We start from the raw sequence: 45,165 nt of genomic DNA on the forward strand, positions 1-45,165 counted from the left end.
TCGGCGGGCTGCACGGCGTCAGCCTCGCCGACTTCACGCTGCTGCTCCGGCTGGCCGGGGCACCCGGCGGCCGGATGCGCCGGGTCGACCTGGCCGAGGCGCTGGGGCTGACCGCCTCCGGGGTCACGCGCGGGCTCGCCCCGCTGGAGCGGATCGGGCTGGTGACCCGGGAGCCGGACGCCCGGGACGCGCGCGTGGCCTACGCGGCGCTGACCGGGACCGGGCGGCGGCTGCTGACGGAGATGCTGGCCACGGCGCAGGAGACGGCCGCCGAGGTCTTCGCCGCCCCGGCCTGGCCGGCGGCGGACCTCGCCCGCCTCACGGACCTGCTGACCCGCCTGGGCGGCACGGGCCTGACGGACCGCTGACGGGCGCCGCCGCGCCGCCTGGCGTGCCCGGCGTCCCGGAGCCGGCCGTGGGCGTCAGGCCCCGTCGCCTCCCGGTATCCAGCCCTGGCGGCGCAGTACGGCGGAGACGTCCGGCGCCCGGTAGTGCTCGCCCTTGAGCACCTTGCCGTCGGCGCGGCGGGCGACCTGGCCGTCCGGGCCGCGCTTGCTCATGTTGGCGCGGTGGATCTCGGCGATCACCTCGTCGAGGTCGATGCCGTGCACCAGGGCCGTGCCGTAGGCCACGTACACCACGTCGGCCAGCTCGTGCGCGAGCCGGTCCAGCGGCCCCCGGACCGCGACCTCGGCGACCTCCGCGGCCTCCTCGGCGAGCAGTTCGCCCCGGTGGGCGGCCAGGGCGGGGTCCACCTCCGTCGGCGTGGCGCGGACGTCGAGGCCGAAGGCGCGGTGGAACTCGTGGACGAGACGGGCGGGCGAAGTGCTCATGCGGCGACTCTAACGGGCGGCACCGACAACGCCCCGCGGCCGTGGTCGCCGTGCCCCCGGCCCTGGTCAGCCCCGTACCCGGGCTGGCAGGATCGCCGCATGTCCAAGACGTTCCCCCGGGTCGGCAGGCGCACGGCGCTCCAGGGCACGGCCGTCGGAGTCGTGGTGCTCGGGCTGCTGCTGTGGTGGCTGCTGCCCCTCGGTGACGAGCCGCCGAGCGGGACCATCGTGTTCAGCACCGGTACGTCCCGCGGGGTCTACCAGGAGTACGGCGAGCGGTTGCGCACCGAGATGGACCGGGACATGCCGGGGCTCACGGTGAAGCTGCTCACCAGCGCCGGCTCCCAGGAGAACGTGGAGCGGGTGGCGACCGGACGGGCCGACTTCACCATCGCGGCGGCCGACGCGGTGGCGGCGTACGAGCTGCGGCACGGCAGCGGCGCCGGACGGCTGCGCGGGGTGGCCCGGCTCTACGACGACTACGTGCAGCTCATCGTGGCCCCCGACTCGGACATCAGGAACGTCGCGGACCTGCGGCACAAGCGGGTGGCGATAGGGCTGCCCGATTCCGGGGTGCGGTTGATAGCCGAGCGGGTGCTGCGGGCCGCCGGCATCGATCCGCGCAAGGACATCACCCCGGCCGGGTACGGCATCGACGTCGGGCCGGCGCGGCTGCGGGCGGGGAAGGTCGACGCCTTCTTCTGGTCCGGCGGACTGCCCACGAAGGGGCTGGCCGGGCTGGCGAAGAAGGGCGCCTTCCGGTTCGTACCGATAGACGACGACCTGGTCGCCCGGCTGCACCGCCAGGGCGAGAGCGCGCGCTACTACCGGTCCACCAACATTCCCGAGTCGGCCTACCCGGAGGCGCAGCAGAACGCCCCGGTCCCGACGATCGCCGTGTCCAACGTGCTGATGACGCGTACGGACGTCGATCCCCGGCTGACGGAGTGGGTGACCCGCACGGTGATCAAGAGCCGGGACGGCATCGGCGCCCACGTCCACTCCGCGCAACTGGTCGACCTGCGCACCGCCATCTACACCGACCCCCTCCCCCTCCAGGAGGGCGCCCGGCGCTACTACCGGTCGGTGAAGCCCTGACCCGGCCCTCCCGCCGTTCGGTGCGGCCCTGCCCGGCCGCCGCGTGCGCGTCACCCCGGCACGCGCGCGTGGGGGGCTCGGCGCGCGCGTGGGGGGGCTCGGCACGCGTCCCCGCCCCCGCGACGGCCGCCCCGCCGCCTAGTCGGCGCCCGCGCGGGCCCCGGCGCTCTCCGCGTGCCGGGGCAGCCGGACGGTGACCCGCAGTCCCCGCGGGTCGTGGTGGGCGTAGTCGATCGAGCCGCCGCCCGCCGCGAGCAGGGCACGGGTGATGGACAGGCCGAGGCCCGAGCCCTTCACGTTCTGGTGCCGTCCGCTGCGCCAGAAACGGTCGCCCACGCGCGCGAGTTCCTCGTCGGTGAGGCCGGGGCCGGTGTCCGTGACGACGACCGTGGTGGTGTCGCCGTCCGCGGCGACGGCGACCTCGACGGTGCCGCCCTCCGGGGTGAACTTCACGGCGTTGTCGATCACCGCGTCCAGGGCGCTGGACAGGGCGATCGGATCGGCCCAGGCGGTGGTGGGCGGGCAGTCGCCGGTCAGCCGGACCCCCTTGGCCCGGGCGGCCGGTGCCCAGGCGGCCACCCGTTCCCCGGCCAGCGCGCCGATGTCGGTCAGCGCGAGGTCGGCCTCGGCGTGCTCGGCCAGCGCCAGGTCGAGCAGGTCGTCCAGGACCCGCGCGAGACGCTTGCCCTCGGTGCGCACCGAGGCGATCTCGGGATTGTCCTCGGGCAGTTCGAGCGCCAGCAGTTCGATGCGCAGCAGCAGCGCGGCGAGGGGGTTGCGCAACTGGTGCGAGGCGTCGGCGACGAAGGCGCGCTGCTGTTCCAGCACGGCCTCGACGTTGTCCGCCATCTCGTTGAACGACCGGGCCAGCCGTCTGAGTTCCGGCGGGCCCCCGGCGACGGCGACGCGGGACTTGAGCCGCCCGGTGGCGATGTCGTGCGTGGTGGCGTCCAGGACCCTCACCGGCTTGAGCACCCAGCCGGTCAGCCTGAGCGCGGCGCCCACGGCGAGCAGCATGGCCGCGATCTCGCCGGCGCCTATGACCAGCCAGCCGCGCAGGATCCGGGACCGCAGCTGGCCGGTGGGCGACTCGGTGACCACGACCGCGACGACGTCCCCGTCCCTGATCACCGGCGAGGCGACGACGAGCCGGCTGCGCTGCCAGGGCCAGGCCTGCGGCGGATCGTGGCTGCGCCGGCTGAGCAGCGCCTCGTCGAACGCCCGGCGTACCTCGCCCGTGCTCGGGACGGACCAGTCCTCGGGCGCGCTGGCCATCGCCACCGTACGGTTGCGGTAGAAGACGCCCGCGCGGATCCCGTAGACGTCGTAGTAGCTCGCCAGTTCGCTGCGCAGGCTCTCGCGGCGCTCGTCGGTGGTGGTGCGGCGGGACCCGCCGGGCCCGTCGGTGACGAACTGGGCGAGCGCGGCGAACCGGGCGGTGTCGTCGATCCGGTCGACGACGACGCCCTGCTGCTGGGCGGCGGCCAGGCTGCCGGCGAGCGGGATGCCGAGCGCGAGCAGTACGGCCGCCAGCAGCACGATGAGCAGCGGGAGGAGACGTGTGCGCACCCGTCCCCGCTAGGCGGCCGGGGCGACGAGCCGGTAGCCGACGCCGCGCACGGTCTCGATCAGCGCCGGCATGCGCAGTTTGGCGCGCAGGGAGGCGACGTGCACCTCCAGGGTGCGGCCGGTGCCCTCCCAGCTGGTGCGCCAGACCTCGCTGATGATCTGTTCCCGCCGGAAGACCACGCCGGGGCGCTGCGCGAGCAGGGCGAGCAGGTCGAACTCCTTGCGGGTCAGCTGGATCGGCGTGCCGTCCACGCTGACCTGGCGGGTGGGCAGTTCGATCCGGACGGCGCCGAGCAGCAGGGCGCTGTCGCCGCCGGCGACGGGGTCCTCGTGGACGGTGCGCCGGCTGACGGCGTGGATCCGGGCGAGCAGTTCCCCGGTGTCGTACGGCTTGACCACGTAGTCGTCGGCGCCCAGGTTGAGGCCGTGGATGCGGGAGCGGACGTCGGCGCGGGCGGTGACCATGATCACCGGCGTGCTGGTGCGCTTGCGGATCTTGCCGCAGACCTCGTAGCCGTCCTGGTCGGGCAGGCCGAGGTCGAGCAGGACCACGCCGAAGCCGTTGCCCTCGGGGACGAGCGCCTGGAGGGCCTCCTCGCCGCTGCGCGCGTGGGTGACCTGGAAGCCGTGGCGCGCCAGGACGGCCGACAGGGCCGCGGCGACGTGGTTGTCGTCCTCGACGAGCAGCAGTCTCATCCCCGCCCCCTCCGGTTCAGCGGTCGTACGGTCTCGGTTTCCGTCCGCCTTGTAGATCACGGGCACGCGCGCGTGCACCATGGCAGTGACGCCGATGGACTAGGACGGCGTCAAGAGCCTTCAGGTTGCCCGCGTCTTCCGTTATCCGGCCGATACGCGCGCGGGCCACAAGTGCCACGGCACGTGTCCGATTGCTACCGGATCGTGATGCTCAAGTCTCCCTCAGATGTGATGACGCAGGTCACAGCCCCTCACTACTGTCCTCGGAAACCCGAGGAGGACGGAGCCCGAGAGCGATGACCAAAGTATCGGTGGCCAAGGAAGACGTGGCCACGTCCGACGAACTGGTCGTCCTGAAGAGCGTCAACAAGCACTTCGGCGCGTTGCACGTGCTCCAGGACATCGACCTGACGATCGCCCGCGGCGAGGTCGTCGTGGTCATCGGGCCCTCCGGGTCCGGTAAGTCGACGCTGTGCCGCACCATCAACCGCCTGGAGACGATCGATTCGGGCGCGATCACGATCGACGGCAAGCCCCTGCCGCACGAGGGCCGGGAGCTGGCGCGGCTGCGGGCGGACGTCGGGATGGTGTTCCAGTCGTTCAACCTGTTCGCGCACAAGACCGTGCTCGAGAACGTGATGCTGGGTCAGGTCAAGGTCCGCAAGGCGGACAAGAAGCAGGCCGAGGAGAAGGCCCGGTCGCTGTTGGACCGGGTCGGCGTGGGCACCCAGGCCGACAAGTACCCCGCCCAGCTGTCCGGCGGTCAGCAGCAGCGGGTCGCGATCGCGCGGGCGCTGGCGATGGACCCGAAGGTCATGCTGTTCGACGAGCCGACCTCCGCCCTCGACCCCGAGATGATCAACGAGGTCCTGGAGGTCATGCAGCAGCTCGCGCGCGAGGGCATGACGATGATCGTCGTCACGCACGAGATGGGTTTCGCGCGGTCGGCCGCGAACCGGGTCGTCTTCATGGCGGACGGCCGGATCGTCGAACAGTCCTCGCCCGAGCAGTTCTTCAGCAACCCGCGCAGCGACCGGGCCAAGGACTTCCTGTCCAAGATCCTGCACCACTGACCGGCACGGCCCCGCCGCCCGCGCCTCAGGGACGCGTTCCCCACCACTCAGAAGGATGTTCACGATGAAGCTCCGCAAGGTCACCGCCGCCTCGGCCGTCCTCCTCGCCCTCTCCGTGGCCGCCACCGCGTGCGGCGGCGACAAGGACGACAAGGGTTCCGACGGTGGCAAGAAGATCACCGTCGGCATCAAGTTCGACCAGCCGGGCATCGGCCAGAAGACGCCGCAGGGTTACTCGGGCTTCGACGTCGACGTGGCCACCTATGTCGCCAAGAAGCTCGGCTACAAGGACGACCAGATCGAGTGGAAGGAGTCGAAGAGCGCCGACCGCGAGACCATGCTGCAGCGCGGTGACGTCGACTTCATCGTCGCGTCCTACTCGATCACCTCGGAGCGCCAGAAGCTGGTCGACTTCGCCGGCCCGTACCTGCTGGCCCACCAGGACGTACTGGTCCGCGCGGACGACGCGTCCATCAAGTCGGCGCAGGACCTGAACAAGGCGCGGCTGTGTTCGGTCACCGGCTCCACCTCGGCGCAGAACGTCAAGGAGAAGCTGGCCCCGAAGGCGCAGCTCCAGAAGTACCCGACGTACTCGGCCTGCCTGACCGGCCTGCAGAACAAGGCGATCGACGCCCTGACCACGGACGACTCGATCCTCGCCGGCTACGCCTCGCAGTCCCAGTTCAAGGGCAAGTTCAAGCTCGGCGGCCTGAAGATGACGAACGAGAACTACGGCATCGGCGTCAAGAAGGGCAGCGACCTCAAGGGCAAGATCAACAAGGCCCTCGAGGCGATGGTCTCCGACGGCTCCTGGCAGCAGGCCGTGGACAAGAACTTCGGCCCGGCCGGCTACAAGAACGAGCCCGCCCCGAAGATCGGCGAGATCAAGAGCTGAGGCAACGCCCGGCGGGTGCGCCGTCCGTGAGGGCGGCGCACCCGGGCATCCCTACACGCGGAAGCGCGGGAGAACGTGTTCGACTTTCTTGACGACTACGACGTACTGGGCGCCTTCTGGACGACGGTGCAGCTGACCCTGCTGTCCGCCGCGGGCTCCCTGATCTGGGGCACCCTGCTGGCCGCCATGCGGGTGGGCCCGGTGCCGTTGATGCGCGGCTTCGGCACCGCCTACGTGAACATCGTGCGGAACATCCCGCTCACGGTGATCATCCTGTTCTCCTCGCTCGGCCTGTACTCCACGCTGGGCGTCAGCCTCGGCGCCAGCGACAACATTGACGCGGTCAACTTCCGGCTGGCGGTACTGGGGCTGATCGTCTACACGTCGGCGTTCGTGTGCGAGGCGATCCGGTCCGGAATCAACACGGTCCCGGTCGGCCAGGCGGAGGCCGCGCGCGCCATCGGCCTGAGCTTCACCCAGGTGCTGTTCCTGGTCGTGCTGCCGCAGGCGTTCCGGGCGGCCGTCGGCCCGCTGACCAACGTGCTGATCGCGTTGACGAAGAACACGACGGTGGCGGCGGCGATCGGCGTCGCCGAGGCGGCACTGGTGATGAAGGACATGGTCGAGAAGGAGGCGCAGCTGCTGCTGATCTCCGCGATCATCGCGTTCGGCTTCTGCTGCCTGACCCTGCCGACCGGCCTGATCCTCGGCTGGGTGGGCAAGAAGGTGGCGGTGAAGCGATGAGTTCGATCCTGTACGACGCCCAGGGGCCCCGTGCCAAGCGGCGCAACGTCCTCTACACGGTGCTCTTCCTCGTCGCCCTCGCGGCCGTCGTCTGGTGGGTGTACTCCGCCCTCGACGAGAAGAACCAACTGGCCTGGGCGCTGTGGAAGCCGTACTTCGGCGGCGGTACCGAGGCGTACTCGACGTACATATGGCCGGGCCTGGAGAACACCCTGAAGGCCGCGGCGCTGTCGATGGTCCTCGCGCTGCCCCTGGGCGCCGTCCTCGGCATAGCGCGGCTGTCGGACCACGCCTGGGTGCGGGTGCCGGCGGCGGTCGTCGTGGAGTTCTTCCGCGCGATCCCCGTCCTGGTCCTGATGATCTTCGGGCTGGCGCTCTTCGCCCAGTACACCGACGTGAACTCGGACGACCGTCCGCTCTACGCGGTCGTCACCGGCCTGGTGCTGTACAACGCGTCGGTCCTCGCCGAGATCGTCCGCGCGGGCATCCTCGCCCTGCCGAAGGGCCAGTCCGAGGCGGCCATGGCGATCGGCCTGCGCAAGGGGCAGGTGATGCGGGTCATCCTGCTGCCGCAGGCGGTCACCACGATGCTGCCGGCGATCGTCAGCCAGCTGGTGGTCATCGTGAAGGACACCGCGCTCGGCGGTGCCGTCCTCACCTTCCCCGAACTGCTCGCCTCGGCGAACACCATGAGCGGCTACTACGGCGCCAACACCATCGCCTCCTTCACGGTCGTCGCCGTGATCTACGTGATCATCAACTTCTCGCTGACCTCGTTCGCGAGCTGGCTGGAGGGCCGGCTGCGGCGGCGCAAGAAGTCGACCGGCGCGGTGCTGAGCGTCGAGGAGACGGCCGGCATCGCCGGCCACGCGGGCACGGGAACCTCGGCCTGACGACGGGTCGGGGCCGAACGCACCACCCGGGGGCAGTGGCGTGAGCGCCACTGCCCCCGGTCGCTTGACGCGAACTCTGCCAATGGGTTGCATACGTTTTGTGATCGTGCACCCCGCTCCTCCTTCCTGTTCACTTGTCTGCGTCAGGGCATCGTCACGGGCAGGGGGCGTCGCACCATGGACCCGGTGATCATCGTCGGAGCGGGGCCCGTCGGACTCACGCTCGCCCTGCTGCTGACCCGTCAGGGCGTCCCCGTGGTCGTGCTGGACGAGGGTCCCGGCAAGGACGAACCCCGCCCGGCGCGCACCGTCGTCCTGCGCGAGGACACGGCCGCACTGCTGGCGCGGCTGATCGGAGTGCCGCTCGACGGGTACGGCGTGCGCTGGGCCGGATGGCGGTCCGTCAGGCGCAAGCAGGTGACGACCGAGATCGCCTTCGCCGAGGACGACCCCGCCGCGCCGCTGCACATCGCGCAGCACGTCGTGACGAACGCCTTGCGCGCGGCCCTCGCCGGCGAACCGCTGGCCGAGATCGCCGTCGACAGCCGCCTGGACGCCGTCGAGCAGGACCGGTCCGGCGTCACCGCGCACACCCGGGATCCCAAGGGCACGTGGTGGCGCGGCGCTTACCTGGTCGGCTGCGACGGCCCCCGCTCGACCGTGCGCAAGCTCCAGGACATCCGCTTCCCCGGCCGTACGGCGGTGGAGCGGCACGCGGTCGCCGCGCTGCGGACGGAACTTCCCTGGGAGGGCCGTGCGTTGCTCCACCGGACGCCGCCGTGGCGGTCGTCCGGGCCCTCGGCCGGGGAGGTGACCGCCCGCCCCCTCCCGGACGGCGCCTGGCGCCTGGACTGGCTGCTGCCGCCGGGCAAGGAGCTGGTCACGCCCGAGATCCTGCTGACCCGGATCCGCGAGACCCTCACGGGCTGGACGGGCAGCGACGCGCCGGCGTACGACCTGCTCGACACCGGTGTCCACACGGTGCACCACCGGCTGGCCCGCCGCTGGCGCGCCGACCGGGTCTTCCTCGCCGGGGACGCGGCCCATCTGCTCGGCGCGTTCGGCACCCAGGGGCTCGACGAGGGCCTGCGGGACGCCGACAACCTCGCCTGGAAGCTGGCCGCGGCCTGGCACCACGGCCCCCACGAAGCCCTGCTGGACAGCTACCAGACCGAGCGGCGCGCGGTGGTCGCCGCCCGGCTGCGCGCCGCCGACCAGGCGCTGCCGGTGCTGCGCGGCGGCGGACTGCGCGGCATCGTCCCCGGCGCCGCCCGCGGGCACGACGCGCAGTTCGCCGACGGCCACCTGGGACGCGGGGCGCTGGGCGCGACCGGCACGTACGCCGGTTTGCCGCTCACGCCCCCGCGGCTGGAGGCGGAGATCCCCGTCGGCACCCCGCCCGGCGCCCAGGTGACCGACGTCCGGGTCACGGCGGAGGACGGCTCCTTCGTCCGGCTGCGGGACCGGCTCGGCCGCGGCGCGCTGCTGGTCGTGCTGATCGCGCCCGGTACGGGGGTGTGGGACCGCAAGCACTGGGTGTCCGCCGGGGTGATGCCCCGGCTGGCGGCGGCCGTGACCGCGCTGCCGCACCCCGCCGAGCTGCTGGTCGCCGAGAGCTACCCGGGCGCGCCGGCGCACAGCGTGCTGCTGGTACGCCCCGACGGTCACCTGGTCACCGCGCTGAGCGGGGTCCGCCCGGCCGACCTGTACACGGCGGCGCAGGCCACGCTGGGCGGCCCGGCACCGGAGCCGGAGGCGGGGGCGGGGGCGGAGCCGGAAGAAGCTCAGGCCGAGGAGCGAGCGAACGAACGGACGGCGGCGGCGGAAGCGGGTTCGAGCCTGCGCTGACCCTCCGGGCCGGGCACGCGCTCCCGTCTTAGGCCGAGCCTCCGCGCCGGGCGCGCCCTGGGAGAAGCCGGGCCCCGGGCCACGCCTGCCGAGCGGGGGCGGCCGGCGCCGGATCCCGCCGGGCTCCGAGAGAGGGCGGGTCGCCTGCCTGCTCCGTGCGGGAGGGCGGGCACGCGCCCACTGCCGGCACGCCGGCGCCGGGCGCCGTGCGGGAGCACCGGGCTCCGACTCCCGCCCCGCACCAGTGACGTCCACCCCCGGCCCGAGCGGCGCCGCGCGGGCGGCATTCCCCTACGACCAGCGCCCGGCCGGGGAAGGGGCACGTCACCGGCCCGCGCGGCACTGCCTGGACGGCATCCCCCTACGACCAGCACTCGACCCTGGGATGGGGTACGTCACCGGCCCGCGCCGGCACCGAGTGGAGGCACACGCCCACTGCCCGGCACGCCAGCGCCAGCGCCAACGCCAGGCGGGGGGGGCGGTTTCAGCTGCGCGCCAGGCGCGGAGAGCGGACGCCAGGCTCCGGGTTCCCGGGCGTGAGTGGCTCCGTTTCCGCCGACGCGGCGCCACGTGGGGGACACCGTCCACGGCCTGCTCCGGACGCCGGGCCAAAGCCTGTTCCCGGGCCGCGCCGACCGCCTGTTCCCGGGCCGCGCCGGCGCGTGAGCCGGGAGGGCGCCCCTTCCGCCCGCGCCGGGCGCCGAGCGGGAGGCATGTGCCTCCGGCCTGCGCTGATCGCGCGCTCCCGCTGCCCGTCCACGGGATGACACCCGGTTGACCGAGGTGGGCCGGCATGCTGTACTCCGGATCGTGACCGACACCTACGTGCGCCTGTGGCGGAGGGTCCACATGGACCTCGTCCGCTACGCGGGCTGCGTGTGTCGCCCGTCCTGCTGAATTCGCTCCCTCTCCCCACCGGGCGTCGTCGTGCGCCCGTTTCCGCGAACTTCCCAGGACGGTGTGCCCGTGTCTGTCCCCTCCTCCCCGCCCTCCCCCCTGTCCGCCGCCACCGCCGCGCCCACGCAGGCGGACCTCCTCGACTTCGTCCGGCGCACGGCGGCCGACGCCGAGCTGATCGCCTCCCTCCCGCTCGACCCGGAGGGCCGTACGTGGGTCCGGCTGGAAGGCCCCGGCGGCAGCGAGGCCTGGCTGATCGGCTGGCCGCCCGGCACCGGCACCGGCTGGCACGACCACGCCGACTCGGTCGGCGCCTTCCTCACCGCCTCGGGCGAGCTGACCGAGAACTCCCTCGCCGCCCGGCTGCCCACCGACGGCTGGAAGACCCTGGAGCTCACCGACGGTGTGGACCGCGTGCGCCGGCTCCCCGCGGGACAGGGCCGCGCCTTCGGCCGCCACCATGTGCACGAGGTGCTCAACGAGTCCCGCGACCGACACGCGATCTCCGTCCACGCCTACTACCCGCCGCTCCCCCATATCCGTCGTTACAGTCGCAGCGGCCAGGTGCTGCGCCTGGAGCAGGTCGAACGCCCGGAGGACTGGCAGTGAGCCACCACACCGGCACACAGCCGCCCGGCATCGACGAGGTGCTGGAGCGGGTCCGGGCGGGCTACCGGCGCATCGAGGCACGGGAGGCGCACCAGGCCGCCCTCCTCGGTGACGCGCTGCTCGTCGACATCCGGTACGCGGCTCTGCGCGAACGGGACGGTCTCATCCCCGGTGCCGTTGTGGTCGAGCGCAACGAGCTGGAGTGGCGCCTCGACCCCCAGGGCAGCCACCGCCTCCCCGAGGCCACCGGACACGACTTGCGTGTCGTGGTGATCTGCAACGAGGGGTACGCCTCCAGCCTCGCCGCCGCCTCCCTCCACCAGCTGGGCCTGCACCGGGCGACGGACCTGGTGGGCGGTTTCCAGGCGTGGCGGGCGCAGGGCCTGCCGGTGGAGCCGGCGACGGCCTGAGGACGGCGGTGCGTGCCGCGGTCGCCCGGTGTCACTCCTGCGCCGTGGCGACCGTCACCGGCCGCACCCGCAGCGCCGCGCGTCCCGGCACGGCGCCGGCCGCCAGCGCGAGGAGGCCGGCGAACCCGACGACGCCGACGTAGAGCAGCGGGGTGACCGTGGGTGCGGCCCGGCCCGTCATACCGAGGCTGAACGCGCTGAGCACGGCGAGGGCGATGCCGCTGCCGAGCGAGGTGGCGAGGAGGACGACGGACAGGATCTCGGTGCGCAGCATGCGCAGGACCTGCCGGCGGGTCGCGCCGGCGAGGCGGAGCAGCGCGAACTCCCGGACCCGCTCGGCGACCGACATGGCGAGCGTGTTGCCGACGGCGATGGCGGTGAAGACCAGCACCAGCCCCATGGCGAGGTAGTTGACCTCGGCGTTCGTCTGCTCCTGGTCGGCCTGGAGGGCATCGGCGGCGGCCGGCGACAGCACCCGCACTCCCGGGAATCCACGCAGGGTGGCCGCCAGCTCCCCCTGTGTGCGGGTCGTGCCGACGAGGACGGAGGAGGCGAGCGGGTTGTCGACGTGGGAGGCCACGAGGTCGTGGTCGAAGGTGAGGTCGCCGAAGCCGAGACCCCTGGCGTAGACGGCGGCGACGGTGAGGGTGGCGGGCGTGCCGTCGCCGAGCGTGACCTTCAGGGTGCTTCCCGGCTCCAGGTGCTGCCGGTCCGCGGCCACTTCGCTGACGGCGACGGTGCCGGGGCCGAGCCGGTCCAGGGAGCCGGCGGTGACCTCCGGGTCCCAGGTCCGGGTCAGACCCGCCGGGGTCACGCCCTGCGCGGGGTACTTGTCCAGGCCGACACGGACGGTCGTACGGACCACCTCGGTGACCGTGTCGTGCCGTGCGCGCAGCCGTCCGGCGGCCTCGCCGGGGACGCCGGGCCCCTGGGCGGCCACGACCCAGTCGGCGCGGACGCCTTCGCGTACCTGGGCGCGGGCGGCGCCCCCGAGGGTGTCCTGGACGAACAGGACTGTGCAGGTCATGCCGACGAGCAGGGTGAGAGGGGTGACGACGGAGGCCATCCGGGCGGCGTTGCCGCGCAGGTTGGCTGTGGCGAGCCGGCCGCCGTGCCCGGTGAGCCGGAGCGGGCCGGCGAGCAGCAGCACGGCGGCCCTGACCAGGAGCGGACCGAGCAGGGCGACGGAGGTGGACAGGACGACGACGGCGAGGAAGGTCACCGGGGTCGAGGCGGGCTCGGTGCGCAGGTAGGCGAGGACGACGACGAGGACGGTCCCGCCGGCCAGGAGCAGCAGCCCGGCGGCGATCCGGCCGAGGGCGGGCCGGGTGCGCTCGGTCCCGGCCTCGGCCAGGGCCTCGGCCGGGTGGATCCGGGCGACCCTGTGTCCGGCGATCCGGGCCGCCGCCCAGGCGGCGAGGAGGGTGGCGGCGAGGGCGACGAGGGGCGGGAGGACGCCGACGGTGTGTTCGAGGGTGTCGGGTACGGCGCCCAGGGCGACGAACCTGGAGTACAGCCAGGCGCCCAGCGGCAGGCCGAGCAGTGCGCCGGCCGTGCCCGCCGCCGCGCCGACGATCAGCGCCTCCCGGCCGAGCAGCCCGCGGATCTGTCCGGACGTGGCGGCGACGGCCCGGAGCAGAGCGAGTTCGCGGTGGCGCTGCCGGACGGTGAGTCCGAAGGTGCCGACGACCACGAGGACCGCCACCAGCAGCGAGGTACCGCCCATCGCGCCACCCATGCTGACCAGCCGGGTGCGGGCGGCGGCCGCGTCCAGGAACTCGACGGGCCCGCGGGCCTCGCCGGTGCTGACCCGGGCCGTGGTCCCGTGCAGCGCCCGCGTCACGGCCCGGCGCACCCGCTCGGGATCCGCGCCCTTGGCCGGCAGCACGCCGAACGCGGTGACCTGCCCGGGGTGCGCGGCCAGCCGGCGGGCCTCGGCGGCGGAGAAGAAGAGGGACGTCTGGTGGCGCACGGGGGCGGCCGGGGTGGCGACACCGGTGATCCGGTAGCTTCGCGGGGCGCGCGTGGACTGCACGGTGAGCCGGTCGCCGGGCCGCAGCCGGGCCCGCGCGGCGAGGCCGGCGTCGATGACGAGGTCACCGCCGGCCGTGGGGGCGTGGCCCGCGGTCAGCCGGTACGGGGTGAGCGCGGCGGAGTCCCAGGCATGGCCGTAGGCGGCGTGGCCGCCGGTGCCGGCCGGGGTCGCCGGCTGGGCGAGGAAGGTGAGTTCCGGGACGACCCGGGCCACGCCGGGCGTGCGGGCGAGCGTGTCGCGCAGCCGCCCGGGAAGCCAGGCGCGTTCGGCGAGGGGTTTCGCCTTGTGCTTGACCTTGGTCTTGCCGTGCTTGTGCTTGACGGTGGTCCGGTGCACGTTCTGGTCCGCGGAGACCACGACGGGAGCGGCGGCGTAGCGCTCGGTGCGGATGGTGCCGCGCAGGCCGGTGTCGAGGAGGGTGCCGCAAGCGGTGATCAGGGCCGCCGCGCACATCAGGGCGAGAAAGGCGCCGAGGAATCCGGCCTTCCGGGCGCGGACGGTCCGCAGGGCGTAGCGCAGCATCATGGGGACGGGCTCTCTTCTGTTGTACGCGTCGGTTGCGTGCGCTGGGCGCGCGTACAGCGTCGCCGGTACAGGCGTGGGAGAGCACTGCGGCGACCCGGCGTCTTGGCCGGGGGTTGTCCCCACCCCCGCGGGCCGGGGGTTGTCCCCACCCCGAAGGCCCCGTCCCCGTGGGGTCAGAAGTCCCCGTCCCCGAGGAAGTCGGTGTCCTCGCCCTCCTCCTCCAGCGCCTGCCGGACGACGCGGAGGGCCATCCCCTCGGGGTAGCCCTTGCGGGCGAGCATGCCCGCAAGCCGGCGGATCCGCTTGTCGCGGTCCAGGCCGCGGGTGGCACGCAGCTTGCGGGCGACGAGGTCCCGGGCCGTCGCCTCCTCCTGCTCGGAGTCGAGCTGCGCCACGGCGTCCTCGATCAGCGCCGAGTCGACGCCCTTGGTCCGCAGTTCCCGGGCGAGGGCGCGGCGGGCGAGTCCCCGGCCGTGGTGCCGGGACTCCACCCAGGCGTCCGCGAAGGCGCCGTCGTCGACGAGCCCGACCTCCTCGAACCGGTCCAGCACCTCCCGGGCGACGTCCTCGGGAATCTCCCGCTTGCGCAGGGCGTCCGCGAGTTGCCTGCGGGTGCGCGGGGTCCCGGTGAGCAGGCGCAGGCAGATCGCCCGGGCCCGCTCGACCGGGTCCCCCGAAGACTCCCCCCGCTCGTCCCTCGCCGAGGCAGGGGCGCCTTCGTCCTCACCGGGCACATCCCCGAAACCGCGCCGCCGCCGGCCGCGGGCACGGCCCCCGCCCCGGGCGCCGCCGGATCCCCCGAAGCCACGGCCGCCGGGTGAACCGCCCCCGTACGGCTCGCCGCCCGCGCCGCCCGCCTCCGGGCCGCCGTCGCCCTGGTGTCCGCCGGCACTCCCGTACGCACCGGCGGCCCCGTGCCCGCCGGTGCCCTGGGCATCCAATCCGTCGTGCTCCCGGCGCCCCCGGCGCCGCTCGCGTACCCCGTGTCCGCCGTACCCGTCGGGCTCGCCGTACCCGTCGTCCCCGTGTCCGTCGTCACCGTCCGGGGCGGAGTGCGGACGGCCCCCGGTGCCCCTCCCCCGTGGGGCACCGGGGGTGGCGTACTCGTACTCGGCCCAGTCGGTTCGTCGTGTCATGGGTCAGCTCTTGGCTGCGGCGGCCTTGGGCTTGGTGGCCTTGGCGGCCGCCTGCGCGGGTGCCGGCTTGGCGGCGTCCCCGGCCGCCGCGGTGGTGACCGCCGCGTCGGCTCCCGGCTCGGCGGCGGGCTCCTCCGGCCGGACTCCCACGCCCAGCTTCTCCTTGATCTTCTTCTCGATCTCGTTGGCCAGGTCGGGGTTGTCCTTGAGGAAGTTGCGCGCGTTCTCCTTGCCCTGGCCGAGCTGGTCGCCCTCGTACGTGTACCAGGCGCCGGCCTTGCGGACGAAGCCGTGCTCCACGCCCATGTCGATCAGACCGCCCTCGCGGCTGATGCCCTGGCCGTACAGGATGTCGAACTCGGCCTGCTTGAAGGGCGGCGCGACCTTGTTCTTGACGACCTTGCAGCGGGTGCGGTTGCCGACCGCCTCCGTGCCGTCCTTCAGGGTCTCGATGCGGCGGATGTCGATGCGCACCGAGGCGTAGAACTTCAGCGCCCGGCCACCGGTCGTGGTCTCGGGGGAGCCGAACATCACGCCGATCTTCTCGCGGAGCTGGTTGATGAAGATGGCGGTGGTCTTGGACTGGTTGAGCGCGCTGGTGATCTTCCGCAGCGCCTGGCTCATCAGGCGGGCCTGGAGACCGACGTGGCTGTCGCCCATCTCGCCCTCGATCTCCGCGCGCGGGACGAGCGCGGCGACCGAGTCGATGACGATGAGGTCGAGGGCGCCGGAGCGGACCAGCATGTCCACGATCTCCAGCGCCTGCTCGCCGTTGTCCGGCTGGGAGAGGATCAGGTTGTCGATGTCGACGCCGAGCTTGCGCGCGTACTCGGGGTCGAGGGCGTGCTCGGCGTCCACGAAGGCGACCTGGCCGCCGGCCTTCTGCGCGTTCGCCACGGCGTGCAGGGTCAGGGTCGTCTTGCCGGAGGACTCCGGTCCGTAGATCTCCACGACACGGCCGCGCGGCAGGCCGCCCACGCCGAGGGCGACGTCGAGCGCGGTCGAGCCGGTCGGGATGACCTCGATGGGCTCCTTCGACCGCTCGCCCATGCGCATGACCGCGCCCTTGCCGAATTGCCGTTCAATCTGCGCGAGCGCGGCGTCGAGCGCCTTCTCGCGGTCGGTTCCTGCCATGGGTTCCACCCGGTTTGCTTGAGTCGATCGCTTCACGTCAAAGACGCTAACGCCTGCCACTGACAATGCGCCCCGACGCAGGCCCGGCCTGTGGATAACCGAGGGGCATATCCCCGCGAAGAGGGGCAAAAACCCCAGCCGACAGCCTCGCCTGAGTCTCCATGAGAATAGATGTTCGATTTTTGTGTCAAGCGCACCACCGACCACCCGGCGTGGCGCCGGGTGCCCCCGGTCCGGACGCGGAGACGCCGTGCGGCACGACGGCGGCCATGACGCTCGCGGCGGCCGTCGCCGTGGCAGCCGGACGGGCGGTGCCGTCGCACCGGGGGCGGGCGCGGAGCCCCGACCGCGCCGTGCGCGAGCGGTCTACGACCGCCCCTTCCCGCCGGGGCGACGGCCGGCCCACAGCCGCCGCGCGCGCGTGAGCGCGCCGGGACCGGACGGGGTCCTGCTGCGGTGCCCGTGCACCCGGGGGTCGTCCGTGACGGCGTACCGCTTGACGTACGCGCCCAGGAACGCCTGGAGGGTGGCCACCGCAGGGATGGCGATCAGCGCGCCGACGGCGCCCAGCAGCGCCGTGCCGGCGACGACCGAGCCGAAGGCGACCGCCGGGTGGATGTCGACGGTCTTGGCGGTCAGCTTGGGCTGGAGCATGTAGTTCTCGAACTGCTGGTAGATCACGACGAAGACCAGCACCCACACCGCGTACCAGGGGTTGACGGTGAACGCGATCAGCATCGGCAGCGCGCCCGCGAGGTACGTCCCGATGGTGGGGATGAACTGCGAGACCAGGCCCACCCAGACCCCGAGCACGGGGGCGTACGGCACGCCCATGAACTCCAGCAGGATGTAGTGCGCGACGCCCGAGATGAGCGCCATCAGACCGCGCGAGTAGAGGTAGCCGCCCGTCTTGTCGACGGCGATCTCCCAGGCGCGCAGCACCTCGGCCTGGCGGGCGGGCGGCAGGACGGAGCACAGGGCGCGCCGCAGCCGGGGACCGTCCGCGGCGAAGTAGAACGAGAACAGGCCGACCGTGAGCAGCTGGAAGAGGCCGCCGAGCACCTGGGCGGACACGTCGAGGACGCCGGCAGCGCTGTTCTGCACGTACTTGCGCAGCCAGGCGGAGTGGAGCAGGCCCTCCTGGATGTCCACCCGTTTGAGGTGGGTCCGGAAGCTCTTGTTGATCCAGTTGATCAACGAGTCCAGGTACTCCGGGAAGCCCTCGATCATCTTGATGATCTGGCCGGCCAGCATCGAGCCGAGCAGGGTGACGAACCCGGCTGCGGCGACGGTCAGGCCGAGGAAGACCAGGAAGGTGGCGAGCCCCCTGCGCATGCCGCGGGCCGACATCCGGCTCACCGCGGGCTCGACCGCGAGGGCCAGGAAGAAGGCGATCAATATGTTGATCAGCAGTCCGGTGAGCTGGTGGAAGGCCCAGCTGCCCAGCTGGAACGCGGCGATCAGCGCGAGCGCGAGCACCATGGCGCGGGGCAGCCAGCGCGGCATCCGGCCGCCGGGCGCCACGGCGCCGGCGAGCGGGGGCCGGCCGGGCGGGGTCGTCGCGGCCGGTGCCGCCTGCCGGGCGAACGGCTCGCCGGCCTCGGCGGTGGGTGCCAGGGGTTCCTCGTCAGTGGGTGCCACTCGCCCAGTCTCGCCCACGCCACCGACAACCGGAGCCCACGCCCGATCTTCATGCGGGATCGCAACCGTACTGTCGATTTCCCAGATGACAAAGACGGGCAAATCGACAGTTCGCGTTGCCCCTGACAACACGATGCCCTGATGGCCCGGCGGCGGTGCCGGGGCCGGTCAGCGCCTCTCGCCGGGCACGTCCATGACCGCGCACACCACGCGCCACACGTCCTTGGCCGCCCAGCCGGCGTCCAGGGCCTCGTTCACCGTGCGCCCGCCCAGTTCGGACATGACGTGATCGCGCGCGAACATCTCGGCGTACGCCGGACCGAAGTGTTCCGCCATTCGCTGCCAGAAGACCGTCAACCGCATGCCTTCAGTATCCCGCCCCCGGGGGTGGGGCCGCCCCAGAGCACCTGCGGGGACCGCTTCGCGCCCTACGGTCTGACCCATGGCAGATTCAGGAGTCTCCCCACTCCCCTCCACGCCCCCGGCGCGCTCCCCGCTCTTCCGCGCCGAACAGTTCGTGTGGCTCACCGCGCGCGTGCTGGAGCAGCGTCTTTTCGCGTACCACTTCCTGCACGGCTGCCCGGAGGCCGTGGAAGCGGCGCTGGACGCCTACCGCAATGAGGACGGCGGGTACGGGCACGCGCTGGAACCCGATCTGCGCGGGCCCGTCAGCCAGCCCCTGCACACCGCGCGCGCCCTCGGCGTACTGGACGCCGTCGGGCGCTGCGGCGGGCAGCGGGTGGAGCGCGTGTGCCGATACCTGACCTCCGTCTCGACCCCGGAGGGCGCCCTGCCGGCGGTCCACCCCGGCCAGCGCGGATATCCGACGGCGCCGTTCGTACCGGTCGTCGACGACCCTCCCGGCGCGCTGCTGTCCACCGGCCCGGTGGTCGGGCTGCTGCACCGCAACGAGGTGTGGCACGCCTGGCTGTTCCGGGCCACCGACTACTGCTGGCACGCGGTGGAGTCCCTGGAGAAGTCCCACCCCTACGAGGTGCGGGCCGCCGTGTCCTTCCTGGACTCGGCTCCCGACCGCCCGCGCGCGGAGGCCGCCGCCGACCGGCTGGGCCGCCTGGTGCGGGAGCAGCGGCTCGCGGCGCTGGACCCGGACCGGCTCGACGCGTTCCCGGTCGCCTCCGGCTACGCGCCCGGCGAGCACCACTTCCCGCACGACTTCGCCCGGAGCCCCGACTCGCTCGCGCGCGCCTGGTTCACGGACGACGAGATGGCGCGCTCCCTGGACCACCTGGCCGCCGGACAGCGGGAGGACGGCGGCTGGCCCGTCACCTGGCACCAGTGGGCCCCGGCGGCCACGCTGGAGGCACGCCCCCTGGTGACGATCGAGGCCCTGCGCACCCTGCGGGCCTACGGCCGCTTCGTGGGCTGAGCCGCCGCCCCGGGCCCTGCCCCCGGCGGAGCGGGCCCGGCTCGCCCCACCCCCGATCGGCGCTCAGGCCCGCACCGTCCGTCCAGCCGGCCGACCGATCGACCATCCGACCGGCCGGGACGCGAAGCCGCCCTTTGCCGGTTCTCGCAGGTCAGGCCGATTGTCAGTGGGTGGGTGCACGATGGACGCATGGTCAGCTCCGCACGCCGAGCCCTGGACGGCTTCTCCCCCGCGACCCGCGGCTGGTTCACGGGGGCCTTCTCCGCGCCCACCGCCGCCCAGGCCGGCGCGTGGCAGGCCATCCGTGAGGGCTCGGACGTGCTGGTGGTCGCCCCGACCGGCTCGGGCAAGACGCTGGCCGCGTTCCTCGCCGCCCTGGACCAGCTGGCCTCGGCCCCGCCCCCCGCCGACCCGAAGAAGCGCTGCCGGGTGCTGTACGTGTCCCCGCTGAAGGCCCTGGCGGTCGACGTCGAGCGCAATCTGCGCAGCCCGCTGACGGGCATCCGCCAGGAGTCCGTGCGGCTGGGGCTGCCCGAGCCCGAGGTCAGGGTCGGCATCCGCTCCGGTGACACCCCGGCCGCCGAGCGCCGCGCCCTGTCCACGCGTCCGCCGGACATCCTGATCACCACCCCCGAGTCGCTGTTCCTGATGCTGACCTCGGCCACGCGCGACGCGCTCACGGGTGTGGAGACGGTGATCCTGGACGAGGTGCACGCGGTCGCGGGCACCAAGCGCGGCGCGCATCTCGCGCTCTCCCTGGAGCGGCTGGACGAGCTGCTGCCGCGGCCCGCCCGCCGGATCGGCCTTTCGGCGACCGTGCGCCCGGTGGACGAGGTGGCCCGCTATCTCTCCCCGCGCCGCAAGGTGGAGATCGTCCAGCCGGAGTCCGGCAAAGAGTTCGACCTGTCCGTGGTCGTCCCCGTCGAGGACATGGGCGAGCTGGGGGGCGCCCCGGCGGCCGACGCCGCCGAGGGCGGGGAGCGGCCGTCGATCTGGCCCCATGTGGAGGAGCGGATCGCCGACCTGGTCCAGGCCCACCGGTCCACGATCGTCTTCGCCAACTCCCGCCGCCTGGCGGAGCGGCTGTGCAACCGGCTGAACGAGATCGCCTACGAACGGGCGACCGGCGAGACCCTGGACGAGCACCACGCCCCCGCCCAGCTGATGGGCGGCTCGGGCGCGGCCCAGGGAGCGCCGCCGGTGATCGCCCGCGCGCACCACGGATCGGTCTCCAAGGAGCAGCGGGCCCTGGTCGAGGAGGACCTGAAGGCCGGCCGGCTGCCCGCGGTGGTGGCCACCTCCAGCCTGGAGCTGGGCATCGACATGGGCGCCGTCGACCTCGTCGTCCAGGTCGAGTCCCCGCCGTCGGTCGCCTCCGGGCTCCAGCGGGTGGGCCGCGCGGGACACCAGGTCGGCGCCGTCTCGACCGGCGTCGTCTTCCCGAAGTACCGGGGCGACCTGGTCCAGGCCGCCGTGGTCACCGAGCGGATGCGCTCGGGCGCCATCGAGTCGCTGAAGGTCCCCGCGAACCCGCTGGACGTGCTCGCGCAGCAGGTCGTGGCCATGACGGCGCTGGACACCTGGCAGTTCGACGACCTGCTGGCCGTGGTCCGCCGCGCGGCCCCGTTCGCCGCGCTGCCCGAGTCGGCGTTCACGGCGGTCCTGGACATGCTCGCGGGCCGCTATCCGTCCGACGCGTTCGCCGAGCTGCGCCCGCGCGTGGTGTGGGACCGCGTGGCCGGCACGGTCACCGGCCGCCCGGGCGCCCAGCGGCTGGCGGTCACCTCCGGCGGCACCATCCCGGACCGCGGACTGTTCGGCGTCTTCCTCGCCGGATCCGACCCGAAGAAGGGCGGCGGCCGGGTCGGCGAGCTGGACGAGGAGATGGTCTACGAGTCCCGGGTGGGCGATGTCTTCACGCTGGGCACGAGTTCCTGGCGGATCGAGGACATCACCCGCGACCGCGTCCTGGTCTCGCCCGCGCCGGGCGTGCCGGGCCGGCTGCCCTTCTGGAAGGGCGACCAGCTGGGCCGCCCGCTGGAGCTGGGCCGCGCGGTGGGCGCGTTCCTGCGCGAGGTCGGCTCGCTGTCCGGGGACGACGCGCGGCTCAGGCTGCTGGCGGCGGGCCTGGACGCGTGGGCGGTGGACAACGTGCTGTCGTACCTGGCCGAGCAGCGTGAGGCGTGCGGCCATGTCCCCGACGACCGCACGATCGTCGTGGAGCGGTTCCGCGACGAGCTGGGCGACTGGCGGGTCGTCGTGCACTCGCCCTTCGGCGCGCAGGTCCACGCCCCCTGGGCGCTCGCCCTCGGCGCCCGACTGTCCGAGCGGTACGGCATGGACGCTCAGGTCATGCACGCCGACGACGGCATCGTGCTGCGCCTGCCCGACGCCGACCTGATGGGCCTCGACCTGCTCGACCAGGAACCGGCGAGGGCGGGCACCCCCCTCGACACGGCGGTCGACAGCGAGCAGGCCCCGGTCGGCGCGGCGGACGTCGCCTTCGACAAGGGGGAGGTCGACCAGGTCGTCACCGACCAGGTCGGCGGCTCGGCACTGTTCGCCTCCCGGTTCCGCGAGTGCGCCGCCCGCGCGCTGCTGCTCCCGCGCCGCAACCCCGGCAAGCGCACCCCGCTGTGGCAGCAGCGCCAGCGCGCCGCCCAGCTGCTCCAGGTGGCGAGCGAGTTCGGCTCGTTCCCGATCGTCCTGGAGGCGGTCCGCGAATGCCTCCAGGACGTCTTCGACGTCCCCGGGCTGGTCGAGCTGATGGGCGACATCGAGTCCCGCAAGGTGCGCCTGGTCGAGGTCACCACCCCCGAGCCGTCCCCGTTCGCCCGCTCCCTGCTCTTCGGGTACGTCGCCCAGTTCCTGTACGAGGGCGACTCCCCGCTGGCCGAGCGCCGCGCCGCCGCGCTGTCCCTGGACTCGCGGCTGCTGGCCGAGCTGCTGGGCCAGGCCGAGCTGCGCGAACTGCTCGACGCCGACGTGCTGACCGAGCTGGAACGCGAGCTGCAGTGGCTCACCGAGGACCGCCGGGTCAAGGACGTCGAGGGCGTCGCCGACGTGCTCCGGCTGCTCGGCCCGCTCACCGACGCGGAGCTGGTGGCGCGCGGCGCGGAGCCCGGGTGGGCACGCGAGCTGGCCGGGGCGCGCCGGGCCATCAAGGTGCGGATCGCGGGCGCCGACCACTGGGCGGCCGTGGAGGACGCGGGCCGGCTGCGCGACGCGCTCGGCACGGCACTGCCGGTCGGTGTCCCCGAGGCGTTCACCGAGCCGGTCAAGGACCCGCTGGGCGACCTCCTCGCGCGGTACGCCCGCACCCACGGCCCGTTCACCTCGGCCACCGCGGCGGCCCGGTTCGGGCTCGGTGCCGCGGTCACCGACGGCGCCCTGCAACGGCTGGCCGCGGCCGGCCGGGTCGTCCAGGGCGAGTTCCACCCGGCCGGGATCGGCCAGGAATGGTGCGACGCGGCCGTGCTGCGCCGGTTGCGCCGCCGCTCCCTGGCGGCCCTGCGGCACGAGCTGGAGCCGGTGCCGCCCGCCGCGCTCGCCCAGTTCCTGCCGCAGTGGCAGCACATCGGCAGGGGCCACGAGCTGCGCGGAGTCGACGGCCTGGTGCGGGCCGTCGAACAGCTCCAGGGCGCCTCCGTGCCCGCCTCCGCGCTGGAGAAACTGGTCCTGCCCTCCCGCGTGGCCGGCTACACGCCCTCGATGCTCGACGAGCTGACCGCCGCGGGCGAGGTGGTGTGGGCCGGCGCGGGTGCCCTGCCCGGCAAGGACGGCTGGATCTCCCTGTACCTGGCGGACGCGGCCCCGCTGCTGCTCCCGGCACCGCACCCGCTGGAGCCGACCGCGCTCCACCAGTCCGTCCTCGACACCCTCTCCGGCGGGTACGGCCTGTTCTTCCGGCAGATCGCCGACCAGGTCCGCGCCACCACCCACCCCGACGCCACCGACCCCCAGCTGGCCGACGCCCTGTGGGACCTCGCCTGGTCGGGCCGGCTCACCAACGACACCCTGGCACCGATGCGCGCCCTGCTCGGCTCCGGCCGTACGGCGGGCTCGACCGCGCACCGCGCCAAGCGCGCCGTCCCGCGCGGGCGCTACGGCTCCCTGACGGCCGCCGCGCGCACCGCCTCGCGCACCGGCCCGCCGACCGTCGCGGGCCGCTGGTCGCTGCTGCCGGCGGCCGAGCCGGACGCCACCGTGCGCGCCCACGCGCTGGCCCGTACGCTCCTGGACCGGCACGGCGTGGTCACCCGGGGTGCGGTCGCCGCGGAGGGCGTGGAGGGCGGTTTCTCGGCGGTGTACCGGGTGCTGTCCGCGTTCGAGGAGAGCGGTCAGGCCCGGCGCGGTTACGTGGTCGAGGGACTGGGCGCGGCGCAGTTCGCGATGGACGGCGCGGTGGACCGCCTCCGCGCGGTGGCGAACGCCCGCGAGCGTACCGAGGGCCTGCCCGCCCCGACCGGCCGGAACGGCTTCGGCTTCCCGGGCCCGGCGAACGGCTTCGGTACCCCGGGACCCGCGAACGGCTTCGCCGGACAGGGTTTCCCGAACCCGTTCGACGGCCCCCAGGAGAGCCCCGGGACCCGGGGAGCCCACGACCCCCGTGGCGCCCACGGTGCCGAGGGCGCCGCCGGCACCCCGCACGGCCGTGCCACCGCCCCCGGCTCCTTCGACGGTGCCGACGGCGGTCTCACGCACCCCGGCCCGGACGGAGACTTCACCTGGCCGCCGGACGACCACGCCGGCGGCGACGGTGACCCGTTCTCGTCCCACGGCCTCGCGGACCCGTTCGCCTCCCCCGGTTACGGCGGCCCCCGCGGCGGCACCGGAACCGCCCCCGGCCCGGGCGGCTCCCCGGGCGCGGCCCCGCCCCGCGCCCACGGCCACCCCGGCTACGGCGGCCCCGGCCACGGCCGCCCGGGATCCGCCGCGCCCGGCCCGCGTGCCGTGGTCCTCGCCGCGGCCGACCCCGCGAACGCCTACGGCTCCGCGCTGCCCTGGCCGGAGCCGCCGGCCGGAGCCGGGCACAAGCCGGGCCGGAAGGCGGGTTCGCTGGTGGTCCTGGTGGAGGGCGAGCTGACGCTCTACATGGAGCGCGGCGGCAAGACGCTGCTGGCCTGGCCCACCGCGCCGGACGCGGACACCGCCGCGCCGGACGACCCCCGTCTCCGCACGGCCGCCGAGGCGCTGGCCGCGGCGGCGCGCGCGGGTTCGCTCGGCACGGTCACGGTGGAACGGATCAACGGCACCCCGGCCCTGACGTCCCCGGCGGGCACCCTCCTGGAGGCGGCGGGCTTCGTGGCCACACCCCGCGGCCTCCGCCTCAGACCATGAGGCGGGATCACGACGCCGGCCCCTCGCCGGCGCGTCGCCCGCCCGGCACCGGCCCGGCACCGCCCCGCACCCCCGGCGCGCCGACCCCGCCCCGCCCCGCCCGGCGGGGCGCCCCGGCCGCCGCCGCGAGCGCCCCGCGCGCCCGCCCGCCCACGTGGCACGCTTGAGGCATGCCCGAAGGTGACACGGTCTGGCAGGCCGCGCGGCGGCTGCACGAGGCCCTCGCGGGCAAACCGCTGACCCGCAGCGACTTCCGCGTGCCCAAGTACGCGACGGTCGACCTGGCCGGCCGCACGGTGCTGAACACCATCCCGCGCGGCAAGCACCTGCTGACCCGCTTCGAGGGCGGCCTGACCCTGCACACCCACCTGCGCATGGAAGGCGCGTGGAAGGTGTACGGCACGGGTGAGCGCTGGCGGGGCGGACCGGGCCACCAGATCCGCGCCGTCCTGTCCACCGCCGACCGCGCGGCCGTCGGCTACCGCCTCCCGGTCCTGGAGCTGCTGCGCACGGCGGACGAGGAGCGGGTCGTCGGCCACCTCGGCCCCGATCTGCTCGGCCCGGACTGGGACCCCGAGCGCGCCCTGGCCAATCTCCTGGCGGACCCCGCCCGACCGCTCGGCGAAGCCCTGCTGGACCAGCGCAACCTGGCGGGCATCGGCAACATCTATAAGAGCGAGCTGTGCTTCCTGCTCGGCGTGACCCCGTGGCTGCCCGTCGGCGCGCTCCCCGCCGACCGCGCCGAGAAGCTGCCCGCCCTGGCCCAGCGGCTCCTGGAGGCCAACCGCGACCGCCCGGTCCGGCAGACCACCGGTGTGCCCCGGCACGACCTGTTCGTCTACGGCCGCGCGCCCCGGCCCTGCCTGCGCTGCCACACCTCCGTCCGCGTCGCCGACCAGGGCGACGGCTCCCAGGACCGCCCCACCTACTGGTGCCCCACCTGCCAGCCTGGCCCCGCCCCGGCGCCCGGCTCCCCGCAGCGCTGGCGGGAGAAGTACCCCCGCCGCCCCCGCACCCCTTGACGACCCCGCCAGGTGACGACTCGTCAGACATACTCGTACCGCCCCCGTCACGGCACCGCGCACGCACGTACGGCCTCGGCGGACGCCGGCGCCCTCGTCAGCGGAGCCGCCGGCGGCATCGGCCGGGCCTGGTCCGTACTGCTCGCCGTGGCGGGCGCGGCGGTGCACCGGACCCGCCCCCCAAGAGCGTCCGCCTCGACCGCGCGCCCGGGGCGCGCGCCGAGACCGTGAGGCCCCGGAGGACACCGCCGGACCGGGCCGGCGGGCCGGACGGCGGCGCGCACGCGGTGTCGCACCCGGCCCCGGACGTGCCGGGGTTCACGACGGGCCGGACACCTCGCCCGAACGGGGATGCCGCGATGCCTTGGTGACGCTCCCGGCCCGCCAGGCGGCCCCCCAGCACCCCGTCGGCACGGCCCCGGCCGCGCGCGCCTTGGGCGCGCAGTGCACCGGCAGCAGGCTCAGCCCCCAGCCGCCGGCCACGACGGCCCCCTCCAGGACGCCCGGACCCTGCCCCAGGGTCAGCCGCAGTACGGCCCACCACCACAGGGCCCCCAGCCCGAGCGCCGCCCCCAGGCGCACTATGCGTCCCGCCATGCCCGCCATCACCTCCAGCCGGACGCTAGACCGGCGTCCGCCCGGCGCGGGAGGCGCACCACGGGCTCACCGATGCATCACCGGACCACACCGTGGAATGCCCGGCCGCTCCGGCTACGCGTTCTCCGCCTGGAACATCCAGTGGTGCTTCTCCAGATCCGCGGTGATCGCGATGAGGAGGTCCTGCGAGACGGGGTCGGGCGCCTCGGTCGCGGTCACCCGTTCCCGCATCCGGGTGATCACCGAGCCCAGCGCGTCCACCATCGCCGAGACGGCGTCCGTGTCCTTGATCCAGCCCGCCGGGGCCGTCTTGACGCCGCTGCCGGAGGCCACCGTGGCGGCGCGCCCGTCGGGCGGTACGCCCAGCGCCGAGGCCCGCTCGGCGACGGTGTCGGAGTGGGCGCGGGCCGAGGCGACGACCTCGTCCAGCTGGAGGTGGATGGAGCGGAACCGGGGGCCGACGATGTTCCAGTGGATCTGCTTGCCGGTCAGCGAGAGGTCCAGCAGGTCCACGAGGGCGCCCTGGAGCGCCTCGGCCACGGTCTTCAGGTCCGCGTCGGCCAACGGGCTCTTCACGACGTACATCCGTTTCCTCCGGTGCTTCGGCGCCGTCATGTCCCTCTCACGATGACCGCACCACACAAACGCGGCAAACGGGATCTCTGGCCACGAACACCGCAGCCGACGCACGTGAAGCCCCGGCCGGGCCGTCCAGGGAGACCTGGGCGAGCCCCGCCGGGGCTTGGTTCGTTCGTTCGGGATGTGTCAGGCCGCGCGCGCGGACCTCACGCGGCGACCACGTCCGCTGGCGCCTTGATGGTCACCCGTTCCGGTGGCACACCGGTCACCGACACGGAGCCCAGCATCGGGCGGACCGGCGTGGGCACGGGCTCGGTGGCCCGGGCGGACTGGGCCAGTTCGGCGAGCGCCAGTTCGTCGCTCACTTCCCGCATCAGTTCCGACATCCGTACGTCCAGCGCGTCGCAGATGGCGGCGAGCAGTTCGGAGGAAGCCTCCTTCTGCCCCCGCTCCACCTCGGAGAGATAGCCGAGTGAGACTCGGGCGGACGAGGAGACTTCGCGCAGAGTACGGCCCTGGCGTTGGCGCTGCCGACGCAGCACGTCACCCAGCAGGCGACGGAGCAGAATCATCGGTGGCTCCCTCCTCGGACCGCGTAGCCGCATCCTTCTCGCCCCACCGTACCGCCTTGCGCCGCGGCCGTGCGGGGAGCGATGTCGTGTTCACTCAGGGCTGCAAACATCAAAACCCCCCGTTCCGTTCCGTATCCTGTGCCCGCTCATTCCCAGTCTGTTCGCCCGCAAGCTGCTCCAGGAGCACTGCGAGTACGCTCCGTACACTCTCCATACGAATTTCCGCACGGCTGCCGTTCAACCGCAGCGCCCGGACTTTTCCGCCACCGGCAGAACCGGACCGGTCGCCGAGAGGACCGCTCACGGCCACGAAAACCGTCCCAACGGGCTTGCCGTCCTGCGGATCGGGGCCGGCCACTCCGGTGGTCGCGATGCCCCAGTCGGCACCGAGAAGCTTGCGGACTCCGGCCGCCATCTCGCCCGCGACCTGCGGATCCACCGCACCGCGCTGGGCCAGCAGGGTGCCGTCGACGCCGAGCAGCTCGTGCTTGAGCTCGGTGGCGTAGGCGGTGATCGAGCCCCGGAACACCCGGGACGCCCCGGGTACCCCGGTGATCTCCGCCGCCACCAGGCCACCGGTCAGCGACTCGGCGACGGCAAGGGTCTCGCCCCTCACGGTCAGTAGTCGCACCAGTTCGGTGGCCCGGGAGCTCACGCTTCCTTCTCCTCCAACGCCGCCGCGCGCTCGGCGATTCCCTGCCGGCGCAGGACAATGGCTTGTCTTACGTAGTCGAGGCCCGTCACGACCGTGAGGACGACCGCGGCGGCCATCACCCAGAACCGCAGGGAGGCCAGCCAGCCCGTCAGCGCCAGGACGTACATGCCGACGGCGACGCCCTGGGTGAGGGTCTTCAGCTTGCCGCCGCGGCTGGCGGGGATCACGCCGTAGCGAATGACCAGAAAACGCAGCAGGGTGATGCCGAGTTCCCGGCCGAGGATCACGGCCGTCACCCACCAGGGCAGGTCGCCCAGGGCCGACAGACAGATGAGCGCCGCCCCCATGATCGCCTTGTCGGCGATGGGGTCGGCGATCTTCCCGAAGTCGGTGACCAGGTTGTAGGTCCGCGCCAGATGACCGTCGAACAGGTCGGTGATCATGGCGATGGCGAAGGCCGCCCAGGCCAGCGAGCGCCAGGCGGGGTCATAGCCGCCGTCCGCCAGCATCAGCGCCACGAAGCCGGGCACCAGGAGCAGCCGGAGCATGGTCAGCAGATTGGCGACGTTCCAGACGCTGGCCTGGTTGACGGCCGCGGCCGTGATCTTGCCGCCGCGGGCGGGCCTGCCGCCCTCGTCGGCGGGGCCAGAAGCAGAACCGGAGACCTCGGACCGGGCGCCGTCGGCAGCGGACCCCCGGGCGCGGTGCGCACCGGAGGAGCCGCCCGCGGCGGATGCCGGGACTCCGGTCATCTGCCCGCCTCCTCGCTCCACGCGGCCGAGCCGGCCAGCGGCTCGGCCACCAGGTCGACACCCTCCGTGCCGACCACCTTCGCCTCGACCATACGTCCGACGCTCAGGCCCTCGCCGCTCGTGAGCAGCACCTGGCCGTCCGTCTCCGGCGCCTGGTGCGCGGCCCGGCCGTGGACGCCCTCCTCCTCGTCCACGGACTCCACCAGCACCCGCACGGTCTCGCCGACGCGCTCCTCGGCGCGCTGCGAGACCAGTTCCTCGGCCAGCCGGGAGATGTGGGCCAGGCGCTCGGCGACGACGTCCTCGTCCAGCTTGTTCTCGTACGTCGCCGCTTCCGTGCCCTCCTCGTCGGAGTAGCCGAAGACGCCGATGGCGTCCAGCCGGGCGCCGTTCAGGAAGCGCTCCAGCTCGGCCAGGTCGGACTCGCTCTCGCCGGGGAAGCCGACGATGAAGTTGGAGCGCACACCGGCCTCGGGGGCCTTGCCGCGGATGGTGTCCAGCAGCTCCAGGAACCGGTCGGTGTCGCCGAAGCGGCGCATGGCGCGCAGCACGCCGGGCGCGGAGTGCTGGAAGGACAGGTCGAAGTACGGGGCGACCTTGGGCGTGGAGGTGAGGACGTCGATCAGTCCGGGGCGCATCTCGGCCGGCTGGAGGTAGCTCACCCGGACCCGCTCGATGCCGTCGACCGCGGCCAGCTCCGGCAGCAGGGACTCCAGCAGGCGGATGTCGCCCAGGTCCTTGCCGTAGGAGGTGTTGTTCTCGGAGACCAGCATGATCTCCTTCACGCCCTGCTCGGCCAGCCAGCGGGTCTCGTTCAGGACGTCGCTGGGGCGGCGGGAGATGAAGGAGCCGCGGAAGGAGGGGATGGCGCAGAAGGAGCAGCGCCGGTCGCAGCCCGAGGCGACCTTGACCGAGGCGACCGGGGAGCCGCCCAGACGGCGGCGCAGCGGGGCACGGGGCCCGGAGGCGGGGGCCACGCCCTCCGGCAGGTCGGCCGGGGCGTGGCCCGGCAGGGCCACCGAGGCGGCCGATTCCTGTCGCTCGGCCGGGCTGATCGGCAGCAGCTTGCGCCGGTCGCGCGGGGTGTGGGAGGCGTGGATGCCGCCGGAGAGGATGGTCTGCAGGCGGTCGGAGATGTCGGTGTAGTCGTCGAAGCCGAGCACGCCGTCGGCCTCGGGGAGCGCCTCGGCCAGTTCCTTGCCGTACCGCTCGGCCATGCAGCCCACCGCCACGACGGCCTGGGTTCTCCCGTGGCCCTTGAGGTCGTTGGCCTCCAGGAGGGCGTCGACGGAGTCCTTCTTCGCGGCCTCCACGAAGCCACAGGTGTTGACCACGGCGACGTCGGCGTCCGCGGCGTCGTCCACGAGCTGCCAGCCGTCCGCCTCCAGACGGCCTGCGAGCTCCTCGGAATCCACCTCGTTACGAGCGCAGCCGAGAGTGACGAGTGCGACGGTACGGCGTTCAGGCATGTGCTCAAGACTACTTTGTCTCACCGACAGCCCACGTCGACGGGGTTGGCGGGGGCCGGCCGACTCCGTCACATCCGCGGGGGCGCGGCCCGTCAGCCGGCCACGGGGTCGCCCTTGGTGTAGGTGAGGCGCTCCACCGCGCCGGGCCGGAAGGTGTCCTCGATCTTCTTGCCGTTGACGTACAGCTCGATCGCGCCCGCGTCGCCGAGGATCAGGTTGATCTTGGTGTTGTCCTGGAAGGTCTTGGACTGGCCCTGCTTGAGCAGCCCGTCGAAGAGCATGCGGCCGTTGTGGTCCTTGGCGGAGATCCAGCTGCGTCCGTTGGGCGCGCTGACCTGGACGGTGACCTTGTCCTGGGGCGCGGCGGCGATGGCGCTGTCGGAGGGCTCGCCGGTGGGCTCGGCCGGCCTGTCCTTCTTCGGCGGGGCCGTGGCGCTCTCGCCGGTGCCGGAGGGACTGCCCTCGGCGGCGATCTGGGACTTGGAGTCGCCGGCGGAGTCGCCGCCCTTGATCGCGGTGAACCCGACGAACCCGATCACGACGACGATGGCGGCGACCATCGCCGCCGTCCAGTTCGGGCCGCGCCGCTCCGGCCGGATCCGCTCCGCCTCGAAGAGGGGCGCGGCGGGGGTGGGCGCGGGACGGCCGCCGTGCTCGGCGTCGTACTGGGCGATCAGCGGTTCGGGGTCGAGGTGGACGGCCCTGGCCAGCGTGCGGATGTGTCCACGGGCGTACACGTCGCCGCCGCAGGGGGCGAAGTCGTCCGCTTCGATGGCGCGCACGATGGCGATGCGGACACGCGTGGCGGTGCTGACGTCGTCCACGGTCAGCCCGGCCGCGATCCGCGCCTGCTTGAGGACGCGGCCCACGGAGGGTCGGGCTTCCTGGGACTCGTCTCGGAACGGACGCTCGTCTTCAGGGGAGTTGCCGATGGACACGGGGGCGCCTTTCGAGCGTGTAGCCACCTGTGCTGGAAGCTCAGTCTAGGGGGGTGACGAAAGGGTGGGGCAACCGGACGGTATGACTTTGTACGCCAAGGGATTGGCACGACATGCCGATGGTCGGACAAGCAGGTACCCCAGGGCGAGGTCCTCACCTGACCTTTCGCTCAACTGGACGTACGACAAACCCAAACGGTTGCCCCATGCCCCCTAACGGGTGGGTCACGGCCGCTCGGCCACCCGGCGCAACCGGGCTGGACCGAACGGCCGTGCGCGTCACCCCTCGGTCTCTCCCCTGATCAGCGCGAGCACGCCGTCCAGGTCGTCTGGCTTCACCAGCACGTCCCGTGCCTTGGAGCCCTCGCTCGGGCCCACGATGTTGCGGGACTCCATGAGGTCCATCAGCCGGCCGGCCTTGGCGAAGCCGACGCGCAGCTTGCGCTGGAGCATGGACGTCGACCCGAACTGGGTGGAGACGACCAGCTCGGCGGCCTGGCACAGCAGGTCGAGGTCGTCGCCGATGTCCTCGTCGATCTCCTTCTTCTGCTTGGTGCCCACGGTGACGTCGTCCCGGAAGACGGGCGCCATCTGCTCCTTGCAGTGCCGGACGACGGCCGCGACCTCCTCCTCGGTCACGAACGCGCCCTGCATGCGGGTCGGTTTGTTCGCGCCCATCGGCAGGAACAGGCCGTCGCCCTTGCCGATCAGCTTCTCGGCGCCCGGCTGGTCGAGGATGACCCGCGAGTCGGCCAGCGAGGAGGTGGCGAAGGCCAGCCGGGAGGGCACGTTGGCCTTGATCAGGCCGGTGACCACGTCGACCGAGGGGCGCTGGGTGGCGAGCACCAGGTGGATGCCGGCCGCGCGCGCGAGCTGCGTGATGCGCACGATGGCGTCCTCGACGTCACGCGGGGCGACCATCATCAGGTCGGCCAGCTCGTCCACGATCACCAGCAGGTACGGGTACGGCTGGAGCTCGCGCTCGCTGCCCGGCGGCGGCTCGACCTTGCCCTCGCGCACCGCGCGGTTGAAGTCGTCGATGTGCCGGTAGCCGTAGGCGGCCAGGTCGTCATACCTGAGGTCCATCTCGCGCACCACCCACTGCAGCGCCTCGGCGGCCCGCTTGGGGTTGGTGATGATCGGCGTGATCAGGTGCGGGATGCCCTCGTAGGCGGTCAGCTCGACGCGCTTGGGGTCGACCAGGATCATCCGGACGTCCTCCGGGGTCGCCCGCATCATCACCGAGGTGATCAGGCAGTTGATGCAGGACGACTTGCCGGAGCCGGTGGCGCCGGCGACCAGCATGTGCGGCATCTTCGCCAGCGAGTGCATGACGTACCCGCCCTCGACGTCCTTGCCGAAGGCGACCAGCATCGGGTCGTCGTCCTCGGCGGACTCCGCGAGGCGCAGCACGTCGCCGAGGTTGACCATCTCCCGGTCGGTGTTGGGGATCTCGATGCCCACCGCGGACTTGCCCGGGATGGGGCTGATGATGCGCACGTCCGGACTGGCCACCGCGTAGGCGATGTTCTTGGTCAGCGCGGTGATCCGCTCGACCTTCACGGCCGGACCCAGCTCCACCTCGTAGCGGGTGACCGTCGGACCGCGGGTGAAGCCGGTGACGGCCGCGTCGACCTTGAACTCGGTGAAGACCTGGGTGAGCGAGGCGACGACCGCGTCGTTGGCGGCGCTGCGCGCCTTGCCGGGGCCGCCGCGGGTCAGCAGGTCCAAGGAGGGCAGCGCGTAGGTGATGTCCCCGGACAGCTGGAGCTGCTCCGCGCGCGCGGGCAGGTCGCGGGGCGCCTCGGGGGCCTTCTTCGTCAGGTCGGGAACGGCCTTGGTGAGGTCGGGTACGGACTTCGTCAGGTCGGCCACGGCCGCGGGCCGGGCCTTCTCCTGCTTCGGCCGGGCGGCGGGCACCGGCGCCGGCGCGGGCACCGCGGCGGTCTCCTCGGTCTCGCCCGCGCCCACCCCCTGGGTGAGGTCGGCGACCAGCGGCGAGGGCGGCATGCCGTGCAGCACCGCACCGTCCAGCGCGGCGGCGGCCGCCGCGGCGACGTCCACGGCGTCCGGGTGGCGCTGCGGGTCCGGCTGGGGCACGGCCGAGCGCCTCGGGCGCCCGCGGCGCTGCGCGAGGGCCGCGGCCTCGGCGTCATCCGGGTCGTACGCCCGAGGGGCGCCGGAGCGCCTGCGCGGGCGCGCGGGCGCCGCCTCCCGCCACTCCTCGTCGTAGCCGACCTCCTCGGCGGCGAACCGGTCCGCCTCGTGGTCGTGCAGCACCCCCAGCGTCACACCGAGCCGCCGCAGCCGCTGCGGGATGGCGTTGACCGGGGTGGCGGTCACCACCAGCAGCCCGAAGATCGTGAGCAGCACCAGCAGGGGGACGGCGAGCACCTCGGTCATGGCGTACGTCAGCGGGGTGGCCGCCGCCCAGCCGATGAGGCCGCCGGCGTCCCTTATGCCCTGCATGCCGACGCTGCGCGCGGGCGAGCCGCAGGCGATGTGGACCTGGCCGAGGACGCCGACGACGAGCGCGGACAGGCCGATCACGATCCGTCCGTTGGCCTCCGGCTTCTCCGGGTGCCGGATGAACCGTACGGCGATCACCGCGAGCAGTATCGGCACCAGCAGGTCGAGCCGGCCGAAGGCACCGGTGACCAGCATCTCGACCAGATCGCCGACGGGCCCGCGCAGATCCGCCCAGGTGCCCGCGGCGACGATCAGCGCGATGCCGAGCAGCAGCAGCGCGACGCCGTCCTTGCGGTGGGCCGGGTCGAGGTTCTTCGCCCCCTGCCCTATGCCGCGGAAGACGGCGCCGACGGCGTGCGCGAGGCCCAGCCAGAGGGCGCGCAGGACCCGGTAGACGCCCCCCGTGGGGCTGGGCACCGGCTTCGGCGGCGCGGGCTTCCTGACCACGGCCTTCCTGGCGGGCGCCTTCTTGGCCGGGGCCCTCTTCGCGACGGCCTTCTTCGCCGGAGCCTTCGCGGGAGCCGCCGCCTTCTTGGCGGGCTGCTTCTTGGCTGCGGAGGGACGTGAGGCCATGGGTGTGAGGTTACCGGTGGAGACGACAGCGGACACGTGTGCCCACAGCTTCACCCGTTCGTGTCGTGCCTGCGGGGGCGCGAAACTGACGTGCACTCATGCGCAACCCCGGAACAGGCCGGATCAGTTCTGCGAGGGCACCGAGGCGCCGCTGCCGCCCGTGCCCGGCTCCAGCGCGTCCAGGGCACGGCGCAACCCGGTGAGTTTGCGCTCCAGATGCGCCGCCGTGGCCACCGCCGCCGCGTCCGCGGAGTCGTCGTCGAGCTGCTTGGACAGCGCCTCCGCCTGCTCCTCGACGGCCGCGAGCCGCGCGGACAGCTCGGCGAGCAGTCCAGCCGACTCCTTGCCGGCCACACCACCCCTGCCGCCGCCCTCCAACTGGAGCCGCAGCAGCGCCGCCTGCTCCCTCAGCTGGCAGTTCTTCATGTACAGATCGACGAACACCGAGACCTTGGCGCGCAGCACCCACGGGTCGAACGGCTTGGAGATGTAGTCCACCGCGCCCGCCGCATAACCCCGGAAGGTGTGGTGCGGACCGTGGTTGATGGCCGTCAGGAAGATGATCGGGATGTCCCGCGTCCGCTCCCGCCGCTTGATGTGCGCGGCCGTCTCGAAACCGTCCATGCCCGGCATCTGGACATCCAGCAGGATGACCGCGAAGTCGTCCGTGAGCAGTGCCTTGAGCGCTTCCTCCCCGGACGATGCCCGCACCAGCGTCTGATCGAGCGCCGAGAGGATCGCCTCCAGCGCCAGCAGATTCTCCGGCCGGTCATCGACCAGGAGGATCTTGGCCTTCTGCACCATGGCCCGCCCTCCTCGCCCCGGCGGTACACCGGGCGCCGCCCCAGGGGACGACTCCCTTTCGCCGCCCGTCCTTGTGCCGGTCATCGTAGCCGCACCCCGCCTGTCGCCACACCCTGTCACCGCGATGTCACCGCGCACGTACCGGAAACGCGGCGGGAGCCCGGATGGTTCCCGGAATCCGGGATTCCCGCGCGTCACCGGCCTTCATAGCAACTCCCCGGGCGCGCCGCGGGTTCCCCCGGCGCGCCCGGCCATGCCGCCCGGCCGGGGTCATTCCGGCCGCATCCACTGGCTCATCACCGACAGCAGGTGATCGGGGTCGACCGGCTTGGTGACATAGTCGGAGGCGCCCGACTGGAGCGCCTTCTCCCGGTCGCCCTTCATCGCCTTCGCGGTGAGCGCGATGATCGGCAGGCCCGCGAACTGCGGCATCCTGCGGATCGCCGTGGTCGTCGCGTACCCGTCCATCTCGGGCATCATGATGTCCATCAGCACCACCGCCACGTCGTCGTGCTGCTCCAGCACCTCGATGCCCTCGCGGCCGTTCTCCGCGTACAGCACCGACAGCCCGTGCTGCTCCAGGACGCTGGTGAGCGCGAACACGTTGCGGATGTCGTCGTCGACGATCAGCACCTTCTCGCCGCCGAACCGCACCACGGGCTGCGCCGCCTGCTCCTGCTCCGGCACGGCAGCCCACTGCTCGGCCCGCTGCGTCTCCCGGGGCAGGGCGCGCCGCCGGCGCCGGAAGAGCGCGGCCGGACCGTTCTGCGTCTCCTGGTACGACTTCACCTCGGCCGGCGTCTCGATCTCCGCCGCGGACAGCTCCGAGGAGAGGTGCGCCTCGGAGGCGACCAGGTCGCCGGCCTCCAGGGCGGGCGCCGACTGCTGGTAGCCCTGCGGCGGCAGCTCGCTCATGTGCAGCGGCAGGTAGAGCGTGAACGTCGAACCGCGCCCGGGCTCGCTCTGCGCGTGGATCTCCCCGCCGAGCAGCTGCGCGATCTCCCGCGAGATGGACAGCCCGAGGCCGGTGCCGCCGTACTTGCGGCTGGTGGTGCCGTCGGCCTGCTTGAACGCCTCGAAGATCACCCGCATCTTGCTGGCCGCGATGCCGATGCCGGTGTCGGTCACCGAGAACGCGATCAGCTCACCGTCCGGATCGGTCAGCGAACCCGCCTCCAGCAACTGCTCCCGGATCGAGTCCGGCACGTCCGCGCCGGCCGGCCGGATCACCAGCTCCACCGAACCGGAGTCGGTGAACTTCACCGCGTTCGACAGCAGGTTGCGCAGCACCTGCAACAACCGCTGCTCGTCGGTGTGCAGGGTGGCCGGCAGCTCCGGGGAGACCCGCACGGACAGGTCCAGGCCCTTCTCCGCGGTCAGCGGCCGGAAGGTCGCCTCCACGTAGTCCACGAGCTGGACGAGCGCGATGCGGGTCGGCGAGACGTCCATCTTGCCCGCCTCGACCTTCGACAGGTCCAGGATGTCGTTGATCAGCTGGAGCAGGTCGGAACCCGCGCCGTGGATGGTCTCGGCGAACTCCACCTGCTTGGGCGAGAGGTTGCCCTCGGCGTTGTCCGCGAGCAGCTTCGCCAGGATCAGCAGCGAGTTGAGCGGGGTGCGCAGCTCGTGCGACATGTTGGCGAGGAACTCGCTCTTGTACCGCATCGACACCGCGAGCTGCTCGGCGCGCTCCTCCAGGACCTGCCGGGCCTCCTCGATCTCGGTGTTCTTCACCTCGATGTCCCGGTTCTGCCGGGCCAGCAGCTCGGCCTTCTCCTCCAGTTCGGCGTTGGACGCCTGCAGCGCCTTCTGCCGGTTCTCCAGCTCCGCCGACCGCTCCCGCAGCTGCTCGGTCAGCTCCTGCGACTGCTTGAGCAGCTTCTCGGTCTTGGTGTTGACCGAGATGGTGTTGACGCTGGTCGCGATCATCTCGGCGATCTGGTTGAGGAAGTCCCGCTGGATCTGCGTGAACGGCGTGAACGACGCCAGCTCGATCACGCCGAGCACCTTGCCCTCGAACAGCACCGGCAACACGATGACCTGCGCGGGCGGGGCCTCGCCGAGCCCGGAGGAGATCTTCAGGTAGCCGCTGGGCGCCCGGTCCACCAGGATCGTGCGCTTCTCCTGGGCGGCCGTGCCGATCAGCGCCTCACCGGGCCGGAACGACGTCGGCATGGAGCCCATCGAGTAGCCGTACGAGCCCAGCATCCGCAGCTCGTAGTCGTCCTCGCCGTTGCCGACGCCCTTGCCCTCCATCAGCGGCATCGCCAGGAAGAACGCGCCGTGCTGCGCCGACACCACCGGCGTCAGCTCGCTCATGATCAGCGAGGCCACGTCCTCCAGGTCCCGGCGGCCCTGCATGAGGGAGGAGATGCGGGCCAGATTGCCCTTGAGCCAGTCCTGCTCCTTGTTGGCGATCGTGGTGTCGCGCAGGTTGGCGATCATCTTGTTGATGTAGTCCTGCAACTCCTGGATCTCGCCGGCCGCGTCCACGTCGATCTTCAGGTTCAGGTCGCCCCGGGTCACCGCGGTCGCCACGCGCGCGATGGCCCGCACCTGCCGGGTCAGGTTCTCGGCCATCTCGTTCACGGACTCGGTGAGGTCGCGCCAGGTACCGTCCACGTCGCGCACGCGGGCCTGGCCGCCCAGCTGCCCCTCCGTGCCCACCTCGCGGGCCACCCGCGTGACCTCCTCGGCGAAACTGGACAGCTGGTCGACCATCGTGTTGATCGTCGTCTTCAGCTCCAGGATCTCGCCGCGGGCGTCGATGTCGATCTTCTTCGTCAAGTCGCCCTTGGCGATGGCCGTGGTCACCATGGCGATGTTGCGCACCTGACCGGTCAGGTTGGACGCCATCTGGTTCACCGACTCGGTGAGGTCCTTCCAGGTGCCGGCCACCCCCGGCACATGCGCCTGACCGCCCAGGATGCCGTCCGTGCCCACCTCACGGGCCACCTTGGTGACCTGGTCGGCGAACGAACTCAGCGTCTTCACCATCGTGTTGATGGTGTCGGCGAGCTGCGCCACCTCGCCGCGCGCCTCGATCGTCACCTGCCGCGTCAGATCACCGTTGGCGACGGCCGCGGCCACCTGCGAGATGTTGCGCACCTGCATGGTCAGGTTGTTGGCCATCAGGTTGACGTTGTTGCTGAGGTCCTTCCAGATGCCCGTGACGCCCGGCACGTGCGCCTGGCCGCCCAGGATGCCCTCGGTGCCCACCTCGCGGGCCACCCGGGTCACCTGCTCGGCGAAGCTGGACAGCTGGTCCACCATGGTGTTGACCGTCGTGACGAGTTCGAGGATCTCGCCCTTCGCGTCCACGGTGATCTTCTTCGACAGGTCGCCCTTCGCGACCGCCGTCGTGACCTCGGCGATGTTGCGCACCTGGATCGTCAGGTTGTTCGCCATGAAGTTCACGGACTGCGTGAGGTCCTTCCAGGTCCCGGAGACCCCCTGCACCTCGGCCTGGCCGCCGAGGATGCCCTCCGTACCCACCTCCCGGGCCACCCGCGTGACCTGGTCCGCGAACGACGACAGCTGGTCCACCATCGTGTTCAGCGTGTTCTTCAGCTCCAGGATCTCCCCGCGCGCGTCCACGGTGATCTTCTGGGAGAGGTCACCGCGCGCCACGGCGGTGGCGACCTGCGCGATGTTGCGCACCTGGGCCGTCAGGTTGCCCGCCATGCCGTTCACGGAGTCGGTCAGGTCCCGCCACACGCCCGCGACCCCGGGCACCTGCGCCTGACCGCCGAGGCGGCCCTCCGTACCCACGTCCCGCGCGACCCGGGTCACCTGGTCGGCGAAGGCGGACAGCTGGTCGACCATCGTGTTGATCGTGTTCTTCAGCTCGAGGATCTCGCCGCGCGCGTCGACATCGATCTTCTGCGACAGGTCACCGCGCGCCACGGCCGTCGTCACCTGCGCGATCTGCCGCACCTGCGACGTCAGGTTGCCGGCCATGAAGTTGACGGAGTCCGTCAGCTCCTTCCACGTGCCCGAGACGCCGTCCACCTGGGCCTGACCGCCGAGGCGGCCCTCCGTGCCCACGTCGCGGGCCATCCGCGTGACCTGGTCGGCGAAGCTCGACAGCTGGTCCACCATGGTGTTCACGGTGTTCTTCAGCTGGAGCATCTCGCCCGAGACGTCCACGGTGACCTTCTGCGACAGATCACCGTTCGCCACCGCCGTCGTCACCTGCGCGATGTTGCGCACCTGACCGGTGAGGTTGCGGAACGCGGTGTTGACGGAGTCCGTCAGGTCCTTCCACGTACCGGCCGCGCCCGGCACCTGCGCCTGGCCGCCCAGCTCGCCCTCGACACCGACCTCCCGCGCGACCCGCGTCACCTCGGCACCGAACGACGACAGCTGGTCCACCATGCCGTTGACGGTGTTCTTCAGCTCCAGCATCTCGCCGGCCACGTCCACCGTGACCTTCTGCGACAGGTCACCGTTGGCCACGGCGGTCGTCACCGTCGCGATGTCCCGCACCTGCGTCGTCAGGTTCCGGAACACCGTGTTGACGGAGTCCGTCAGGTCCTTCCACGTGCCGGCCGCGCCCGGCACGTTCGCCTGCCCGCCGAGCCGCCCCTCCGCGCCGACCTCGTTCGCCACCCGGGTGACCTCGTCCGCGAAGATCCGCAGCGTCTCGGTCATCTGGTTGATCGTCCGGGCCAGCCGCGCCACCTCGCCGCGCGCCGGAACGGTCACCTTCTGCGACAGGTCACCGCTGGCCACCGCCGTCGTCACCTGCGAGATCCCCCGGACCTGCGCCGTCAGGTTGCCCGCCATCGTGTTGACGGAGTCGGTCAGCTCCTTCCACACCCCGGCCACCCCGGGCACCTGCGCCCGGCCGCCCAGGATGCCCTCGGTGCCCACCTCCCGGGCCACCCGCGTGACCTCGGAGGAGAACGCCGACAACTGGTCCACCATCGTGTTGACGGTGTTCTTCAGCTCCAGCATCTCGCCGGCCACGTGCACGGTCACCTTGCGCGACAGATCACCCTTGGCGACCGCCGTCGTCACCAGGGCGATGTCCCGCACCTGGGCGGTCAGCCGGTCCGCCATCGTGTTGACGGACTCGGTCAGGTCCTTCCACGAACCCGACATCCCGCGCACCCGGGCCTGCCCGCCCAGCTTGCCCTCGGTGCCGACCTCGCTGGCCACGCGCGTGACCTCGTCCGTGAACGTCGACAACTGGTCCACCAGGTTGTTGACGGTACGGCCGACCTTCAGGAACTCCCCCCGCAGCGGATGCCCCGCACCGCCGTCCGGCGCCTGCGTCCGCAGCTCCATGCGCGGCGACAGATCGCCCTCCGCGACCGCCGTGAGCACCCGGCCGACCTCCGAGACGGGCCAGACCAGGTCGTCCACCAGCGCGTTGGAGTGCTCGATGGCGGCGGCCCAGGACCCCTCGCAGGCCGCCGTCTCCAGCCGTTCCGTGAGTTTTCCCTCACGCCCCACCATGCGCCGCACCCGCGCCAGCTCACCGGTCAGATGCAGGTTCCGGTCGGCCACCTCGTTGAAGACGGCCGCGATCTCCGACATCACGCCGTCCCCGGAGACCGTCAGCCGCTTGCGGAAGTTGCCGTCCCGCATCGACACGAGAGCCGCCAGCAGCCGGTTCAGGGCCGCCGTGTCCACGGTCGTGGTGCCGCCGCTCCTGCCCAGGGACGGTCCGCCTTTCGCGCGCGTCTTCGTGCCTCGCGTCGCCGCGCCAGACTCCACTGTGTCCCTCCCGGAGGGGTAGACCGTTACTGCTGTGCTCGGCCGCTTCGGCCCCGGCGTGCCGGTCACCGGCATACCGGTCGCCTCCACGAACCGGTTACTTCTGCGTATGTCCGCCGGACGGGATCCGGCCACACCAGGGGCTGCTGCCCACCGTGTGCCCGCCGCACGCGGCCCGGCCCGACCTTCGTCACAAGCCTGCCCAGTGTTTCACCCCGGCCGAACCCGGCCATAACAGTTCGGCAGCTTCGCACATCGTCCGCACACCCTGGGGGCGTAAACACCGAAGACCGGCATCCGCTCGGACCGTGAAGGTAAGTAACCTTGCATCCGGCTGTCCAGCCGCTCCGGTCCGACCGGTCTGGGCGGTGGCACGAGTACGAGCGGGCATCGGAGGGGCGGCCGGACATCATGACCACCGGACTGATCCCCGGGGGGCAGCCCCCGGAGCCACAGCCGACGGACGAGCCGATGCCGCGGCAGCGGCTCGAACCGGCCGGCGAGACAGCCCCGCATGCCGACGAACGGTCGAGGAGTTCTGTGATCACCGCGCGAGCGGCTGCCAGTTTCGAGCCCGTCGGGCGATCGGTCGCGACCGCCCGCTCCTTCGTCCGCGACACCCTCCAGGGCTGGGGGTTCGCCGACATCGTCGACGACGCGGTCGTCCTCACCAGCGAACTGGTGACCAACGCCGTCGTCCACGCGGGCACCCACGCGGACGTGCTGTGCCTGCGCACCGAGGACGGCGTGCGCGTCGAGGTCTCCGACCGCTACCCCGAGCGCGAGGTCCCCCTCCAGGGGTCCGCCGTGTCCATGAGCAGCCCGGACCGCGAGGGCGGCCGCGGGCTCCAGCTCTGCGCGGCCCTCGCCACCCGCTGGGGCGTCGACTACACCCCCACCCACAAGAACGTCTGGTTCCAGCTCGACCTGCCCGAACGCCCGGTAGGCACCCGCACCGCCGGACCCGCCCTGCCCACCGACCTGCTGCCACTGGCCGACGGCCGGGTCCGGGTCGCCGTCCTCCAGGTCGACCGCAAGGGCGGCATCAGCGCCTGGAACGAGGACGCGGAGGAACTGTTCGGCTATCCCGCCCCCGACGTCATCGGCAAGCCCCTCACCGACCTGGCGGCCTGGCCGCACACCCCGGGCACCGGCACCGGCATCGCCGAGGCGCTCCGGCTCTCCCGCTGGGAGGGCACCTACGGCATCCGCCGCGCCGACGGCCGCGTGGCCCAGGTGTACGCCTCCCACCTGCGGGTCCGCGACACCGGCGGCGAACCCTCGACCGTCTGCCTGCTGGTGCGCGACCACGAGCGCGCCGTCCTGCAGACGCCGCCCCGCGTCCCGGCCGGCGACCAGACCACGTCCTCCGACGGGCAGAGCACCGACCCCTTCGAGGTCTTCATCGGCTCCCCCGCGCCGGACGACCTCGACGGACTGCTCCAGCGCACCGTGGAGCGCGCCCGCGACATGCTCGACGGCGACTCCGCGTTCCTGCTGCTGGCCACCGACGACGAGACGGAGCTGGAGGTCCGCGCCTCCACCGGGCTGCCCTCCGCCCGGCAGCGCTTCGCCCGCGTACCGGTCGAGGCGGGCCCGGGCCGCTACGGCTCCGCCCGCATGCCCGCCGTCCACGACGACCTGGCCGCCGTCCCCGGGGCGGTGCCCCTGCTCGCCGGGACCGGCATGCGCTCGGTCGTCACCGTCCCGCTGAAGGTCGAGGGCCGTCTCACCGGCTCCCTCGGCGTCGCGGCCGAGGCGTCCGGCCGGTACACCAACGAGGAGGCGCTGCGCCTGCAGTTCGCCGCCGACCGGATCGCCCTGGCCGTCGAGTCGGCCCGCCTCGGCGAGCTGGAACGGCTGCGCCGCGGCTCGTTGAGCTTCCTCGTCGAGGCCTCCGACCTGCTGGCCGGCACCCTGGACCGGGACCAGACGCTGGCCCTGATGGCCCAGATGACGGTCCCGACCCTGGCCACCTGGTGCGCGGTGTACACGATCGCCGACCAGGCGTCCGAGCCGTACCTCTCGTACGTCCTGCACGAGGACGAGGAACTCATCGACGGCATCAAGTCGTTGCTGTCGAAGATCCCGCCGCCGGACCCGGTCCCGACGCCCGGCGCCCGGGTCTGGACGACCCCGGGCGAGGTCGCCCACCAGGCGGCCCTGCGCAGCTCCATGCGCAGCCTGGGCCTGGCCGGCGGGCCCACGCACCGGGTCGCCTCCGGCATCGGACCGACGCTCGCGACGGCGTCCGCGGTCGGCGGCGAGACCGTGGTCCTGCCGCTCGTCGCCCGCAACCGCGTCATCGGCATGCTGACCCTCGGCAAGCCCACCGACGAACACTTCCGTCAGGAGATCCTGGAACTCGCCGAGGACCTGAGCCGCCGGGCCGCCCTGGCCCTGGACAACGCCCGTCTGTACTCGGAGCGCACGGCCATCAGCCAGTCCCTCCAGCGCAGCCTGCTCCCGCCGGGCCTGCCGCAGATCGACGGCGTCGAGGTCGAGGTCATCTACCGCGCGGCGGGCGAGGGCAACGAGGTCGGCGGCGACTTCTACGACGTCTTCCCCATCGGCAACGGCGCGTACGGCTTCGCCATCGGCGACGTCTGCGGCACGGGCCCCAACGCGGCGGCGGTCACCGGGCTGGCCCGGCACGCCCTGCGCCTGCTGGCCCGCGAGGGTCTGCCCGGCCCGGCGGTCCTGGAGCGACTGAACTCCGCGATCCTCGACGAGGGCGACCGCAGCCGCTTCCTGACCCTGCTGTACGGCGAGTTGCGCACGCAGGAGGACGGCAGCGCGGAACTGAAGGTGGTGTGCGCCGGCCATCCGCTGCCGCTGCGCCTGCGTCAGGACGGCACGGTGACGGCCGCGGCCGAACCGCAGCCGCTGCTGGGCGTCATCGAGGACCTGGAGCTGTACGAGGAGACGGTCACCCTGGACCCGGGGGACGTGCTGCTGTGCGTCACGGACGGCGTCACCGAACGCCGTGAGGGCACGCGCATGCTGGGCGACGACGGCCTCGCCGATGTCCTCACCACCTGCACGGGTCTGACGGCGGGTGCGGTCGCGGCGCGCATCATGCGCGCGGTCGAGCGTTTCGCGTCGGACGCCCCGTCCGACGACATGGCGATCCTGGCGATGCGCGTTCCGGGCCTCCACATGGAGGTGTGAGGAAGCACGAAAAAGGCCCCACCCGGAAGGGTGGAGCCTTTTTTGCGGAGCCCCCAAACGGAATCGAACCGTTGACCTTCTCCTTACCATGGAGACGCTCTACCGACTGAGCTATAGGGGCCTGTCGCTTTCGAGGTTTCCCTCGCGGCGACAGAGAAACTGTACCCCGAACCTGCCGCAGTTCCCAAATTCGTTCGGGCCTGGTCAGAAGGCGGGCTGGAGCAGCCCGCCGAGGGCGTTGCAGGCGGCGGCCGTCCGCTGCATGTCGCGCCTGGTGAGCGTGGCGTCCACGGGCAGCGCGAGGGTCTCGTCGGCGGCCAGTTCGGTCTCCGGCAGCGCCACGCACCGCCGGAACTCCGGCAGTCGGTGCACGGGCGTCTTCACCGGTACCCGGCACTCGACTCCCCTGGCCCGCAGGGCCCGCGCGAACGCGTCCCGGTCCGGTCGGCCGTTCCCCGGCACCCGCACGACGTACTGCTGATAGGTGTGCCCGTCCCCGCCGTCCGGCGTCCGCACGCCCTTGAGTTTGGCGTCGAGGTAGGCGGCCCGCTGCCGGCGCTGGGCTATCTCGTCGTACGGCGCCTCGGACTCGCCCTGTTCCAGGACCAGCAGTCCGTGCCGCCGCCCGAGCGCGTGCAACCGCCGGGTGTCGGCGCGCCGTCCGAAGCGGTGGACGACAACGACCGCGGCGGTACGGGGGGTTACGGCCGCCTCGACCGCGTCCGGGGCGAGGCAGTAGGTCACCGGGTCTATGTCGGCGAACACCGGGAGCGCGCCGGCCAGGACCACGGCCTGGGCGACCTCGACGTTCCCGAAGGCCGGTACGACGACCTCGTCACCGGATCCGACGCCGGCGGCCCTGAGCATCGCTGCAGTTCCCATGCCTGGGATGCTCCGCTCGGAACGTGAACGACACGTTACGCGAAACAGAAAAAGGCCGGACCCTGAACCGAAGTTCAGGATCCGACCTTTATCAAGAATTGTTCGGCGGTGTCCTACTCTCCCACAGGGTCCCCCCTGCAGTACCATCGGCGCTGTGAGGCTTAGCTTCCGGGTTCGGTATGTAACCGGGCGTTT

33 protein-coding genes, 1 tRNA gene and 1 rRNA gene (1 of these 35 only partly in view) are annotated in these 45,165 nt (G+C 72.7%); 14 read left to right on the forward strand and 21 right to left on the reverse strand.

Annotation, left to right across the window (positions count from 1 at the left end; translation table 11 throughout):
• Positions 1-368: the 3' portion of a MarR family winged helix-turn-helix transcriptional regulator gene (locus ACZ63H_RS10860; protein WP_469863599.1), read on the forward strand. 79 nt of this gene lie to the left of the window's left edge; only the last 368 of its 447 coding nucleotides appear in the window; the start codon falls outside the window, past its left edge; its stop codon occupies positions 366-368.
• 54 nt (positions 369-422) lie between these two features.
• Here ACZ63H_RS10860 and ACZ63H_RS10865 read toward each other — a convergent pair whose 3' ends face one another.
• Complete coding sequence (locus tag ACZ63H_RS10865; RefSeq protein ID WP_469863601.1) at positions 423-833, reverse strand: pyrophosphohydrolase domain-containing protein; 411 nt, start codon at positions 831-833, stop codon at positions 423-425.
• Positions 834-932: 99 nt separating this feature from the next.
• On the opposite strand from ACZ63H_RS10865, the gene ACZ63H_RS10870 reads away from it, so the two are divergent.
• Positions 933-1,931, forward strand: a complete 999-nt coding sequence (locus tag ACZ63H_RS10870; RefSeq protein WP_469863602.1) for a TAXI family TRAP transporter solute-binding subunit — start codon at positions 933-935, stop codon at positions 1,929-1,931.
• A 138-nt stretch (positions 1,932-2,069) separates the two neighbouring features.
• Here the strand turns inward: ACZ63H_RS10870 and ACZ63H_RS10875 are convergent, their stop codons facing one another.
• Both ACZ63H_RS10875 and ACZ63H_RS10880 read right to left on the reverse strand, forming a co-directional pair.
• Positions 2,070-3,500 carry a sensor histidine kinase gene (locus tag ACZ63H_RS10875; RefSeq protein WP_469863604.1) on the reverse strand — a complete coding sequence of 477 codons (1,431 nt, stop codon included), beginning with the start codon at positions 3,498-3,500 and terminating at the stop codon, positions 2,070-2,072.
• Between the two features lie 9 nt (positions 3,501-3,509).
• A complete protein-coding gene (locus tag ACZ63H_RS10880; protein WP_469863605.1) occupies positions 3,510-4,196 on the reverse strand; it encodes a response regulator transcription factor in 687 nt (228 codons plus the stop codon).
• A gap of 296 nt (positions 4,197-4,492) precedes the next feature.
• On the opposite strand from ACZ63H_RS10880, the gene ACZ63H_RS10885 reads away from it, so the two are divergent.
• From ACZ63H_RS10885 to ACZ63H_RS10920, 8 genes are all read left to right on the forward strand, one after another.
• Positions 4,493-5,269 carry an amino acid ABC transporter ATP-binding protein gene (locus ACZ63H_RS10885; protein ID WP_467942196.1) on the forward strand — a complete coding sequence of 259 codons (777 nt, stop codon included), beginning with the start codon at positions 4,493-4,495 and terminating at the stop codon, positions 5,267-5,269.
• A gap of 64 nt (positions 5,270-5,333) precedes the next feature.
• The gene (locus tag ACZ63H_RS10890; RefSeq protein WP_469863607.1) at positions 5,334-6,164 is read left to right on the forward strand and encodes a glutamate ABC transporter substrate-binding protein; all 831 of its coding nucleotides are present in this window, start codon (positions 5,334-5,336) and stop codon (positions 6,162-6,164) included.
• 75 nt (positions 6,165-6,239) lie between these two features.
• Complete coding sequence (locus ACZ63H_RS10895) at positions 6,240-6,908, forward strand: amino acid ABC transporter permease (RefSeq protein WP_469863608.1); 669 nt, start codon at positions 6,240-6,242, stop codon at positions 6,906-6,908.
• Positions 6,905-7,801 (forward strand): amino acid ABC transporter permease, encoded by an 897-nt coding sequence (locus ACZ63H_RS10900; protein ID WP_469863609.1) that lies wholly within the window; start codon positions 6,905-6,907, stop codon positions 7,799-7,801. Before ACZ63H_RS10895 ends, ACZ63H_RS10900 begins: the two co-directional genes overlap by 4 nt.
• A 177-nt stretch (positions 7,802-7,978) precedes the next feature.
• Positions 7,979-9,649, forward strand: a complete 1,671-nt coding sequence (locus tag ACZ63H_RS10905) for an FAD-dependent monooxygenase (RefSeq protein ID WP_469863611.1) — start codon at positions 7,979-7,981, stop codon at positions 9,647-9,649.
• Positions 9,650-10,474: 825 nt separating this feature from the next.
• Positions 10,475-10,546, forward strand: a complete 72-nt coding sequence (locus ACZ63H_RS10910; RefSeq protein WP_309544753.1) for a putative leader peptide — start codon at positions 10,475-10,477, stop codon at positions 10,544-10,546.
• Between the two features lie 69 nt (positions 10,547-10,615).
• The gene (locus ACZ63H_RS10915) at positions 10,616-11,155 is read left to right on the forward strand and encodes a cupin domain-containing protein (protein WP_469863612.1); all 540 of its coding nucleotides are present in this window, start codon (positions 10,616-10,618) and stop codon (positions 11,153-11,155) included.
• Positions 11,152-11,565 carry a rhodanese-like domain-containing protein gene (locus ACZ63H_RS10920; protein WP_469863614.1) on the forward strand — a complete coding sequence of 138 codons (414 nt, stop codon included), beginning with the start codon at positions 11,152-11,154 and terminating at the stop codon, positions 11,563-11,565. Before ACZ63H_RS10915 ends, ACZ63H_RS10920 begins: the two co-directional genes overlap by 4 nt.
• 31 nt (positions 11,566-11,596) lie before the next feature.
• Here ACZ63H_RS10920 and ACZ63H_RS10925 read toward each other — a convergent pair whose 3' ends face one another.
• From ACZ63H_RS10925 to ACZ63H_RS10945, 5 genes are all read right to left on the reverse strand, one after another.
• Positions 11,597-14,125 carry an ABC transporter permease gene (locus ACZ63H_RS10925; RefSeq protein WP_469863615.1) on the reverse strand — a complete coding sequence of 843 codons (2,529 nt, stop codon included), beginning with the start codon at positions 14,123-14,125 and terminating at the stop codon, positions 11,597-11,599.
• Between the two features lie 173 nt (positions 14,126-14,298).
• Complete coding sequence (gene recX, locus ACZ63H_RS10930; protein ID WP_469863616.1) at positions 14,299-15,261, reverse strand: recombination regulator RecX; 963 nt, start codon at positions 15,259-15,261, stop codon at positions 14,299-14,301.
• 3 nt (positions 15,262-15,264) lie between these two features.
• Positions 15,265-16,395 carry a recombinase RecA gene (gene recA, locus ACZ63H_RS10935; RefSeq protein ID WP_469863617.1) on the reverse strand — a complete coding sequence of 377 codons (1,131 nt, stop codon included), beginning with the start codon at positions 16,393-16,395 and terminating at the stop codon, positions 15,265-15,267.
• Between the two features lie 366 nt (positions 16,396-16,761).
• Positions 16,762-18,012, reverse strand: a complete 1,251-nt coding sequence (locus tag ACZ63H_RS10940) for an AI-2E family transporter (protein ID WP_469863644.1) — start codon at positions 18,010-18,012, stop codon at positions 16,762-16,764.
• A gap of 192 nt (positions 18,013-18,204) precedes the next feature.
• Positions 18,205-18,399: a DUF3046 domain-containing protein gene (locus ACZ63H_RS10945; protein ID WP_467942182.1), complete on the reverse strand. Its 195-nt coding sequence runs from the start codon at positions 18,397-18,399 to the stop codon at positions 18,205-18,207.
• A 79-nt stretch (positions 18,400-18,478) separates the two neighbouring features.
• Here ACZ63H_RS10945 and ACZ63H_RS10950 point away from each other — a divergent pair, with 79 nt between their 5' ends.
• From ACZ63H_RS10950 to ACZ63H_RS10960, 3 genes are all read left to right on the forward strand, one after another.
• A complete protein-coding gene (locus ACZ63H_RS10950) occupies positions 18,479-19,423 on the forward strand; it encodes a hypothetical protein (RefSeq protein WP_469863619.1) in 945 nt (314 codons plus the stop codon).
• Between the two features lie 189 nt (positions 19,424-19,612).
• A complete protein-coding gene (locus ACZ63H_RS10955; protein ID WP_469863620.1) occupies positions 19,613-24,763 on the forward strand; it encodes an ATP-dependent helicase in 5,151 nt (1,716 codons plus the stop codon).
• Positions 24,764-24,933: 170 nt separating this feature from the next.
• Positions 24,934-25,785 (forward strand): Fpg/Nei family DNA glycosylase, encoded by an 852-nt coding sequence (locus tag ACZ63H_RS10960; RefSeq protein WP_469863622.1) that lies wholly within the window; start codon positions 24,934-24,936, stop codon positions 25,783-25,785.
• Between the two features lie 318 nt (positions 25,786-26,103).
• Here the strand turns inward: ACZ63H_RS10960 and ACZ63H_RS10965 are convergent, their stop codons facing one another.
• From ACZ63H_RS10965 to ACZ63H_RS11010, 10 genes are all read right to left on the reverse strand, one after another.
• The gene (locus tag ACZ63H_RS10965; protein WP_469863623.1) at positions 26,104-26,382 is read right to left on the reverse strand and encodes a hypothetical protein; all 279 of its coding nucleotides are present in this window, start codon (positions 26,380-26,382) and stop codon (positions 26,104-26,106) included.
• A 114-nt stretch (positions 26,383-26,496) separates the two neighbouring features.
• Positions 26,497-26,967 (reverse strand): Dps family protein, encoded by a 471-nt coding sequence (locus ACZ63H_RS10970; protein WP_469863624.1) that lies wholly within the window; start codon positions 26,965-26,967, stop codon positions 26,497-26,499.
• A gap of 200 nt (positions 26,968-27,167) precedes the next feature.
• Entirely contained in the window at positions 27,168-27,533 is a 366-nt protein-coding gene (locus tag ACZ63H_RS10975; RefSeq protein ID WP_030608842.1) for a helix-turn-helix domain-containing protein, read from the reverse strand.
• Positions 27,534-27,642: 109 nt separating this feature from the next.
• Positions 27,643-28,188, reverse strand: coding sequence for a CinA family protein (locus ACZ63H_RS10980; protein ID WP_469863626.1), 546 nt, complete (start codon positions 28,186-28,188; stop codon positions 27,643-27,645).
• Positions 28,185-28,940, reverse strand: coding sequence for a CDP-diacylglycerol--glycerol-3-phosphate 3-phosphatidyltransferase (pgsA, locus tag ACZ63H_RS10985; RefSeq protein ID WP_469863627.1), 756 nt, complete (start codon positions 28,938-28,940; stop codon positions 28,185-28,187). Before pgsA ends, ACZ63H_RS10980 begins: the two co-directional genes overlap by 4 nt.
• The gene (rimO, locus tag ACZ63H_RS10990; protein ID WP_469863628.1) at positions 28,937-30,409 is read right to left on the reverse strand and encodes a 30S ribosomal protein S12 methylthiotransferase RimO; all 1,473 of its coding nucleotides are present in this window, start codon (positions 30,407-30,409) and stop codon (positions 28,937-28,939) included. Before rimO ends, pgsA begins: the two co-directional genes overlap by 4 nt.
• Positions 30,410-30,501: 92 nt before the next feature.
• Positions 30,502-31,347: a helix-turn-helix domain-containing protein gene (locus ACZ63H_RS10995; RefSeq protein ID WP_469863629.1), complete on the reverse strand. Its 846-nt coding sequence runs from the start codon at positions 31,345-31,347 to the stop codon at positions 30,502-30,504.
• A gap of 279 nt (positions 31,348-31,626) precedes the next feature.
• The gene (locus tag ACZ63H_RS11000) at positions 31,627-34,389 is read right to left on the reverse strand and encodes a DNA translocase FtsK (RefSeq protein ID WP_469863631.1); all 2,763 of its coding nucleotides are present in this window, start codon (positions 34,387-34,389) and stop codon (positions 31,627-31,629) included.
• Between the two features lie 123 nt (positions 34,390-34,512).
• Positions 34,513-35,193: a response regulator gene (locus ACZ63H_RS11005; protein ID WP_467942166.1), complete on the reverse strand. Its 681-nt coding sequence runs from the start codon at positions 35,191-35,193 to the stop codon at positions 34,513-34,515.
• 270 nt (positions 35,194-35,463) lie between these two features.
• Positions 35,464-40,917 carry a HAMP domain-containing protein gene (locus tag ACZ63H_RS11010; RefSeq protein WP_469863633.1) on the reverse strand — a complete coding sequence of 1,818 codons (5,454 nt, stop codon included), beginning with the start codon at positions 40,915-40,917 and terminating at the stop codon, positions 35,464-35,466.
• Between the two features lie 411 nt (positions 40,918-41,328).
• On the opposite strand from ACZ63H_RS11010, the gene ACZ63H_RS11015 reads away from it, so the two are divergent.
• Positions 41,329-44,088: a SpoIIE family protein phosphatase gene (locus tag ACZ63H_RS11015; RefSeq protein WP_469863635.1), complete on the forward strand. Its 2,760-nt coding sequence runs from the start codon at positions 41,329-41,331 to the stop codon at positions 44,086-44,088.
• 48 nt (positions 44,089-44,136) lie between these two features.
• On the opposite strand, the gene ACZ63H_RS11020 is transcribed toward ACZ63H_RS11015, so the two are convergent.
• From ACZ63H_RS11020 to rrf, 3 genes are all read right to left on the reverse strand, one after another.
• Positions 44,137-44,209: transfer RNA gene (locus tag ACZ63H_RS11020), tRNA-Thr, on the reverse strand.
• Positions 44,210-44,292: 83 nt separating this feature from the next.
• Positions 44,293-44,955 carry a DegT/DnrJ/EryC1/StrS family aminotransferase gene (locus tag ACZ63H_RS11025; RefSeq protein ID WP_469863646.1) on the reverse strand — a complete coding sequence of 221 codons (663 nt, stop codon included), beginning with the start codon at positions 44,953-44,955 and terminating at the stop codon, positions 44,293-44,295.
• A 115-nt stretch (positions 44,956-45,070) separates the two neighbouring features.
• A 5S ribosomal RNA gene (rrf, locus tag ACZ63H_RS11030) occupies positions 45,071-45,165 on the reverse strand; the annotation flags it as partial.

Source organism: Streptomyces sp. NPDC104831 (assembly GCF_055583025.1).

Excerpts from the sequence above, each read along its gene's own strand:
- ACZ63H_RS10865 (WP_469863601.1), bottom strand. The coding sequence starts at position 833 with ATGAGCACTTCGCCCGCCCGTCTCGTCCACGAGTTCCACCGCGCCTTC.
- ACZ63H_RS10870 (WP_469863602.1), top strand. The coding sequence starts at position 933 with ATGTCCAAGACGTTCCCCCGGGTCGGCAGGCGCACGGCGCTCCAGGGC.
- ACZ63H_RS10880 (WP_469863605.1), bottom strand. The coding sequence starts at position 4,196 with ATGAGACTGCTGCTCGTCGAGGACGACAACCACGTCGCCGCGGCCCTG.
- ACZ63H_RS10885 (WP_467942196.1), top strand. The coding sequence starts at position 4,493 with ATGACCAAAGTATCGGTGGCCAAGGAAGACGTGGCCACGTCCGACGAA.
- ACZ63H_RS10890 (WP_469863607.1), top strand. The coding sequence starts at position 5,334 with ATGAAGCTCCGCAAGGTCACCGCCGCCTCGGCCGTCCTCCTCGCCCTC.
- ACZ63H_RS10900 (WP_469863609.1), top strand. The coding sequence starts at position 6,905 with ATGAGTTCGATCCTGTACGACGCCCAGGGGCCCCGTGCCAAGCGGCGC.
- ACZ63H_RS10905 (WP_469863611.1), top strand. The coding sequence starts at position 7,979 with ATGGACCCGGTGATCATCGTCGGAGCGGGGCCCGTCGGACTCACGCTC.
- ACZ63H_RS10925 (WP_469863615.1), bottom strand. The coding sequence starts at position 14,125 with ATGATGCTGCGCTACGCCCTGCGGACCGTCCGCGCCCGGAAGGCCGGA.
- recX (WP_469863616.1), bottom strand. The coding sequence starts at position 15,261 with ATGACACGACGAACCGACTGGGCCGAGTACGAGTACGCCACCCCCGGT.
- recA (WP_469863617.1), bottom strand. The coding sequence starts at position 16,395 with ATGGCAGGAACCGACCGCGAGAAGGCGCTCGACGCCGCGCTCGCGCAG.
- ACZ63H_RS10945 (WP_467942182.1), bottom strand. The coding sequence starts at position 18,399 with ATGCGGTTGACGGTCTTCTGGCAGCGAATGGCGGAACACTTCGGTCCG.
- ACZ63H_RS10950 (WP_469863619.1), top strand. The coding sequence starts at position 18,479 with ATGGCAGATTCAGGAGTCTCCCCACTCCCCTCCACGCCCCCGGCGCGC.
- ACZ63H_RS10955 (WP_469863620.1), top strand. The coding sequence starts at position 19,613 with ATGGTCAGCTCCGCACGCCGAGCCCTGGACGGCTTCTCCCCCGCGACC.
- ACZ63H_RS10960 (WP_469863622.1), top strand. The coding sequence starts at position 24,934 with ATGCCCGAAGGTGACACGGTCTGGCAGGCCGCGCGGCGGCTGCACGAG.
- ACZ63H_RS10965 (WP_469863623.1), bottom strand. The coding sequence starts at position 26,382 with ATGGCGGGACGCATAGTGCGCCTGGGGGCGGCGCTCGGGCTGGGGGCC.
- ACZ63H_RS10970 (WP_469863624.1), bottom strand. The coding sequence starts at position 26,967 with ATGTACGTCGTGAAGAGCCCGTTGGCCGACGCGGACCTGAAGACCGTG.
- ACZ63H_RS10975 (WP_030608842.1), bottom strand. The coding sequence starts at position 27,533 with ATGATTCTGCTCCGTCGCCTGCTGGGTGACGTGCTGCGTCGGCAGCGC.
- pgsA (WP_469863627.1), bottom strand. The coding sequence starts at position 28,940 with ATGACCGGAGTCCCGGCATCCGCCGCGGGCGGCTCCTCCGGTGCGCAC.
- rimO (WP_469863628.1), bottom strand. The coding sequence starts at position 30,409 with ATGCCTGAACGCCGTACCGTCGCACTCGTCACTCTCGGCTGCGCTCGT.
- ACZ63H_RS11000 (WP_469863631.1), bottom strand. The coding sequence starts at position 34,389 with ATGGCCTCACGTCCCTCCGCAGCCAAGAAGCAGCCCGCCAAGAAGGCG.
- ACZ63H_RS11005 (WP_467942166.1), bottom strand. The coding sequence starts at position 35,193 with ATGGTGCAGAAGGCCAAGATCCTCCTGGTCGATGACCGGCCGGAGAAT.
- ACZ63H_RS11015 (WP_469863635.1), top strand. The coding sequence starts at position 41,329 with ATGACCACCGGACTGATCCCCGGGGGGCAGCCCCCGGAGCCACAGCCG.
- ACZ63H_RS11025 (WP_469863646.1), bottom strand. The coding sequence starts at position 44,955 with ATGCTCAGGGCCGCCGGCGTCGGATCCGGTGACGAGGTCGTCGTACCG.